Below are 40,820 nucleotides of genomic sequence, written 5' to 3' on the forward strand. Positions count from 1 at the left end.
AGCACTCTAAAGCTTGTGGTTTAATTTCAACACGCTCAAATGCTTGTTGCTGAGCCGCTGAACGTCCATCAGCTGCATACCAGTAGCCAAAGTCAGGAAGCAGTCTGCGCTGTGGACCTGCCACGCAAAAATGGCTTATTTCATGCAGTGCACTGGCAAAAAAACCATGAGCAAACTCAATTCTTGCAGGTTGGTTATTCTGTGCAGGGAAGTATTCTGGCTCGCAAGTACCACGAACTAATATCACTTGTTTATGATTAAATAAATGATTAAATAATATAATTAGCCAGTCTGTCATTGCTTGTTCGCTATCTTTAACTGAAGAATTACCATGTATAGCGACCTCAGCTAAGTTCTGTTTGACCGATCCACATTTTTTGACTAATTCTTTTGAGAGGTGAGTAGGTTGCTGATTGACTAGATATTGCCACTGTAACGACAGCTTTCTTAATTGAGCGTCAGTTTCAACATTAATGCTGCCATCAGTCAGGTTGCTTTTTTTACTTTGTCGTTTTTCTAGATACGAAAATAAATTTTTGCGTTCAATAGTCGATAGTAAATTTGCGAAGTTAGACTGAGTGAGAGACGTTATCATAAGTAAATATTTAACCAATAAGAAATTGTAAAGCAAAGTGTTCTATATATTTAGTAGAAAAAATATTAACATACTAGCGCTAGCGCAATAAGGCACTTTCCGTTAGTATGACTGGCAATATTATACATCGTTTTTGATCAATGAGGCCGCGTATGTCTAGCACTCCAGCAAACAAACCATCAGCGGTTCGCGCTGACGATACTAAAACCTCTTCATTATTCAGTGTTCCTGAGTATTTGCCTTTGGATAAATGGGCGGATACTGGTTTTGAATGGTTCGGTCCAGTAGCGCCATTGTCTTTTGATCGTCTGCTTCCTGCATTGAATGACGAGCATGAGCAGTCAAATTTAGAAATTTCAGTAAATTTATACCGTCGTAATAATGTATTGTATCTTACCTTTACCGTTACCGGCGCAATATGGTTGACATGTCAACGTTGTTTGCAACCGATTAATATTGATTTATCCGATGATCATGATATTGCCTTATTTGAAGATGAAAGCCAAGTTCGCCTCGTTAATGACGAACAAGATTTCTTATTGTTGTCAGAAGTGGTCAGTGATCGGACACCTGAGAATTTATTGCTACTTAAGAATATTATTGAAGATGAAATATTGTTAAAAACACCTCTCGCCCCAAAGCATGACGATTGTGAGATGAGTGTTGCGCAAGTAGGAGACTTACCAGAAGAAGAGGAAGAGGAAAATCCTTTTGCTGCTTTATTGTCTTTAAAAGGTAAATTATCTAATTGATGTTAAGTATTTAGTACCCTGTCAGATAGGATTTTAATCTGCCTAGATAGGTTTGGGCGATAAGCTTTCATGAGAAGCATAAAATGGGGGTTTATTATTGCTGCAAACCTGCGTATAATGGCCGATTTATTGCATACTTGCTAATAAAACCCGATTGATCAAATTATCCATAGAGTTTAGATTTAATTGGATTTTTATTGCACGTGGCACATCAAATAATTTAATGATGCGTAAGGCTTAGGTTGTTGTGATTAGATAGCCTGTGTCAGTATCGTCTAAAGCTGAATTTCAAGCTTATCCCTTTAAGTATAGGAGCTATATCATGGCCGTTCAAAAAAGCCGCAAAAGCCGTTCACGTCGTGACATGCGCCGTTCACATCACCATATGACTGTGGCTGAACTAAGCGTTGATGCCACTACAGGTGAAAAACATCGTCGTCATCATATGACTAAAGATGGTTTTTACCGTGGTCGTCAATTGTTCAAAGTTAGTCAAGAGGCTTAATTTATCACTATACAGTAGGGGATTTAGGAATGCAGTGGTAGCCAATATGAGCCATAACAATTCTAATCTGTTGCTAGTAGACGGTAAATGTTAAGCTAACAAAAGCCAAGTTATTTCGCTATCATATATTATGTGGCTGGATGACTTGGCTTTTTTTGTGAGTTTAATTTTCTGCAATAATGTTTAGGACTCCATTTTTGTTCGACTCCAGCTAATTCTAGAGAGCTCTTTTTCTAGACAGTTCTTTTAAAATATCGTTTTATTTATTCTCAGTACCTCTCCAATTCATCTAAGGAATATGGGCTATGGCATCTGTACCTGATATAAAAATAACACAGCCACCTCGCATTGCGGTTATCTTTCCTGGGCAAGGTTCACAAGCGGTCAATATGGCAGCTGAACTTGCTGAAGTATATCCACAAATTCATGAAACTTTTGCTGAGGCTAGCTCAGCGCTTGGCGAAGATTTGTGGGCAATTTGCCAAGATGAAGAGCAACTGAATCAAACCCAGTATACTCAGCCTGCATTATTGACAGTCAGTATCGCTCTGTGGCGTATTCTAGAAGATAAGTTGACGCACGTGCCTTGTTATTTGGCAGGTCATTCTTTAGGAGAATATAGCGCGTTATGTGCCGCTGGTGTACTCTCTTTTGCTGATGCAGTACAATTGGTACATAAGCGCGGACAGTTAATGCAGCAAGCAGTGATAGACGTTGATACAGCGATGGCAGCCGTGTTGGGGCTCGAAGATAGTCGAGTTGAGACTTTATGTGAGCAGGCAGCTGAGCATGTGGAAGGTGCGGTAGTGGGCGCGGCGAACTTTAACAGTCCAGGACAAGTGGTGATATCAGGCAATGCAGCGGGCGTTAATGCAGTGATTGATAAAGTACAGAATACGGGCAAAAAAGCCATTCCGTTAAAGGTCAGTGTACCGTCACATTGTGCATTGATGAAACCTGCTAGCAGTGCGCTTGCTGAAGCGTTGGCTGCTATTAAATTTGATCAAGCGACTATTCCGGTCATTCAAAATCGTCATGCGCGCGTTGAAACAGGTATTCAAGGGGTTAAGCAGGCATTGACTGAGCAGTTGAGTGAACCGGTATTGTGGTCACAAACCATGCAAGCATTATCTGACAAACAAATTAATATTTTGATTGAATGTGGTAGTGGCAATGTACTTAGCAACTTGGCAAAACGTCAAGCCCAACCTATTATTAGCTATCCTATTGACAAACCTGCCCGACTCGACAAATTAATAGAGGTATTATCATGAGCCGTACGATTATTTTAGTCACTGGTGCCAGCCGTGGTATTGGTAAAGCCGTTGCAAAGCGTTTTGCTAAAGAAGGTCATTTTGTTATTGGTACTGCCACTACTGAAAAAGGCGCTGCTCTTATTGATGGCTACCTACATGATGCGGGCGGTATTGGACGCGTATTGGATGTCCGTGATAGTGCACAGATTGATAAGCTGTTCGAAGAGATTGAAAGTGTCTACGGCGCGGTACAAGTATTAGTGAATAATGCCGGTATTACCCAAGACGGTCTGCTGATGCGTATGAAAGATGATGATTGGGAAAATGTTATTGATACCAATTTGACTTCTATATATCGCATGAGTAAACGCGCAGTTCGTGGCATGATGAAAGCCCGCCGTGGTCGCATCATTAATATCAGCTCAGTGGTTGCGCAAATGGGTAACGCTGGACAGTCAAACTATGCAGCGACTAAAGCTGGCGTAGAAGGCTTTAGCCGTACGCTTGCCCGCGAAATAGGATCACGTCAGGTAACGATTAATTGTGTTGCACCAGGTCTTATTGAAACAGACATGACTGATGAGCTTGATGAGCGTCTACTAAATTCGATGCTGGATGCTGTGCCAATCGGTCGTTTGGGGCAGCCTGAAGATATCGCTGCAGCTGTATCATTTTTAGCCAGTGATGAAGCCAGTTATATTACTGGAGCCGTTATTCCTGTTAACGGTGGTATGTACATGTAACATGAATTAAAACGTTACACTTCGATAATAAAAAACTGTGTGAACGAGTGTAAACTATAATCAACGGTGCTATAATACTGGATACTTTTTTATTAAAGACTGCTATTATTATTTACTGATAGTATGCATTCAATGGCTGCCAAAGCTGTTATAACATAATAATATGCTCAGACTAAAACTGTTAAATGGTCTGATTGGCAGTCAAGTAATTCTATAACTTTATGGTTTTTTTAAATTAATAAATAGGAGTAACACATATGAGTAATGATACTGAACAAAGAGTGAAGTCAGCAGTTGCAGAGCAATTGGGTATGAACATTGAAGACGTTAAAAACGAATCTTCTTTCATGGAAGATCTTGGCGCTGATTCATTAGATTTGGTTGAGCTTGTTATGTCATTCGAAAGTGATTTTGGTATCACTATTCCTGATGAAGATTCAGCTGAATTGACCACTGTTCAAAAAGCTGTTGATTATGTACAAGCACAACTATAATTTATCTTTGATACTTTTATAGTATGAAGTTAAGTTATAAGCTGTGTTTGTAACCGTTTATCTTAATAGATAGACGGTTTTTTTTGCTTTGAAATTCCTTGTGTTTATTAAGCGCTTATAAGATTTTCAATTGAGTTAGTCACGTATATAGTATTATCAATTTCTTAAGAAAGATTAAATTCTATTAACATAGACCACGTGAATACAACATTACTCAACATACGATTACTATAAAAAAATTTTAGCTTTGGTATACTTTTTGGCAGTGGTAAGCACAAGGTTTAATAATTAATAAATTAGATATGTTATTAAGTTAATGCATTACCATATTTTGATTATAACTAACAACAATGATGAATAATAAAAGTAAAGGGGTATTACATGGGTGTTTTCAGTTTTGCAAAAGATATTGGTGATAAGATTTTTAATCGTGATGATGCTAAACATCAAGCAAAGGTAGAAACCAACGCTTCTACCAGTACACCAGTGAAAGAAAGCGAGCCTAGTGCGCAATCAGTAGCTAATATCTTATTACGCCGAATTCAACAGCAAAATCTTAATATTAGTGATTTAAAAGTAAAATATAATGGCACGACTGATACAGCAGAAATTAGTGGTTCAGCGAGAACCCAAGCAGATCGTGAAAAAGCTATTATCGCGATTGGTAATGTTCAGCATGTTGCTAAAGTGATTGATAATATTAGCATCGAAGAAGATGCACCGGAATCAACCATGTATACGGTAAAATCTGGCGATAGCTTGTCTAAGATTGCTCAAAGTGTATATGGCAGCACTGATGATTATATGAAGATATTTGAAGCGAACAAACCTATGTTATCTGACCCAAATAAAATTTATCCAGGTCAAGTACTACGCATTCCAAAGCCATAATATGACGTCTTTTTATCTTTTATGGTAAAGAACGTGATTTTAAAATAAGTTGTAATAAAAGCTCTTCTACATGGTAGAAGGGCTTTTTTATGGTTTTAGTACCAGAGAATAAAAGGTCTAAAATAACGCAAAATATTATTCTGGCATTGTTATTGGTTAACTTTTTTTAGTATTATTTATTTTCATTTCTTGTTCTTTTATTGCCCAAATAATATGCTCATCAAGTGTGTCATCATGCATACCAAGCTTAAAGCGTAGCTGGTCAATATGATATTGCTGACCCGTTGCATTACCCAAGGCAATAGCAATATTTCTTAAAAAACTAATATAACCTGTACGTCTAATAGGACTACCTTGCGTTTTCTGTAAAAACTCTTCTTCATCCCAGTTCCATAAGGTGATTAAGTCACTATTATCAAGATTGTGGCGCGGCGCAAAATCTTCGACTGCGGTTATTTTTGCATAACGATTCCACGGGCAAATCAGTTGGCAATCATCACAGCCAAATATTCGATTACCGATAGCACGGCGATACTTGATATCTATCGTCCCTTTATGCTCGATAGTGAGGTAAGAGATGCAGGCAGCAGCATTCAGCTCATAAGGCGCGACTATCGCTTGAGTGGGACAGATATCAATACAAGCGCTACAACTACCACAATGAGAAGCAACAGGCTTATCGTCAGGCAACTCCAAGCTAATAAAGAGCTCGCCCAACACAAAAAACGAACCGGCTTGCTTATTAAGTAGCAAAGTATGTTTGCCAGTCCAGCCAAGTCCCGCAGCATCTGCTATTGGTCGCTCAAAAATAGGTGCTGAATCACTAAAGGGACGAAATATAAAATCAGTGTTATGCCCAATATCTAAGTGTTGCCATTCAGGAAGCATGGCTTCAATATCTAGGGCAAGCTGTTTGAGGCGGCTGCGCATGGTCTTGTGATAATCGCGACCACGGGCGTAGCGGGCGATGATGGCACTATTAGGATGACTATTGTCGCTGACAGTACGCGGTGTTGGCGCTTGGGTAAGGTAATCCATACGTACACTAATGATGGTTTTTGCGCCTTCGACCAGCTGCTCAGGATTGGCGCGCAATTCATGATTATTATGCATAAATTGCAATTGTCCTTCGTAACCTTTATCAAGCCAAGATTGTAGCTGCGTGATTTGTTCAGCAAATAAAGGATGGTGTACTGATAAAAATCCGCAGTCGGCAAATCCTAAACTTTGCGCTTGTAATTTAATCCAATTTTTCACATCAATAGGCGTATTAAAGATTAAAGTTTCAGCCGTTGTAATAGCTAAAGATTTTTTTGAAACGGATTTTATAGTCATAGGGGTCAAAACAGGCTGAGATGAATGTGACTATAATAAGCCAGATAAGCTAGCATGCAAAAGTAAAAAACAAAAAATCGTGGTTAAAATGGCATTAAATGAGGCAAGTTTTGCTGGGCTAATGCTAACAATTGACTAAAACAGCAGACAATATTAGAGGTTTGAGTATGCAGAGATATAACCATTCTACTTCTTCCTCATCAGCTGCAACTAACGCTGTGGCGTTATATAGTAGTGAGCAAATTTATGCGATGGAGCAGGCGTGGTTTGCTCAAGGATATAGTAGCTTTGCGCTAATGCAGCAAGCAGCCTGGCAAATGAGCCAGCATATTATTAAAATGTACAATTCTCATGTTATAGACATATCTCATCGCAACTGCTATCAGCAAGATAATAGAGAACAGCCGCCACATGCCTATATTTGGGTAGGTAATGGTAATAATGGCGGTGATGGCTGGCTGGTCGCCCTATATTTGCAGCAAGCAGGTTGGCAGGCACAGGTCATTACAGTGGGTCAAAATGATACTGAAAGTGATGAAATTGTCAGTGAGGCTGAGATAAATGAGCAAATTGCTAGAGAAAGCCATTTAATAACTATATCCGATACAAGAAAAGCGCAGCAAATGGCGATTAATGCAAATTGCCCTTATCAACGTTTCGAAGATACTGAAATCACTAGCGCTAATCCAAGTCTATCTACATCAACAAGCCGATTACCTTATGCAGAAGTTTATATCGATTCGCTCTTTGGCATTGGGCTTGACCGTAAGCCTATAGGTATTTATCAACAAGCTATCACAAGTTTTAATCACTTTGCAAAAGCTGATAAAGCGTGGGTAGTTGCTCTCGATATACCGAGTGGACTTGTGGCGTCAACGGGTCAGGTTTATGACCAAGTGGCCATACAAGCCGACGTTACCTTGTGTCTTATTGCTCGTAAATTTGGGCTGCATACAAAAGATGGAATGGACCATGCGGGTACAGTAATTGATATACCGCTGATACCTTATGATTCTAAAGTAGTGCCGACAGCAATGTTATTGACAAGGGCAAGACCAATACCTGCACGTCGGCAGAATAGCTATAAAGGCAGCTATGGGCATGTCCTTATTATCGGCGGTAATCGAATGGGTGGCTCGCAAGGAATGGGCGGTGCGGCGATTTTATCTGCCTCAAGCGCTATGGCAACAGGTGCGGGTAAAATAACCGTCGCCTGTCACCACGCTTTTCATGGTGCATTATTGACCTCATTACCAGATGCCATGACGATTGATTTACACGATAAAGCTGGAGTAAAACACCTGATTCAAGAGGCAAGTGTAATAGCTATTGGGATGGGCTTAGGGCGTGATAAGGCAGCAGAAATATTATTTGTGGATTATATTCGAGCGGCAATATTATGTGAAAAATCTATCATCATCGATGCCGATGGTCTTTATCATCTGGCAACCTTACACAATAATAAAAACTCGCTCGTAAGCGATCTGAAAAAATATGCTATCGAACATGAGGTTTGCTTAACACCGCATAGTGGAGAGGCGGCAAAATTACTTGATACAGAAGTAGAGGCTATAGAAGCAAATCGCTTGGTTGCTATTTCTCAGTGCGCTCAACTATATGGTGGGAATTGGGTGCTTAAAGGTGCAGGTTCTTTAATATTAGAGCAATCTGCAGTGCAGAGTCAGCTATACGTTTGCGGCGTTGGCAATGCTGGCATGGCAACGGCTGGGATGGGAGATGTCTTATCAGGTATTATTGTAGGATTGCTTGCTCAGCAAGATTTGGTAAATGAACAGCGCAGTTTGTCTCAAGCTGTCCTGATACATGGTCTGGCAGGGGACAGCTTAGTAAGAGATGCAGCAGATTGCCAAGTATCGCATAATGAGCAACAACGAACTCATTTTACTATCGGACAGCGTGGGCTACAAGCACAAGATATGCCCGTAGCGATACGTCATCTTATGAACAAAATTACAGTATTATGAATAGATTTTTAATTACATAAAGCTTAAGAGTATTGATGATCAAGGAGCAAGGTGTCGGACTTATCAAGGCTTAAGCTTTATGTTTTCAACTTAACTACAATACTGCGTGATGGCTTGCTGGACGCGCTCGCGTTTGACTTCAATTTCGCGACTGTCAAGATATTGACGTTTGCCATTATCGTCCATTTCATAGATCCGTCCACCTACACTTAGGTTGGTTAGGTTATTACGTAGAGATTGGCAGCGCTGGGCGTTGGCGTTGGCCTCTTGTTCCTGAATCCGGGCTTCCAATTGTGCCACGCGCTGGTCTTCAGGAGACTGTGTCGGTACATTTTGGGTAGCATTGGTTTTACCTGCCATTTTACCAGTATCCGTTTGGCGACCATCACTACGGAACTCAATCACCTCAATTTTTTTGCTATTTTGCGGTGGATACTGGCTATATTTTACTTCACCATGAGCACCAATAGATTTATAAACTTGAATGGCATGGCTGGCGTGCATGGTAAGCGCCAACAGACACGTAGTACTGACAGTAAGCAGTAACTTTGTGAGCCTATTTTTTAAAATAAAGTGTGCGATGATGACAATCCTTGTGGCTTTAAAAAGGGGGGTAGAAAAGCACTCTTAAGAGGTCAGCGTAAACATAGTATGACGTGATAAAAATAGCGCTTTTGCTGGCAATTATAAAAAAAACTAACAAACAATATTCTACCAAAAAATAATTATGAATGTATATTATTTCATAACCATTAGTTAGGCACAGGTTTCATAAGTTTTTCTTGACAATAAGGGTCAAACCACCGACTATAATAGCAGTTGATTGGTCAGTGAGCGACTTTTATAATATTGTCGCTGCACTTGAAGATGAGACTTATCGGTCTACTTATCGGTAGATGGATTAAGATTATCCTCTTTGTGACAGGGGTACAACAAATAAAGATAGCCAAAATATGCGCTATTGTACCCATTGTTTCCGGACTTATCGGTCTACAATGACTAAGATAAACTTATTATTTTGAATGCATTAAACAGGATGTTGGTGTTAAACGTTATAATTTCAGGTAAGGCTCATACTTATAACCATTAGTGATGAGTAAGTAACTAGGTTTCAAATATAGGGTTGAGGTGATGGTCTATACCATGACTTTAATAAATAGTCTCTATCAATTGTTATTCTTATCCTACCGATTATTAAACGTATCCTTTCTTGGTTTCTAGCTGTATTCACTGCAATCTGTATTTTTGCAAGTAATAAGCCTTTCTTATAAAGATATGTTCATATCTTAGCATCGTATTCTGTTAAATCTATGTTACCTCATTGACCATATAAATTGCTGAGTTAAAGCCGCTTGTTGCCGAAGTAAGCAACGACTTTGACATTAATAGCATACATTTTTGATAGGGATAAGGTGACGACAGTGACGCAAACTACGCAAAGTCCGAACATGACAGGTCATACCCAAACGGGTAATGCTGCCAAAAATTTCGGTGAAAAACAACAGCAGCTTGCTGAAGCTACTAACCAGCCAGTTATGATGACTGGCGCTGAGATGTTGGTACAAGCACTGACAGATCAAGGTGTCAAATACATCTTTGGTTATCCCGGTGGTGCAGTTCTGCATATTTATGATGCATTATTCCAACAAGATAATATTGAGCATATCTTAGTGCGCCATGAGCAAGCCGCCGGTCACATGGCAGATGCTTATTCGCGCGTCACTGGTGATGCGGGTGTGGTGCTGGCGACCTCAGGTCCTGGTGCAACCAATACCGTAACTGCGATTGCTACTGCCTTTATGGACTCTGTTCCTATGGTAGTAATTGCAGGACAGGTACCGACGAGCTTAATCGGTGAAGATGCGTTCCAAGAAACAGATATGATAGGCGTGTCGCGTCCCATCGTGAAGCACAGCTTTCAGGTACGTCACGCCAGCGAAATCCCAGGAATTGTTAAAAAGGCATTTTATATTGCCGAGTCTGGTCGCCCAGGTCCGGTCGTGATTGATATCCCTAAAGACATGACAGCGCCCAATGAGAAATTTGCTTACAGCTACCCTGAAGAGGTCTTTGTACGCTCTTATCAGCCGTCAATAAGTGGTCATAGTGGTCAGATTAAAAAAGCGGTTGAAACCTTATTAGCAGCCAAACGTCCAGTAATATATGCGGGTGGTGGTGTAATTTGGAGCAAAGCGCACGAAGAGCTGACTGAGCTTGCGCATCGCTTGAATCTGCCGGTTACCAATACCTTAATGGGTTTGGGTACGTTCCCAGGTGATGATGCTCAGTTCTTAGGCATGCTAGGCATGCATGGCAGATATGAAGCCAATATGAGCATGCATCATGCGGATGTTATACTTGCTATCGGTGCGCGCTTTGATGACCGCGTGACCAATAATGTGAAAAAATTCTGTCCAAATGCGACCATTATTCATATCGATATCGACCCGACGTCTATCTCAAAAACCATCTTAGCTCACATTCCTATCGTTGGTGATGTTAAGTCAGTCCTGACAGATATGTTACAGATTATCGGTGAAGATAAGACGCTGGATCAGCAAGCGCTTAACGATTGGTGGTCACAAATTAACGAATGGCGTAAGCGTCATGGCTTACGTTATGACACCAGTACAGAGCACGGCATTAAGCCACAAGCGGTGGTACAGGCGTTAGATAAAGTGACTAACAGTAATGCGATTATTACCAGTGATGTCGGTCAGCATCAGATGTTTGCTGCGCTGTATTACACCTATAAAGAGCCGGGTCAATGGCTAAATTCAGGTGGTTTGGGTACGATGGGCGTTGGCTTACCGTATGCGATGGCAGCAAAGCTTGTTAATCCCGAACGCGATGTGGTGTGTATCACCGGTGAAGGCTCTATTCAGATGAATATCCAAGAGCTGTCTACCTGCTTGCAGTATAATTTACCTGTTAAAATATTGAACTTAAACAATGCGCAATTAGGCATGGTTAAGCAGTGGCAAGATATGCTTTATGATGGTCGTCACGCTCAGTCTTATATGAACTCGTTGCCAGATTTTGTTAAATTAGCCGAAAGCTATGGTCACGTCGGTATTAAAATTACCGACCCTGAAACCATGGAAGCACAATTGGCGGAAGCCATGGCGATGAAAGACAAATTGGTATTTATTGACGTTTATATCGATCGTAATGAGCATGTATATCCGATGCAAATCGCAGGGCAAACGATGCGTGATATGTGGTTATCAAAAGGGGAGCGTACCTAATGCAACAACAACATCTGATTTCGGTATTAATGGAAAACGAAGCGGGGTCGTTGTCGCGCTTGATCGGTTTATTCTCTCAGCGTGGTTATAACATTGAAACGCTAAATGTTGCGCCTACAGAAGATCCGTCTATTTCACGCTTAACCTTGACTACTATTACCTCACCTGAGAAAATTGAGCAAGTCACTAAGCAACTGCATAAATTGATTGAAGTAGTCAAAGTATTAAATTTATCAGAGACTGTCCACGTTGAGCGCGAATTGATGCTCATTAAAGTGCGTGCTACAGGCAGTAGTCGTGATGAAATCAAACGCAGCGCTGATATCTTTCGTGCGCAAATTGTCGATGTGAATGCTAATTTATACACCATTCAAATCGTTGGTGATACTGCGAAGCTTGATGGCTTTATTGACGTGATTGGGCGCGAACGTATTTTAGAAGTGGTTCGCTCAGGCGTGATTGGTATTGCACGCGGTGAAAAAACCCTTAGTGTATAATATCCGCTTTGCCGTTCGTGCTTGAATGATAAAAGCATGAAGGGTGAAAAATTATTATACATAAAACTATTTATTTCAAATTTAAAATGACGCTTCTATCACCGGTTTTTTAAAAGGATGGTGATACAAGTATTAACTACCCATGGCTCTCCATGATTGAGGAAAAGGACTCTACCTATGAACGTTTTTTACGATAAAGATTGTGATTTATCTATCATCCAAGGCAAAAAAGTAGCTATTATCGGTTACGGCTCGCAAGGTCATGCGCATGCATTGAACCTACAAGACTCTGGTGTGGATGTGACCGTTGGTCTACGCGCTGACTCAGGTTCATGGAAAAAAGCTGAAAATTCTGGCTTAAAAGTTGCTGAAGTTGCCGATGCCGTAAAAGCAGCTGACGTCGTCATGATTTTGACGCCTGATGAGTTCCAAAAAGCGCTCTATCAAAACGAGATTGAACCTAACATCAAAGAGGGCGCAACTCTTGCCTTTGCTCATGGTTTTGCCATTCACTATAACCAAGTAGAGCCACGTGGCGATCTTGACGTCATTATGGTTGCTCCTAAAGCACCTGGTCACACCGTACGTAATGAATTCGTGAAAGGTGGTGGTATTCCTGATCTTATCGCTATCTACCAAGATGCTTCTGGTCAAGCCAAACAATTAGCGCTATCTTACGCTGCTGGTGTTGGTGGCGGTCGCTCAGGTATCATCGAAACTACCTTCAAAGACGAAACTGAAACGGATCTTTTTGGTGAGCAAGCAGTACTATGTGGCGGCGCCGTTGAGCTCGTTAAAATGGGTTTTGAAACCTTAACTGAAGCTGGTTATGCACCAGAAATGGCATACTTCGAGTGCTTGCATGAGCTTAAGCTTATCGTTGACTTAATGTATGAAGGCGGTATCGCTGATATGAACTATTCAATCAGTAACAACGCTGAATATGGCGAATATGTAACTGGTCCTGAAGTGATCAATGAGCAATCACGTGAAGCGATGCGTAATGCGCTAAAACGTATTCAATCTGGTGAATACGCGAAGATGTTCATCTCTGAAGGTGCGACCAACTATCCATCAATGACGGCTCGTCGTCGTAACAATGCTGAGCATCAAATTGAAGTCACTGGCGCTAAATTGCGCGGTATGATGCCATGGATTGGTGGTAACAAAATCATTGATAAAGATAAAAACTAAGAATAATTTTTAGCTATTACCTTGTCATTTATGATAAAAAATAGACAGTTGCCCACGTTATCATAGTATAGCGTGGGTTTTTTATTGCCTCTGCCATTCTATAAATAAATAAACAGAGCTGCTATAACTTATTATATTCTCTACTGCTTTGATTGCTTTAACCTAAATCAGATATTGGACTTGAAAAGAATTGTTAAGCGCCCATATAAAAGCCGGTAAATGCTCCTAAAATAGAAATACTTCTTTCTGCTCCTTTTTTATTCTAAATATAGGTTATATCGTGTCAATGTTGTCAATGTCTTTTCCACAGTGGCTAACGCCGCAATTCGCCTATCTTGTTTTTAGTGCCATCGTTGCCACTCTTATTTGGATAGAAGGGGGCATGCTTAAACGTAATGGCGGGAAATTACCCAAGTCAGCCTTTTTTCAGATATGCTCGTTAATAGATACCGCATGGTTTTTTGTCTCTACGGTCATGCTTTATATGCTTGATTTTACGCCTTTAGCTATAGTAGTACCGGCAGCTTATGGTATCTATACCGTCTTTGGCTGGATTTATGGTACGCGATTGCTTAAGCGCCGCGGTATTCCTGATTCCCCGGCGGATTTAATCGTACCGCCGAAGTACATTGCTTATAGCCAATCTTTTGCGCTTGTTTTCTTTATATTGTGTATTTTAGTCATTACTCAGTCTTGGTTTGCGATTGCTATTTAGTAAAAAAATACTATTTATTAAATAAGAGATGTTATAAATAATTTATCGATTTATGTTCCTTAACGAAAATAATTATGATTTAATTCGAAATGCCTGTGTATAGCGTTAGTGCTTAAAAGCTTAATTTTATTTGTATTATAAAATTTAGAGCCAAGATAAGCTTTTGGACAATATGTTTTATTATGAACATAAGTCGTACAAATTACCCATAAATTAATTACAAAAACACTCAATTTAATGTTCCATTGCTAGAAAAAACTGCTATACTAGCCTTGTATCCATTGGATTCCAGACCAAAACTCCTTATAACTTTGTTGAATATAATGACGCTAGGTTAAGCAGATGCTTAGGAATTGAACGGATATATATCAATTAATCGGTGACGACATACGTCTCACCAACAGTTAAAGAGTTAGGAAAATTTATGTCAGATAAAGTTGAAGGCACTGTAAAGTGGTTTAATGAAGCTAAAGGTTTTGGTTTCATCGCTCAAGATAACGGCGGCCAAGATGTATTCGCTCACTACAGCGCTATCCAAGGTAACGGCTTCAAAACTCTAGCCGAAGGCCAAAAAGTGTCTTTCATCTTAGGTGATGGCAAAAAAGGCCCACAAGCTGAGCAAATCGAAGCTATCTAATTTTGCAAACTATAAGTATCGGTTAATCTATTAACTAATACTTATAAGCAAAATTAACAAAGAGCATTGATTACTTTGTTTGTTAAAAAAACAAAAATATTGTTAGATTGTAGAAAAAAAGCAACCTCTTATCAGGTTGCTTTTTTTGTGCCTAAATTTCTTAATCGTACCTTCTACATGACTGCATTATCATCATTATTAGTATCCAACAATTATTATTGTATTGAGCGCTAAAGGGATATGCTATACGTTTTAAATAGTTCTGCACTGTAATAACAAAAATAACAACAAAACTTTAAATATAAAAGCTGTGAGCAATGTTACAAAAGGGATGGCAAAATTAAAGAGCTTAATCGCTAGTTATAACGATTGCCGTCAAATCGCAGTCAATATGCTATTTTTTAACACTGTGTTAATAAATTTATGACGCATTATTCACGGCATCGTCTTGACCTTAAGGGTATGGTCACGCAAGATAGCAAGGTCTAATAAAAAGTCAGTTGGATTGCATTGAGAGATTTTTAATTCATAACATTAATAAAAGAGGGACGTATGAAAGCATTAGTCGCGGTTAAGCGTGTCATAGATTATAACGTTAAAGTTCGTGTGAAAGCAGATCAGTCGGGCGTTGATTTAACGAACACTAAAATGTCTATCAATCCGTTTGATGAGATTGCTGTGGAAGAAGCGGTGCGTCTAAAAGAAGCAGGCGTTATCGATGAGATTATTGTGGTTTCTATCGGACCAAAAGAGTCGCAAGAACAAATCCGTGCCGCATTGGCATTGGGTGCTGATCGTGGCGTGTTAGTACAAACAGATGCGAAGCCTTATCCGCTACAAGTGGCTAAGATTCTAAAGAGCATTGCTGAGCAAGAAGCTACTGATATTATTCTATTGGGTAAGCAAGCCATTGATGATGATAATAATCAAACAGGGCAAATGCTAGCTGCCCTTATGGGTATTGGTCAAGGCACTTTTGCTTCAGAAGTAAAAGTTGAAGGCGATAAAGTTAACGTTACTCGTGAAGTAGACGGTGGTTTGCAAACTGTAGCATTGGCATTACCAGCGGTGATTACTACTGACTTGCGTCTCAATGAGCCGCGTTACGCTAAGCTACCAAATATCATGAAGGCAAAGAAAAAACAACTTGATGAAAAAACGCCTGCTGACTTTGGTGTCGATATGACTTCTAAACAAGAAATTATAAAAGTCGTGCCGCCTGCTGAACGCAAGGCTGGCATTAAGGTTGCATCAGTTGATGAATTGATTGATAAGCTACGTAATGAAGCGAAAGTCATTTAATCGATTGCGATTGTTTGCATAGGATTACAAAAGCTTAATGTCCTATGTGAGAAGCCATAAGACACTATGAACAAATATATTAAGGATAAGAATAATGGCAATTTTAGTATATGCAGAACATGACAATGCCAGTCTAAAAAAGGCGACGTTAAATACCATTACCGCAGCAAAGCAAATAGGTGATGAAGTGCACGTCTTGGTTGCTGGCAGCGGCAACCAAGCAGCAGCAGAGGAAGCTGCAAAAGCGGAAGGAGTGAGCAAAGTATTGGTTGCTGATAATGCTGTTTATGAGCATCAAATGGCTGAGAATATCGCGTTATTGGTTGCCGATATTGCAGGCAGTTATAGCCATGTTTTAGCGGCTGCGACCACAACTGGTAAGAACTTTATGCCACGTGTTGCCGCGTTACTTGATGTCAGTATGATTTCGGATATCACGGCAGTGGTTGATGCGCAGACATTTGAACGTCCCATCTACGCTGGTAATGCGACCGCAACTGTCAAAACGACTGAAGATAAAATTGTATTGACCGTACGTACCACAGGTTTTGATGCGGCGTCTTCTGAAGGTGGCTCAGCGACTATTGAAGCTATTGCCAGTGTACAAGAGTCGGGCAAAGCAAGCTTTGTTCATGAGGAGATGGCAAAATCGGATCGTCCAGAATTGACGTCTGCTTCAATCGTCGTATCAGGTGGTCGTGCATTGGCAAATGGTGAAAACTTTACTAAATATATCGAGCCATTAGCAGACAAGCTGGGCGCGGCAATTGGTGCATCACGCGCTGCAGTTGATGCGGGCTACGTACCAAATGATATGCAAGTTGGGCAAACCGGTAAAATCGTTGCGCCAGACTTATATATTGCTGCGGGTATTTCAGGTGCCATTCAGCATCTAGCGGGTATGAAAGACTCTAAGGTCATTGTTGCTATTAATAATGACCCTGATTCGCCTATCGCCAGCGTTGCCGATTATTTCTTAGAAGCAGACTTGTTCACAGCATTGCCAGAATTAACCAGCAAGCTTTAATTTTTATTTTATAACTGGCTTGGCTTTGTCACTTCTTTAATGAAAAATCCCGCTACTTATTAATAGCGGGATTTTTTTATAGATTTAATTTCTAATGATTAACAAGTAGAAAATCAGCGATATTGGCGCTGGCGCAAGGTTTCATAGAGACATAAGGCACCAGCAATCGCGACATTTAAACTTTCTTGACCATTAGGCTGTGGTAAGGCAATGGGCGTTGCGCATTGCATCAGCTCAGCGCATACCCCTTGACCTTCATGCCCCATAATCCATGCCAGCGGTGCCTCTAAATTATGCTCATAAATCACTGTATCCGTATGCGAACTGGTCGCAAACAGGGGAACTTTAACATGATCTAAAATGTCAGCATTACTTAGCCCTTCATAAATATTCAAGGCAAATTGCGCGCCCATACCGGCACGTAAAGTCTTAGGCGACCAAGCTTGCGCTGTACCAGTGGTACAGAGAATATTGCTGATGCCAATTGCCGCTGCCGTGCGCAATAATGTGCCAACATTACCGCTGTCTTGCACGTCATTTAAAATCAGGCAGTCATCATTAATGAGTGGCAAGCTGGGCGCTGGGATAGTGACAATTGCCATAATATCAATGCCGGTGCCAAGACTGCGAATACTGGCATATAGCGCATCTGACAAAGTCAAAATAGGCGTATAGGTCGGTAGGCGCGTTAACACCTGCTGCACCTCAGCATCGGCATGAGCTGACTCTGAGAGCAAAATGTGCACAAACGGATAGTCACTACGTAAGCCAGCATCAATTAGATGTACGCCTTCTAAGATAGTCTGTCCCCATTTTTTACGTTGCCGTGCTTGGGTCAATAAAGCTTTTGCCAGCTTTACCGTTTGGTTTTTATCTGAGGTAATCAGCTCATTAGCATAGGGTGTCATAACAGACCAATTAAAAGTAAATGAAATTGAAGGCAGTTTGGGTAAAGCTAATATTAAGCATCGGCATGTTGGACGTGTAATTTTTTCACATATTCAACTTCATTTTTACTGCCCAATACCACAGGAACGCGCTGATGAATATCGTTTGGTTCAATATCAAGAATGCGGTTTACAGCGTCGGTCGCACTACCGCCAGCACGTTCAATCAATAGGCTCATGGGATTGGCTTCATACATCAAGCGCAGTTTACCGGGTTTTTTGATATCCTTAGTATCAAAAGGATAGGTAAACAGACCGCCGCGACATAAGATACGGTGCACATCGCCCACCATAGCAGCTACCCAGCGTGTATTAAAATCACGACCGCGCACGCCAGTATGACCAGCAACCAGTTCATCGATATATTGTTGCATAGGTGCGCGCCAGTAGCGGTAGTTGGAGCCATTAATCGCATATTCGCTGGTGTCGGCATCGATTTGTACGGCTTCTTCAATCAGCACATAGTCGCCGCTATCGGGGTCTAGGCTAAACATAACGACGTTATCGGCAACGGTCAAAGCAAGCATGGTAGAGGTACCATATAATAGATAACCAGCAGCAAGCTGTTGATTGCCCGCTTGTAAAAAGTCGCTATCGGCACTTACTTGACCTTGACGGTGATACGGTAATATAGAAAAAATCGTTCCGACCGCCATATTGATATCAATATTTGATGAACCATCAAGTGGATCAAATAATACCAGCAAACTACCGTCAGCGTTGGCAGGCGTGGCATGGTCTAATTCTTCTGAAGCAACCCCAGCGCAATGCGGGTTTTGCGCCAAAGCATCAAGTAATAAATCATTAGCAAGCACATCAAGCTTTTTTTGGTCTTCGCCCTGCACGTTTTGATTGCCCGCTTCACCTAAAATATCTGCCAACGCGCCTTTTCTTAACAGTTGTGAGATGGTCTTACCCACATCAGTAATGGTTGTAATAACGTCACTCAAGGCGGGGTCAGTTTTTGAGGTATTTAAATAATGGGCTAGGGTGGTCATAACAGTTCCTAATAAATTAGAGGCTAACAATGGGGTGGGAAGTCAAAATTAAATTGTCATATTAAAGGCTAAAGCAAGTCAAAATAAAAAATCAAATCAGGCGCTATTGAGGTAAATACACAAATAGCCTGCGCAGTATCTTTGTCCTGACTCTAAAATCAGCTACACTATCTCTATTATTTTCGTATTGACTAAGGTTTGCCACGCTTCATTATGGATATCGACGGATTCTATCCAGCACGATAGCTATAATAGCAATTTTTCCTTTGCGGTGAAGTGTAGCAAATAAGTACTGAAATGTCGTCGTATCTCTCACGATGATTGGGTCAAATCCAGATCAATAGCGCTGATAAAAGCCATCTCAACCAACGATAAAGACTGACTATTATGACAAATTCTGAAAAAAATACGCCACAATCGAATCATGAGCTTATTCATCAAAAACTAAATACGTCATTAAGTCTGCCACAGTTGAATGAGGATGGTAGTATTCGCCATTTTTTAGGAGTTGAAGGGCTAAATAAAGCCCAGCTACAAGCCATTATTGCCAAGGCTGAAACTTTTTTTGATGATAAAGGTCAGCTGATTAATAGCCCTGAGCTTGAAGGCTGTACGGTTATGAATTTATTTTTTGAACCATCAACCCGTACCCGTACGACCTTTGAGGTAGCAGAAAAACGTTTGGGTGCTAACGTGCTTAACATTGATATCGAGCGCTCTAGCACCAAAAAAGGTGAAAGCTTACGCGATACGCTGTGGAATTTGCAGGCAATGACCGCAGATATTTTTGTGGTTCGTCATTCAGCATCGGGTGCAGCACATTTTATGGCAACTGAAGTGACTCCTGATATTGCCATTATCAATGGTGGGGATGGCTGGCACGCGCATCCGACCCAAGGCATGCTCGATATGCTAACCATTCACCGCGAGGCACCGCGTCCATTTGAAGAATTATCCGTTGCCATCGTTGGTGATATTAAGCATTCACGTGTGGCGCGCTCAGATATCAGTGCGCTGCAAACGCTTGGCGTAAAGGACATCCGCGTTTGCGCCCCACGTACCTTACTACCTAAAGGTATGGAGCGCTTTGGAGTAAAAGTATACGAAAATATGGACAGCTGCGTGACTGATTGTGATGTCATCATGGGGCTAAGAATACAAAATGAGCGCATTGGCTCACCGCTCTTAGCATCATCAAATGAATATTATAAACACTACGGTATTACGCCTGAGCGTATGGCACTGGCAAAACCGGACGCCATTGTAATGCATCCAGGACCGATGAACCGCGGTGTTGAAATTGCATCGAGTGTGGCAGATGGCGCACAATCAGTCATTTTAACGCAGGTGAATAACGGTATCGCCATTCGTATGGCGGTATTATCGCTGGCGATGGAAGGGCAGCGGGCGTACCAAGCGGCTAGTGTTTAATACCTGACCTAATATCGCGCTACACTGCTTTATTCTTATTTATTTCATTTTATTGATACGGTAATAACGCTCATGTCCAACGTCACGAATTCAGCCATTCATACGCACGACTTACTTCCAAAAGCATTTAAAGAATCATTATCACCACTAGCAACCGCACGATTAGAGCAATTGACAAGCAATCATGAGACCTGGCTATTACCACCGCTTGTAGATTTGTGCGCGCGTCTGCGTGAGCCGGGTCAACAACAGCATGGCACCCTTGCGTCAGAAGGGCAGGCGGCACGTGCCAATGGTTTTTTGCATGTTGTTATTCCACCCGATACCAATCCTATTTTAGAAAATGGCTCGCTGCTCAAAGGTTTACGTGAGCGCGCATTGGAAGACGGTGGCATTTATCTGCATATTTTGGGTGCTTTAACCGCAGGACTTGAAGGCGAGCGACCCTCTAATATTGCTGGTCTAAAAAAAGGCGGCTGTATTGCCGTTTCAAATGCGCGTCAGCCCTTTGAGAATGATTTGGTGCTACTAAGGACACTTGAATACGCTGCCACATTTGGTATGAAAGTGTTCTTTTACCCTGATGAGCCAAGTTTATCAAAAGATGGTGTGGCGCATGAAGGCTACATTGCCTCTTATCATGGGCTACAAGGGATTCCATGGATTGCCGAAACCGTGGCGCTATCAACGCAGTTACTCATGGTGGAAGAGACGGGCATTGCTGCGCATTTTAGCCAATTGAGCTGCAAATCCTCAGTTGAGCTGATGCGCTGGGCAAAAGGTAAAAATTTACCTGTTACTTGTGATGTGGCGATGCACCAGTTGTATTTAACGGATGATAATTTAGAAGGGTTTAATGCCCAAGCGTACGTGCTGCCCCCATTACGGAGTAATACGGATCAGCAAGCGCTGCGTCGAGGATTGACGGATGGCACAATTGATGCCATTTGTAGTCATCATGAGCCGCTAAATAGTACCGCGAAAAAAGCACCGTTTGCCGAAAGTACGCCGGGTATCTCAAATCTTGATACCTTTATGGCGCTGGCATGTCAGCTTGTGCATGATAAGGTGCTAACTTTAGAACAATTGGTAGATAAAATATGTCTAAATCCGGCAAAAATTGCGGGTATTGAGGCAGATTATGCGCGCATTGGTGGAGCCGTTTTGGTTGACCCCAATCTAGATTGGCAAGTCACAGCGGACACCATGTTATCTAATGGTAAAAACACGCCATTTTTCAATCAGCATTTGCAAGGTCGTGTTGTGGAGACTTTCTTTGACTAAATTGTCTCGTCAAGAGGATAGCCAAATTCAGACCAGTGAAGCTAGCGAATCGATTAAAGTAGTCGCTATTTATGAGGTGGTCAAAGGTATCGGCGCTCTGTTTGGTGCGGTAGCATTGTGGCTGTGGCATAAAGATATGCAGCACTGGCTATCAACAGCAACGCACTCTTGGCATCACTATTTTGGTCAGCTGCTGGCACCTCAAGTGGCAAGCGCGGTTGACCTTGCTCAACAAGCCAGTAAAAATTGGACACTTTTTTTATTACTGATTTTTGCTTATGCCAGTTTACGCTTTGTCGAAGCCTATGGTTTGTGGCATGATAAAACGTGGGCATATTGGTTTGGCGTCATCGGTTACGGCATCTTTATTCCGGTTGAGCTGTATTACGTGGTAGTTAGCCCATTTGACTGGTTTAAATGGGCAATATTATTGCTCAATGTTGTTATCGTCATTGTGGTATATCGAAATATGAAACGTAAAGGATTGATATAAAATAAGTATTTGCTTGATGAATATTACTTCATAAATAATATTAGTAATAAAAAACCAGCCTTAAGAGGAATATCTTAAGGCTGGTTTTTTTAGAGTTAAGAATGTTTTTTAAAAATCTGCTGTCTTGTCAGTCGGACAAAGTGTCTTTGCTACTTTACCGATACTTAAGCCTTGTACTAAAATTGAGAACACCACCACCGCATAAGTGAGTGCCAATAAAATATCACGCTCCGTACCTGACGGCAGCTGTAACACTAAGGCGACTGAAATGCCACCGCGTAACCCGCCCCAAGTAAGCACTTTCCATGCGCCTATTGGTAGGTTAAGTTGGTGTCTAAACGTTCTAGTGGTCATACCGACCACGATAAGCCGCGCCAGTAGAGCGATTATGATGGTCAAACCTGCTGCAATAAACAGATTGCCAGAATAGGCAATCATGACCACTTCTAACCCGATTAAAACAAATAAAATTGCATTTAAAATCTCATCAATCAATTCCCAAAATAGGTCAATATAGTGGCGCGTTTTATCACTCATCGCCAGCTCGCGCCCGCGATTGCCCACCATTAGCCCCATCATGACCATCGCTAGCGGTCCTGACAGATGCCAGTGACTGGCAAGCGCGTAGCCCCCGATGACCCCTGCTAAGGTCAAAAGCACCTCTTCTTGATAGCTGTCGATACTTTTGAGTAAGTAGTATAAGATTGCCCCAAGTACCAAGCCAAAGACAATACCACCGCCGGCTTCAACCGCAAGCGTGTGCGCCACATAATTAGCCGTTGGAATATCACCGCTTGATAAAATGCCCAGTAGCAATACAAAAATAACCACGCCAATACCATCGTTAAACAACGACTCGCCAGCAATAACCGTTTCGATGCTTTTGGGTGCGCCAGCAGAAGACAAAATGCCCATGACTGCAATGGGATCAGTCGGCGAGATAAGCGCGCCAAACAACAAGCACCAAATAAAAGGCAGTCCAAAGTCAAACAGTGGCAGCATAAAATACAGCCCAAGCGCAATCAGCACCGCAGATATCACCGTTCCCAAACAAGCAAGAATGCCAATGGGCAATTTATAGCGTCTTAAATCACCAATATTAACGTGTAATGCACCAGCAAATAGCAACATAGAAAGCATGCCATCAAGTAAGACTTCGGTAAAATCAAGCTGGTTCAGTAAGCTCATTTCATAATCAATCAATTGATCAAAACCGAGAAAGCCTAAAAATATCGCGCCGATAGATAATAAAATAGAGATGACCATCACCCCAATCGTAGTCGGCAAGCCAATAAAACGATGATTGACATAGGTTAACAACGCAGTAATAGACAAAAAGATCGCGCTGATATCAAGGACGGTCAGACCAGTTGCAGATGCCATAAAGAGGACTCAGATTGCGTTAAAGTTACTTAGCTTGATTGTGCTTGTAGCGCGTGGCGAATAGAGGTAGAAAACTCACTGATATATTCAAAGTGTTGATGATGGTCTTTATTATTTTGGATAAAGTGCCGTGCTTGCGTGCACATGGCTTGTAAATCAGTGACCAATTCATCGTAGCTCAGATTTTCAATGCCGGCACGTTCAATTAAAATAAGCTCATGGAGTAAGGTTTGGTACTGGGCATTATTCACACAGGAAAAGCTTAAATCGGTCATTGCCTGACACAGCGCTTTTAATACCATTAAATCTGCCGTGGCATAACGACGTATCTCACCAAGAGAGACGTCCATAAATTCCGATATCTGTGGCATGTTAGTAATGACGGATAATATCGCTAAGCGTTGTTGAGCTACAGGCAAAGTCGTATCATCGCCATCCGCATCAGGGTGCAGGATATGAAAATGGTAAGGACTTGGTGGTTGACGGCGCATCATGATACTGAGGCAAGCAGTAAGCGATTGTACGCAGTTGACTGCTGTTTTTGGGTCATTAATTCCCGGTGATAAGGCGCGTACTGCCACCTCTGTCATTTGACCTAAACTGTATTCGATATCATTAGAATACACGGGACGCGATTCAAGATGGATAGAGCTGGCGAGTCGTTGCCAAAATATCCCATCAGGCGCTCGTGACCTTACTGCCAAATGCGGCGTTTTGGTTTTTCGCACATGGCTTTCATGGCTGTCAGGTCGTTGATAAAAATAGCCGATGACATTATTATCCGTGACGAAAGTACCAAGAGGAGCATGTAGCCGCACCACACCGCCATAGTCGTGCGCCAAGGTAATGAGCGACTCAATATAAATATGCTGCAAATAGCCGGAGCTTGGCGCATAAATAACCGTGGCTTGCCAATTATGATAATTTTGGACATCAGGGTGAGTAATATCCTGCTGGTGTTGCAGATCGCAATGTTCTGTATACCAATACTTTATATTTTTAAGCGCATCATTACTCGCCCCTTGAATGACGTGCGATGCTTGAATGGCATGCACCATATGCTGCACAAAATAGACCAATAATAACGCACAGATAATCGCCATAATAATGGCAAAGGTGACTGCCAGCTGTGGCACGCCAAAAAACACATCCCGTTTATGAATCGCTTTTAATACCAATAGGCTATAACTAAACGTGCCAATAAAAGCGCCAAGTACAAATTGATTGGGCGTATCGGTCAAAAAGTTGCGCAGTAAACGCGGACCAAATTGCGATGATGCCATTGATAGCACCGCAATGGTGATGGAAAAGGTAGTTCCCGCCACGCCCAATACGGCGCCAGCAATGGCAGTCATAATGGCACGTGCCGCATCATCATCACCAGTAAAGGCAAATGTCACCTCATTGATGGTCTCACGGTCAAACTGCTGATCGATAAAAACAAAAAGTGGCGCAAGTAATATGCCAACAAGCACACAAGCTGTCGGGATAAACCAATATGAGCTCATCAGCTGCTGCCACAGGTTTGATAAACGCTCCGGTAAACTGGTCAGGGTCTGCGTTGACCACAGACGTAATAATGTCTTAAGGCGACTAGTACGCATGGAATCAGATGGTTTAAAGGAATGATGCTTCGCATTGGGTTTCACTGTGTACTCTCCGATAGCTTGTCGATAGCATCATCATAGTATCTGTCATATATAACTGACTGATACTATGACCAACCTGAGTTAAGACCGAAGTTAAAACCGATTACTTACGGGCTAATGGATTATCCGCTTCAGTAATAATGTCGCCTTTACTCGATTGTCTGCTCGTACTAGAGGTGGTTGCCCCTTTAGTCATACTGCTATCCGTATCTTCCGGAATCAAGGCTTCATGATTTTGATTGTCATAAGCCACATCACTATGCTTATCGTAAGCTTCGGCATCAAAGCGCTTTGCGCGCAGCTCTGACACTTCACTTTTTGAGTGAGTGCTATTTTCATGATTAGAGCCGTTTTTCTCACCATCTACCGGAGATTTTTGGCGAGGTTCACTACGTGCAAAGATAGCGGCTAGAGGCAAATTTAGCTGATCTTTGGCACAAATTTCTGTATTTTCAAAGCGACCTACCAATAAGCTTAGCCAAGGTTTTTGATTTTCCTGCTTCATCTCATCCAGCTCATCTTTAATCGGCAGCGGATAGGGTAGCGTACGATAAAAATCCCATAAGGTCATATTACTCAGGTCTTTTTTTAGCACATAATCGCCCTTTTCGGTCATCGCTATCAGCTTACTGTCTTCTAGATAGTTGATATAGGTGTACCATTTCGGCAACTCTTTACGCCCAAGCACATTGCGCAGCTCTTGCTCACTCACATCATTACCCTCTAAATGGTTGGTATGCACCAAGTTCAGCATATCGAGCAAACTTAACAACGGATGTCGCGGATAGACCTCTTTAGTTTCAAAAATGGTCAAGGTGTAGCTGATTTCGACACCCAATAAAATCAAATTCCACGACAAATAAATCCATAATAAGAAAATCGGAATCGCAGCAAAGGCGCCATAAATAGCTTCATAACTAGTAAAGTTGGTCATCACCGTACCAAACAGACTTTTCATCAGCTCAAACATAATGGCAACGAAAATCCCAGCAATCGCCGCATTTTTTACTGGCACACGCGCTTTGGGGATAAACCAATACATCGCAATAAAGCCTGCGACAGTGACCACTATAGACACCACTTGTACCCAAAACGACCAATCAATGCCGTAGCCGCCGATTTGCTGATTTAAAAAGCTTAAGCTTTGCACCGTACTTGATACAATAAAAGCCGTGCCTAATACCAGCGGTCCCAAGGTCACAATTGCCCAATAACGCAGCATGGTTTTGAGCCCGCCTGAGCGATCTTCAACGCGCCAGATTTGGTTAAAAGCGCGCTCAATAGTTGTCAAGGTCATAATAGCAGTGACAAATAACACCATCGCCCCAATCGCGGTTAGATTGGTTGATTTTTCCGCAAAGCTATTAATATATTTGCTAACTTGCAAACTTGATTGCGGCAATAAGTTGCTATAAATGACTTCGTAAATTTGTGCCCGAACCGTTGCTAATGCAGGAACGGAAGACAAGATCATTAGCAATACCGTCACTATCGGTACAATAGATAGCATGGTGGTATAAGTGAGCGACGCTGCTTTTTGTTGGCAGTTATCTTCTAAAAAATGGCGCGTTAAAAACCGTAAAAACTGAAACCAATGATTCTGTAAAAACGGGAATTTTTTTATTAATTTTTCCATATCAACCATCTAAATAGGACAAGAGTAAAAGACCAGAAGTAACGACAGTGTAACAAAAAAAAGCGCGCATAATCTGCCCCTTAATTGTGTTGAAATGCAAAGTGGGGCGCTAAGGGACAAAACGACCCTGTCGAATGCAAAAAATCATAAATTGATAATACGGGGTAGGAAGTATAAGACTAAAAATACAAGACGAGTCACAGGCTGTATTTGCATGTAAGCTTGCGAGTCGGGCATAATACCAGCTTTGCTCTGCCAGATTCATTCGACTGTTTATGATATTAAAAGGAAGTGTTGCTCATGAGTCAAACCGCGCCGTACGTACTGGTACTGTATTATTCTAATTATGGTACGACCAAAACGCTTGCTTATGCCATTGCGCAAGGGATTGAAGATGCCGGTATGACCGCGCGTATTCGTACGGTGCCAACGGTTGCCCCTGAGACGACAGCCAGTAAACCTGCCATTCCGGATGAAGGCGACTTGTATTGTACGATGGATGATTTGAAAGATTGCATGGGTTTGGCGCTGGGTAGTCCGACGCATTTTGGTAATATGGCAGCGCCAATGAAATATTTTTGGGACAGTACAGTGACGGTTTGGCTGGCAGGTAATTTGCAAAACAAGCCAGCGTCAGTATTTACTGCTACAGGCTCTATGCATGGCGGGCAAGAAACGACATTGCTTACTATGATGTTGCCTCTGATGCATCACGGTATGATGATAGTTGGTATACCTTATGCTGAGCCTGCGCTTAATCGCACTCATCGTGGCGGTACGCCATATGGCGTTAGTCATGTCAGCGGTGCTGCTCATGATCAACCGGTGTCTGATGACGAGCGTGAACTGGCAATTGCGCAAGGCTATCGTTTGGCAGTCAGTGCCACTGCGTTAGCGAAAGCCGATTGGAAACGCTAAGCGCTAGCTATCAATACTGCCATAAAGCCAATACCATATAAACTAGGAAATAAATACCCCTGATGCCGAACCCTTCTGATAGTAACGACAAAGTTGATATTAATGCAAACGTGGCTGGCAAGCCAATTGCACCCATGCAGCAGTGGTTATTGTTGACATGGATAGTTTGGCTTGGGTATCGTCTGCTGGGTTTGCCTATTTTTATCAGTCTATTTAATCAGACTCATCCAGATATTATTGGCGGTATTGCTTGGCAAGGATTGTGGCTCATTCCAGCCTTTATCTTAACGCCATGGATGTTACGTGGTCGCTCGCCTTATGCGCTATTGGTTGGCAGTATGCTGACGTTGGTTTATCTGGGCGCTAGCGGCGTGGTATTGTTTACGCGCGTTTATGGCAGTAGCTGGCTTGAGATAGTGGTCTATATTGTTGACTTTGCATTGCTATTATTTATTAATATTTGGTTATTTATGCTGTTAAAACGACTGCCTTCGATGAATAATGTGGTAAAAAAGCCTCGTTCACGCTAGTTCTTTAATGACGTAATAAGTAATTGCTCAATAAAAAGCGGCAGCCTAATTAATATGGGCTACCGCTTTTTTATTTATAAGTACAAATAAAACTAAGAACTATGAAGTAAAAAATAGATAAGCCTTACTTTAATTGAGCTTGGTCAATTCTAAATCCATCTTTTTGCCATCATTAATTTGACTGACCTTAACGGGTAGATAATCTAAACTTGGCGCGAGCCAAAAGCTGGTTGAGCGGCTATCATCATCATGTACACGGTCGACCCGCACAGTATCAAAGGTGCCAGCAGGGACGGTAATCTTCGTATTAGCCGATTTTCTAAATAGCGTTTTTTCGATTTTATCGTGTTTTGCCATGTAATAGTTACCAGTAAATTTGCCATTTAATAAATCTTGGCGAATTTGCACCTCTAGGCTTAAGTCATCAAAAGCTTGTTGCGCCATATTAAGCTTAAGGGTTTTACCTTTATAAGTGCTTGCAACCTGCTTTTTACCCGCATTAAAGTTCAAATTATGAGTACGACCCACACCCAACAGCTTATAAGTCGTACTGGCTTGAGTAGGGTTGACGTTATCGCCATTGAGGGTAAAGGCACTAGTTTGCGAAGCCGTTGCTACCCCAGCAACGCGTGCTTTGACATCGTATTTCCAGTTATTGCCTGATTTGGTCAAAGAGCGATTGGCACTGCCTTTATATTTATCTTCAATAGTAAAGCTATAGTCAGCACTTGATGGTTGAACCGCTTTTGCGCTGGCAAGGGTTGGGGCAGTCATACTCAACGCACCCAGCGCTGCGATACTGGCACCCGTAGTCAGTATGGACAATGCTTTGTGTTCCTGATGCTGAGTTTTAGCAGCATCGCTTTTCATAAATTTACTTTTTATAGAATGTAATACAGTCATTGCAAATCCTTGATGCCGTAATGTGCCTAACTATTTAAAACATAGTTATTTAAGCCTAGTTACTTGGCAATAATTTAAGTTATTTGGTTAGCGATATCTTTTATATACTGATATTTAAGCATCTTTTGTTAAACAAACTGATAGTCCGTCAATCGCTGCGTCAGGATATATAATGGTCATCCTTGCTCAGCCTTTCAAGCATTTTATCAACAGAGCAGTGTGCCTCTTGTAGTCAATGTTGCTAAAACCGCTACAATTGTCTTTATAAGTGACAGTGTGTGACTGTATTGCGAACCTTTATTAGTACCGTCACCGATTTTAAGTAATTTTTAAGCAATCTTCTTGTAAATTTTTGGGCTTTACACTTGAAGCCAAATCGTTATGCCCCCACTTTTTGAAACAAGCTTAAGACTTGTTGCTGATTAATGGCTACTTATATAAAGTTAATTAGTTTATTAAAGCCGACTATTGGTAAAAAACGAGTCTTGAGACCATTAACTCAAATAAATCCTTTATTCATCTAACCAACTTTTGGAGTGATATCGATGAACATTCGTCCTTTACATGACCGTATTGTCGTCCGCCGCATAGAAGAAGAAACAAAAACGGCTGGTGGTATCTTGCTTCCTGGCTCTGCTCAAGAAAAACCATCACAAGGTGAAGTATTAGCAACGGGTAACGGTCAGATTCGTGACAACGGCGAAACTCGCGCGCTAGATGTAAAAGTCGGCGACAAAGTATTGTTCGGTCAATATGCTGGTCAAACGGTTAAAGTTGATGGCGAAGAACTATTGATTATGAAAGAATCTGATGTACTGGGTGTATTAGAAGGTTAATTTATTCATTTTAATAAATAACATTCTTAATCGTATTATCAAATCATTCAATTGTATTCTCATACTTATAATAGTGGAGTAATTTATCATGGCAAAAGACGTAAAATTCGGCATTGATGCCCGTAAACAAATGATGGATGGCGTAAATATCCTAGCAAACGCCGTACGTGTAACCCTAGGTCCTAAAGGTCGTAACGTGGTTATCGATAAATCATTTGGCGCGCCTACCATCACTAAAGATGGTGTTTCAGTTGCCAAAGAGATCGAGCTTGAAAATAAATTTGAAAATATGGGCGCTCAATTGGTCCGTGAAGTTGCTAGCCGCACTAATGATGTCGCTGGTGATGGTACGACTACAGCTACCGTATTGGCTCAGTCAATCTTGCAAGAAGGTATGAAATCTGTTGCTGCTGGCATGAATCCAATGGATCTGAAACGCGGTATTGATAAAGCCGTTCGTGCTGCCGTTGAGCAAATCCATTTGTTATCTACACCAGCTGACGATTCAAAAGCGATCGCTCAAGTTGGTTCTATCTCTGCTAACTCAGACACCAAAATTGGTGAACTGATTGCTGAAGCGATGGAAAAAGTCGGTAAGCAAGGCGTAATTACTGTGGAAGAAGGTTCAAGCTTTGAAGATACCCTGGAAGTCGTGGAAGGTATGCAGTTTGACCGTGGTTATATCAGCCCGTACTTCGCAAATAAGCAAGACAGCTTGACCGCTGAGTTTGAAAACCCTTATATCTTGCTTGTTGATAAAAAAATCAGCAATATCCGTGAAATCGTGCCATTACTTGAGCAAGTCATGCAGCAGAGCAAACCATTGCTAATCATTGCTGAAGACGTAGAAAACGAAGCGTTAGCAACTTTAGTTGTAAACAACATGCGTGGCGGCTTAAAAACTTGTGCCGTAAAAGCACCAGGTTTTGGCGATCGTCGTAAAGCAATGCTAGAAGATATCGCAACGCTAACTGGCGGTACGGTTATCTCTGAAGAGATTGGTTTAAGCCTTGAGACTGCGACCCTTGAGCAATTGGGTACCGCTAAGAAAGTCACGGTCGGTAAAGAAAACACCGTCATCGTTGATGGCGCTGGTAACTCTGCTGATATCGAAAACCGCGTGGAATCTATCAAACGTCAAGTTGAAGAATCAACGTCTGACTACGATAAAGAAAAGCTTCAAGAGCGTATGGCTAAACTTGCTGGCGGCGTTGCCGTTATCAAAGTTGGCGCTGCGACTGAAACTGAAATGAAAGAGAAGAAAGATCGCGTTGATGATGCGCTACATGCTACTCGTGCAGCGGTTGAAGAAGGCGTTGTCCCTGGTGGCGGTGTTGCGTTAGTTCGTGCCATGAATGCATTGTCTGAGCTACGTGGTGATAATGACGACCAAAACGCGGGTATCAATATCTTACGTCGCGCGATGGAAGCACCATTACGTCAAATCGTGACCAACTCTGGCGAAGAAGCCTCAGTGGTAGTAAACGAAGTGAAGAGCGGTAGCGGTAACTACGGTTACAACGCAGCTTCTGGCGAATACGGCGATATGCTAGAGATGGGTATCCTTGATCCAGCTAAAGTCGCTCGTTCAGCACTAGAAAACGCCGCATCTGTTGCAGGCTTAATGCTTACGACAGAAGTCATGATTACTGATTTACCGCAAGGTGATGATGGTATGGCTGGCATGGGTGCTGGCGGTGGAATGGGCGGCATGGGTGGAATGGGCGGCATGATGTAATCTATGCTTAGGTATAGAAAAATAATAAAGTCATATTAGTTTTTATAAGAATGTACAGTCAGTAGATATTTCTACTGACTGTCAACCGTCCAGTCGGGTTGCTGTCACCATATGACTGGTTTTAAGTTAAACTAGAATAGACAGCAAAGTCTGAGCTGCTTCACCCCGACTCATTATGAGACGTGGAGCAACGTTATAGGAGTGTCTTATGGCACAACCGATTGTGACGGGTTCAGCGGCTCTAACTGTTCGTGTAAGTGCTTTGGTTATTTTATATACTACTTTTGTATATCTTGATCCTATTGCTCTTATATTAGCGCTTGTAGTCTTGTGGTTGCTAATGGAACGGTAAGAGCAGGGTACGTAGCTTGGGAAGTGACGTACCTTTTTTTTATTTTTATTCGTAGGTATTAAGAATCTACCGCATTCCGTCTAAATACCCATGTTCTATTATCAGAAGCTTCTTTTACGTAGTAATACCCCGCCACATCAAATTGTTTAAGCTGTTCAGCATTAGTTAGCTTATTATCAGCCGCATATTTCACCATCAGTCCACGTGCTTTTTTGGCATAAAAGCTAATCACTTTATACTGTCCATTTTTTTCATCTTCAAAGCGTGGGGTGATAATTTGTGCCGCCACTTTCGGTTTTTTTACTGCTTTAAAGTATTCATTAGAAGCTAAGTTAATTAAAACTTTATCGTCATTATCTGGCTGACTTTCTTTGATACGCTCATTCAATAGCTCAGTGATATGCGTATCCCAAAACTCATATAAATTATCACCGCGCACATTTTTAAGCTTAGTGCCCATCTCTAAGCGGTAGGGCTGAATCAAATCTAATGGTTTGAGTAATCCATAAAGACCGGATAATATCCCTAAACGATTATTTAAATACTGCATGGTAGTTTTATCCATGTCGTAGCTGGCAAGACCAGTATAGACATCGCCGTCAAATAAATAGCCGGCAGGTTTCGCATTATCTGTTGTAAATGGTACTTGCCACTCCTGATTACGCTCAGAATTTAGGGTTGCAAGGGCGTTTGAGAGGCTCATCAGCTCTTGTAAATCTATTGGGTCTTTACTTTTAAGGTGCTGCATAAGTTCAATCGAGCCATCTATAAGCGCAGGCTGACTGTAATGACTGTCCCAATCAATCGGTACAGTATCAGTTTCGTTTAAAGCTTTGGCAGGCGACAATAAAAAATACATCGAAATTCCTTATAAATGGCAGTTTATAAAATCTAAGTAAAAATATAGAACCTTTAAATGTACTGTTCAGTACTAGAAAGTGAATAAATAAAATTACGGCAGCTTTTGTACGTCAAGGTCAATGATGGTAAACATGGCTTGATTAAAAGCAGGCTATACTCATCGCAATAGCTATTCTTCCTATAACAATAATCGATAAGAGAGGACGTTATGAACATGCTAGTGCGTTTTTTTATTATGATAAGCTTACTTAAGCAGCAACAAAAACAGCATCACGAGCAGCAATTAAACGGACAGATGAGTCTAGAGTTTGTGACCGCACCGACGCTCCGTCATTACCGTATCTTACCGCATGATATGGGATTTCGCACCCACTTGCCCAATTATCGCTATTTGTCTTTTATTGAGCTAAATATTACTCACTGGCTGCTGGCATGTTGTCATCAAGCTAACCGTAAATCCTTGCGCTGGATTATTGCCATGCAAGAGATGATTTATTTAAAAGAGGTTAAATTTTTAGATAAAATGTCGGTGAGCAGTCAAGTAGTAGGGTGGGATAACAAGTATGTTTACTTTACGCATCGGTTTTTTGTAAAAAACCAGCTGATGGCAGTGGGTATGACCAAGGTATTATTGATTAATAAGCAAGGTGCTTGCCCGCCAAGTATTTTTAATATGGTGGGCGAGCAGCTCACCGATGTCATTACTACTTGGAATACGCATCAAACCGCAGTGAAATCGACGCCATCCTCATGATAAAGTAACGTGAAATGTGCGCTTAACTATAATCCTTTGTCAAAGTTTGCTAGGATAAGCCATCTTACGCTTAACAATCTTGTTTTTAATATTTATTATAAAGGTATCATTATGACCCCGCAAAAATTAAAATGGACGGACAGTTTAGACATCGCGATTGAGCTGTATGAAAAGTTTCCAGAAACTGACCCACAATTTATTCGCTTTACCGATTTGCATCGCTGGGTGACGGAGCTTGAAGGCTTTGATGATGATCCACAGCGCTCTAATGAAGGCATTTTAGAAGCCATTCAGATGAATTGGATTGACGAGGCGGATTAACACAATATTTGTATTCTCGTTAAATAATGAACATTACCTCAAATAAATATAGGACAGACCACCTTATGACGGCACCCATTCAAGCGCTAACTGAAGACCAAACATGTACAGGTATTAGCATTCGCACCACTAATATTGCTGAAATTAGCCATGAAACGGCAAAAATAGGCAAGCTGTGGCAAACATTTTATCAAAATCATGTGAGCCAACTTGAAAAGGGTGAGGATGTCTATGGCGTTTATCATAACTATGAGAGTGATGATGTCGGCGCTTTTGATGTGGTCGCCAGTTGGAAAGTAGACAGCCAGCAAGATGAGCAAGAACAGTCAGGCAATGACGACACGGCAAGTACGGTCAAAACCATTAAGAATAAAAATGCGAGTAATTTAGTAACGGTCAGCATCCCTGCAGGAAACTATATGGTGTTTGCTGAATACGGTAACATGCCGAATACGGTGATGAATGCGTGGGAGAAAGCATGGGAATATTTTAATGACCCAAGCTGTGAGCATACCCGAACTTATAATGTTGATTTTGAACGTTATGTTGAGGGCAATTTGGAATATGGTCAAGTTGAATTGTATATTGGTATTGAGTAGAGTCGCCAGTCTGTGACGCAATCTTGTCAGTGGCTGTAGGGTGGGTTAGCGCAGCATAACCCACCAATTGAACGATTATGTGTGAAGGTAGATTAAAGCGGCTTAATGATGACGCTCTTTTTAAACACTGTTACTTTCAGACCAGTCAAAACTTCTAAATCCGCCTCTAAGTTTTCAAACTCAGACATAGTGAATTTATTTGGATAATAGCTAATTGAAAGGCTAAGTTCTGAATCGCCTGAGTAACCGAGAGATTGCAATTTAGCGCCATGCCTTTCTACAATTCGCGCTACTTCACTAACTTGTTCGTCATTATCAATAGAAAAACGCGGCCTTTGATTTTGGTCAGCTACTGATGGCCGTAGGATTTCTATTCTTCCCATCTCATTAGTTAATCTACTTTCTTGAATATTCACTACTATAGGAGTGCCTATTAACTCTGACAAAGTTTCTATTAGATGTAAGCGCTTAATTGTTGATAAATTAGCGTTCAAAACATAAATATCAAATGCCTCTATAATTCCTGCATCTGAATAAGCAAGCCCCTGCAATTCGCCACCGTAATTTTTAACAATTCGTTTTATTTCATCTACCTTTTCGCTATCCTTAAGTTTAGACCAATTTATATGGGCTTTTGACTTAAAAACTGAGGTAACAGCACTTGGCTCTTCTTTACCGCTAGCAAGACTACCGTCGTATGATTTTATTACTACTTTAGAGTCTGCGACATCAGAATTTATTTCTCTAACATTGGTGCAGCTACTGATACCTAAACATAAGCTGGCAAATATAAAGAACTGATAAAATTTATCAATTTTCACAATTTCTGATCCCTATAGTATTAATTTAGCTATGCTGTTAATCCAACAATAGATTCTCTAAAATCCCTTCATAAATCTGTGCTAATTTGCCCAAGTCATCCACTTCAATCTTCTCATCAACCTGATGAATCGTTGCATTACGTACGCCAAGCTCAACCACTTGTGCTCCCGTTGGCGCGATAAAGCGTCCATCTGATGTACCACCAGATGTTGATAATGTGGTCTCAGTACCAGTAACCGCCTTAATCGCTTGCTGGCATGCCGATACCAATTTACCTTCGGGTGTTAAGAACGGCTGACCTGATAACTTCCAATCAATATTATATGCGGCTTTAGTGTTTTCATGACTGTTTTGAAAATGCTTATCAAATATCGCATGAGTTTTTGCTTTTAGCTCATCTTCGGTGGTTTCGGTAGAAAAACGGAAGTTAAAGATAACTTCTAATGTTTCAGGAATCACATTGGTTGCGCCCGTACCACTATTAATATTGGAGATTTGCAACGAGGTTGCTGGGAAGTAGTCATTGCCGTTATCCCAAGTAGCAGTCGTTAGCTCTGCTAATGCTTGCATGGTGGCATGAATGGGATTACATGCCAAATGCGGATAAGCAACATGACCTTGTTTCCCAGTGACGGTTAATACCGCGCCCAACGAGCCGCGACGACCGTTTTTGATAATATCGCCCAGCGTATCGGTACTTGACGGCTCACCAACCAGACAATAAGTGATTTTTTCTTGGCGTGCTTCTAACGCTTCAACCACTTTTACCGTGCCATTAATTGACGGTCCTTCTTCATCTGAAGTGATTAAAAAAGCAATCGAGCCATTATGTTCTGGATGATTCGCCACAAAGCGCTCTGCCGCCACCGTAAATGCGGCAATTCCTGTTTTCATATCTGCCGCACCGCGCCCCCATAGATAGCCATCCGCGATAGTTGGAGTAAATGGGGGATACGTCCAATTCTTTTCGTCGCCCGTTGGCACCACATCAGTATGACCGGCAAAGCAAATCACTGGATTGGTCGTACCGCGCCGCGCCCATAAGTTTTTGACTTCAGCATGTTCGCCAGTCTTATCTCTATCACCAAAAGTCATAAATTCGCAATCAAAGCCTGCTTGCTGCAAGCGCTCTGATAATATATCTTGGCAACCGGTATCATCAGGTGTTACCGAAGGGCGTTCTATTAAGGCAATACTCAAATCTAAAGTCGCTTGTTGATGCGTTGATTCGAGATTGGTTAGGGTCTTATTATGAGAGTCAGACATGAGAAGCCTTTTTTACTATGAAGTTATAGATAGAATAATAAAATAGATGTCGTTTGTTTACGATTCTGTATGCGCGTTACATCGCCTAAATATTATCACCCACAAAAGGCACCAACCCATCTCGACGCATCCATGTCGCGATAGAGTAACGTTGACGATGGGCAATTTGCACTTGATGCATTAGGTTGCTGTTAAATATAATTAAGCGATTGGCAGCTGGCATGATCTTATGCGAGCGACCTTGATTATCAACTAACTCTAAAGCCCCACCGTCGTCTGCTGACCAATCATCATTCAGATAAAAAACTGCCGAGATAACCCGTTCATCACGCCCAACTGGATTGTCACTATGCCACTGATAGCCAAAGCCAACAGGATAGCAGGCATAATGCGCCTCGCTATGGCGGATACCTGCGAACAAAGCGCGATTAAGCACTGCTGCCAGCTGATTGATACTATTTAAATAATAAAATCCTGCAAAAAAATCTTTAGTAATCCAGCGAATCTTATCACCGCGAATGTCACTGACCTGAATACCGTCCGTCAACTGCGCGTCGCGATAGTCAATAAAACCGCTTTCCGCTTGTAACGCCAATAATGCCTTACTTTCAAACACCTCATCAATAATAATCCAACCCTCATGGACGAGTTTATCAAGCTGAGTATTATCAAGCCTTTGTTCCCAATTCACCGCAAAATCTACCAGCTGTAGAGCATGTTGCGTCGGCATATCGTTAGCATTCTTATTATTATTTGCCTCACTATTAGGCGATAGCGGCGGCGGATTGTCTGCACCTATGGGATGCGCAATAGGTAAAGTTGTGGGATTCAAATTACTAGTAACGATCGTGATTGCTGTCATTATTGAAGGTTACCCTTGTCCATATGCTGTCGATAGCAGGCATATATGTTGTCTATACTTAACGAATCAACGTCTATTTACTAAAACCAGCGTTATCTTTCACCCATCCTATGCTACCATAGATGCAATTTTTCTTATTTAAACTTTTGAACTTATGAATTATAAACATGCTTATCACGCCGGTAACTTTGCTGATGTGGTTAAACACATTTTATTGGTACAACTGCTCAATCAAATGAGCCAAAAAAACAAACCGTATTATGTGCTTGATGCTTATGGCGGTCGAGGCTTGTATTCACTTGCCAGTGAAGAGGCACGTAAAACGGGCGAAGCCAAAGGCGGCATTCAAGCTTTATTAAAAGCGGATATGGAAAAAGCGCCTACTGCGGTTAAAGATTATGTTGAAGGCATCACCCAAGCACGCTTTACTTATGATAAAAAAGTATATCCGGGTTCGCCGTGGTGGATTGCCCATCATATTGAAAAGAATCCTAGTGGCGGCGTACGCGGTGAAGCATTCGAAGCTAAAGCTAGTGAATATGATGCGCTAAATTATCAATTGCATAAGTTGCCTATTGGTATTCATCATCGCAACTCGTTTGAGGGCATTGCAGCCGTCATTCCACCAAAAGAAAAACGTGGTCTGGTGTTAATTGACCCACCGTATGAGCAAGAGCATAAAGATTTTAGCCGTCTAATTGATTTATTGGTACATTCTTACAATAAATGGCCACAAGGTACTTATGCTCTATGGTACCCCATCAAAAATATTGAAGCGGTAGAGCTGTTTCATAAAAAGCTAAAGCGTACAGAAATGCGCCGTCAGCTGGTTTGTGAGCTGAATATTTATCCGAATGATATTGCGGTGGGTTTGAACGGTACTGGGCTGTTGGTTATCAATCCACCTTGGCAGTTTGACAATCATGCCCGTGAGATATTGCGTTTCTTACAGCCGGCATTGAAAGTGGCTAATGCGCCAAACTTAACCCCTGATAGCGCAACCAATGTACGTTGGTTGGTCGGCGAATAAGGATTTTATGATGACGACTGAACAATCTCTCACCAGTAAGCCAGATATTAATAAGTCTGCTAGCAATAAGCCACAAGCTGATTTATTGCAGGATGGACTGTTACGTGACGGATTATCACATGATGGATTATTACGCGATAGTGCGACAACTCAGCCGCCCTTTATTGACGAGCATGATTTTGATGTGCGTCTTGCGGATAATACCAGCTATGATGGTTTAACGTTTGAGGTGATTGAAGCAGAAGTTGCAGAAGGCAAGCGGGTAGTGAGCCGAGGGGTTTATTTAGCGCCTAATCTCATTACCACATTATCCTTACTATCCGGTTTTTATTCTATCTTAGCCAGTACGCATGGCGAATTTTATAAGGCGTCACTTGCGATTTTCTTATCCGCCATTTTGGACGGTGCCGATGGTCGGGTAGCACGTATGCTTAATGCCCAAAGCCCATTTGGCGAGCAATATGATTCACTGGCGGATATGTTGGCATTTGGCGTAGCGCCAGCCATTCTTATTTATAGCTTTGCCTTGGAGCCACTCGGTCGTATCGGACTTGGTTGCGCGTTTGTTTTTACCGCTTGTGGTGCTTTTCGCCTGGCACGCTTTAACGTTCAAGTCGGTATCGTTGATAAAAAATATTTTGTTGGCTTAGCAAGTCCGCTGGCTGCTATTTTAGTAACGGCTGCCGTCATGGTGGCAATAGACCATAATCAATGGGTTGGACAATCTGACGCATTGATTACGACCTTATTTGCTGCATGGGTGGTGATTTGTGGTTTGCTCATGGTTAGCAATGTGAAATATTATAGCTTTAAAGAATTTGATAAAAAGAAAGTGCCCTTTGTCGTGCTTATCGTTGGTGTACTTGTGATGAGTGTGGTGCTTTACGACATACCGGTCGGCATCCTGGCTATTGGTATCATTTACGCATTATCAGGTATTTTCACCACTTTAAAAGCGAAAATGTAAGCATCACACATATAGATTTATTATTAATAAACTATCGGTAATCAACGGGCTTACAACTAATAACGGGCTTATAAGTAATGTAGTAGCTAATCTTGCTTAATCCTATTATATTACTTATAAGCTACCTTATTTATGGATGCCATTGGTCTATATTCTTTTAGACGAAATATCTAAAATAAACTCGCTTTGTTTCTCTATCCTTTGATTGGATGCTGATAGCCGAGGTTATTATGTTTCGATTAAACCGCTCTAACAAGTCGTCATCTCATATTTTACTATCTCCTATATCAAAAGGCATTGTAACCAGCATCTGTCTTGTTACCTCGCTTATCTCTATACCTGCTTATGCTAGTAATCATAAACCACCAACGCCAATCACTCGCAGTGAAGCGGCAAATCCATCCAATTTTAAATTTATCAGCGTTAATGGTCGTGCCGCAACCTATTCATCAGCCCCATGCCCAGTTGAAAAAGGACTACTTACCTGTGGTCTTGGTAAATTAGCACTCATTAATAGTTTTACTAATGAGATTGATGCGGATTACGATTTGGCGCAAAGCTTTGTATTTCCATCCAAATCTCAGCCAAGAACCGTAGTAGTGGTTGTTACGCGTTCAGGGTTAATGGATGATAGTGTAAGCGCTGAACGTTATCGCGTTAGTTTTAAGTTAGAGGGAAAGCCATCTAATCTAAGTTGGAACTGGGTTCAGTACGGCGTGCAGTATCAATGTGCGCGAGGTAATAAAGCAGGCAAATGGACAAAAGGTTTATGCCCATAGCAATTTTCAACCATTAAAAAAGGAAAACAATAAGAAAGAATAACAGTCATTATCAAGGATGGAAGTAATAAGCAGTCATAGCTTCTATAATCGTTTTAATTGTAGGTTTGTCTTTATTTTAGGTGTCAATGTTTCTGAGTAAACCTTACAAAACTATCAAATTGTTAATTAAATTAGAAATAATGAAATGAAGTATTGACACCCCTATCAAACTCTATATAATACGCCCCACAGCAAAGGAAGCTAGGCGATAAGATAACAAACTTATCACTTAACGGCTTAAGT

Annotated in this window: 41 protein-coding genes (1 of these 41 only partly in view); 28 read left to right on the forward strand and 13 right to left on the reverse strand. The window is 41.5% G+C overall.

Annotated features, from left to right (window positions below; translation table 11 throughout):
• A protein-coding gene (locus tag AAEY78_RS03200) for an elongation factor P hydroxylase (protein ID WP_352337245.1) crosses the window boundary here: on the reverse strand, nucleotides 1-595 show its 5' portion. 194 nt of this gene lie to the left of the window's left edge; the window shows 595 of its 789 coding nt (coding positions 1-595); its start codon is at nucleotides 593-595; its stop codon lies beyond the left edge, outside the window.
• A 152-nt stretch (nucleotides 596-747) separates the two neighbouring features.
• On the opposite strand from AAEY78_RS03200, the gene AAEY78_RS03205 reads away from it, so the two are divergent.
• From AAEY78_RS03205 to lysM, 6 genes are all read left to right on the forward strand, one after another.
• Nucleotides 748-1,347: a YceD family protein gene (locus AAEY78_RS03205; RefSeq protein WP_352337246.1), complete on the forward strand. Its 600-nt coding sequence runs from the start codon at nucleotides 748-750 to the stop codon at nucleotides 1,345-1,347.
• 322 nt (nucleotides 1,348-1,669) lie between these two features.
• On the forward strand, nucleotides 1,670-1,852 hold the full coding sequence (gene rpmF / locus AAEY78_RS03210; RefSeq protein WP_062533653.1) for a 50S ribosomal protein L32: 183 nt from the start codon (nucleotides 1,670-1,672) through the stop codon (nucleotides 1,850-1,852).
• A 305-nt stretch (nucleotides 1,853-2,157) separates the two neighbouring features.
• Nucleotides 2,158-3,126 carry an ACP S-malonyltransferase gene (fabD, locus tag AAEY78_RS03215; RefSeq protein WP_352337248.1) on the forward strand — a complete coding sequence of 323 codons (969 nt, stop codon included), beginning with the start codon at nucleotides 2,158-2,160 and terminating at the stop codon, nucleotides 3,124-3,126.
• The gene (gene fabG, locus AAEY78_RS03220; protein ID WP_352337328.1) at nucleotides 3,117-3,851 is read left to right on the forward strand and encodes a 3-oxoacyl-ACP reductase FabG; all 735 of its coding nucleotides are present in this window, start codon (nucleotides 3,117-3,119) and stop codon (nucleotides 3,849-3,851) included. The genes fabD and fabG overlap by 10 nt, the downstream gene beginning before the upstream one ends.
• Nucleotides 3,852-4,108: 257 nt before the next feature.
• Entirely contained in the window at nucleotides 4,109-4,345 is a 237-nt protein-coding gene (gene acpP / locus AAEY78_RS03225) for an acyl carrier protein (protein WP_352337250.1), read from the forward strand.
• A gap of 381 nt (nucleotides 4,346-4,726) precedes the next feature.
• On the forward strand, nucleotides 4,727-5,236 hold the full coding sequence (gene lysM, locus AAEY78_RS03230) for a peptidoglycan-binding protein LysM (protein ID WP_352337251.1): 510 nt from the start codon (nucleotides 4,727-4,729) through the stop codon (nucleotides 5,234-5,236).
• Between the two features lie 156 nt (nucleotides 5,237-5,392).
• Here the strand turns inward: lysM and queG are convergent, their stop codons facing one another.
• Nucleotides 5,393-6,571 carry a tRNA epoxyqueuosine(34) reductase QueG gene (gene queG / locus AAEY78_RS03235; protein ID WP_352337253.1) on the reverse strand — a complete coding sequence of 393 codons (1,179 nt, stop codon included), beginning with the start codon at nucleotides 6,569-6,571 and terminating at the stop codon, nucleotides 5,393-5,395.
• Between the two features lie 167 nt (nucleotides 6,572-6,738).
• On the opposite strand from queG, the gene AAEY78_RS03240 reads away from it, so the two are divergent.
• Nucleotides 6,739-8,556, forward strand: coding sequence for an NAD(P)H-hydrate dehydratase (locus AAEY78_RS03240; protein WP_352337255.1), 1,818 nt, complete (start codon nucleotides 6,739-6,741; stop codon nucleotides 8,554-8,556).
• A 90-nt stretch (nucleotides 8,557-8,646) separates the two neighbouring features.
• Here AAEY78_RS03240 and AAEY78_RS03245 read toward each other — a convergent pair whose 3' ends face one another.
• Nucleotides 8,647-9,060: a DUF4124 domain-containing protein gene (locus tag AAEY78_RS03245; RefSeq protein WP_352337257.1), complete on the reverse strand. Its 414-nt coding sequence runs from the start codon at nucleotides 9,058-9,060 to the stop codon at nucleotides 8,647-8,649.
• Nucleotides 9,061-10,091: 1,031 nt separating this feature from the next.
• Here AAEY78_RS03245 and AAEY78_RS03250 point away from each other — a divergent pair.
• The 7 genes from AAEY78_RS03250 (at nucleotide 10,092) to AAEY78_RS03280 (ending at nucleotide 17,176) form a co-directional block, all read left to right on the forward strand.
• Nucleotides 10,092-11,804: an acetolactate synthase 3 large subunit gene (locus tag AAEY78_RS03250; RefSeq protein ID WP_352337330.1), complete on the forward strand. Its 1,713-nt coding sequence runs from the start codon at nucleotides 10,092-10,094 to the stop codon at nucleotides 11,802-11,804.
• The gene (ilvN, locus tag AAEY78_RS03255) at nucleotides 11,804-12,301 is read left to right on the forward strand and encodes an acetolactate synthase small subunit (protein WP_352337260.1); all 498 of its coding nucleotides are present in this window, start codon (nucleotides 11,804-11,806) and stop codon (nucleotides 12,299-12,301) included. The genes AAEY78_RS03250 and ilvN overlap by 1 nt, the downstream gene beginning before the upstream one ends.
• 177 nt (nucleotides 12,302-12,478) lie before the next feature.
• Nucleotides 12,479-13,495: a ketol-acid reductoisomerase gene (gene ilvC / locus AAEY78_RS03260; protein ID WP_352337261.1), complete on the forward strand. Its 1,017-nt coding sequence runs from the start codon at nucleotides 12,479-12,481 to the stop codon at nucleotides 13,493-13,495.
• Between the two features lie 286 nt (nucleotides 13,496-13,781).
• Nucleotides 13,782-14,210 carry a hypothetical protein gene (locus AAEY78_RS03265; RefSeq protein ID WP_352337331.1) on the forward strand — a complete coding sequence of 143 codons (429 nt, stop codon included), beginning with the start codon at nucleotides 13,782-13,784 and terminating at the stop codon, nucleotides 14,208-14,210.
• Nucleotides 14,211-14,634: 424 nt separating this feature from the next.
• Nucleotides 14,635-14,847, forward strand: coding sequence for a cold-shock protein (locus AAEY78_RS03270; RefSeq protein ID WP_057758834.1), 213 nt, complete (start codon nucleotides 14,635-14,637; stop codon nucleotides 14,845-14,847).
• A 552-nt stretch (nucleotides 14,848-15,399) separates the two neighbouring features.
• Complete coding sequence (locus AAEY78_RS03275) at nucleotides 15,400-16,149, forward strand: electron transfer flavoprotein subunit beta/FixA family protein (RefSeq protein ID WP_352337264.1); 750 nt, start codon at nucleotides 15,400-15,402, stop codon at nucleotides 16,147-16,149.
• 94 nt (nucleotides 16,150-16,243) lie between these two features.
• Nucleotides 16,244-17,176: an electron transfer flavoprotein subunit alpha/FixB family protein gene (locus AAEY78_RS03280; protein WP_352337266.1), complete on the forward strand. Its 933-nt coding sequence runs from the start codon at nucleotides 16,244-16,246 to the stop codon at nucleotides 17,174-17,176.
• A gap of 113 nt (nucleotides 17,177-17,289) precedes the next feature.
• On the opposite strand, the gene AAEY78_RS03285 is transcribed toward AAEY78_RS03280, so the two are convergent.
• Both AAEY78_RS03285 and AAEY78_RS03290 read right to left on the reverse strand, forming a co-directional pair.
• The gene (locus AAEY78_RS03285) at nucleotides 17,290-18,084 is read right to left on the reverse strand and encodes a TrmH family RNA methyltransferase (RefSeq protein WP_352337268.1); all 795 of its coding nucleotides are present in this window, start codon (nucleotides 18,082-18,084) and stop codon (nucleotides 17,290-17,292) included.
• A gap of 53 nt (nucleotides 18,085-18,137) precedes the next feature.
• Nucleotides 18,138-19,121, reverse strand: a complete 984-nt coding sequence (locus AAEY78_RS03290; RefSeq protein WP_352337270.1) for a class 1 fructose-bisphosphatase — start codon at nucleotides 19,119-19,121, stop codon at nucleotides 18,138-18,140.
• Nucleotides 19,122-19,508: 387 nt separating this feature from the next.
• On the opposite strand from AAEY78_RS03290, the gene AAEY78_RS03295 reads away from it, so the two are divergent.
• The 3 genes from AAEY78_RS03295 (at nucleotide 19,509) to AAEY78_RS03305 (ending at nucleotide 22,329) form a co-directional block, all read left to right on the forward strand.
• The gene (locus AAEY78_RS03295) at nucleotides 19,509-20,552 is read left to right on the forward strand and encodes an aspartate carbamoyltransferase catalytic subunit (protein WP_352337271.1); all 1,044 of its coding nucleotides are present in this window, start codon (nucleotides 19,509-19,511) and stop codon (nucleotides 20,550-20,552) included.
• Nucleotides 20,553-20,624: 72 nt separating this feature from the next.
• The gene (locus AAEY78_RS03300) at nucleotides 20,625-21,836 is read left to right on the forward strand and encodes a dihydroorotase (protein WP_352337273.1); all 1,212 of its coding nucleotides are present in this window, start codon (nucleotides 20,625-20,627) and stop codon (nucleotides 21,834-21,836) included.
• Nucleotides 21,829-22,329 (forward strand): DUF2127 domain-containing protein, encoded by a 501-nt coding sequence (locus tag AAEY78_RS03305; RefSeq protein ID WP_352337274.1) that lies wholly within the window; start codon nucleotides 21,829-21,831, stop codon nucleotides 22,327-22,329. Before AAEY78_RS03300 ends, AAEY78_RS03305 begins: the two co-directional genes overlap by 8 nt.
• 108 nt (nucleotides 22,330-22,437) lie before the next feature.
• Here AAEY78_RS03305 and AAEY78_RS03310 read toward each other — a convergent pair whose 3' ends face one another.
• From AAEY78_RS03310 to AAEY78_RS03320, 3 genes are all read right to left on the reverse strand, one after another.
• Nucleotides 22,438-23,712: a cation:proton antiporter gene (locus AAEY78_RS03310; RefSeq protein ID WP_352337276.1), complete on the reverse strand. Its 1,275-nt coding sequence runs from the start codon at nucleotides 23,710-23,712 to the stop codon at nucleotides 22,438-22,440.
• A gap of 29 nt (nucleotides 23,713-23,741) precedes the next feature.
• Nucleotides 23,742-25,361 carry a DUF2254 domain-containing protein gene (locus AAEY78_RS03315; RefSeq protein ID WP_352337277.1) on the reverse strand — a complete coding sequence of 540 codons (1,620 nt, stop codon included), beginning with the start codon at nucleotides 25,359-25,361 and terminating at the stop codon, nucleotides 23,742-23,744.
• A gap of 103 nt (nucleotides 25,362-25,464) precedes the next feature.
• Entirely contained in the window at nucleotides 25,465-26,997 is a 1,533-nt protein-coding gene (locus tag AAEY78_RS03320; RefSeq protein ID WP_352337279.1) for a YihY family inner membrane protein, read from the reverse strand.
• Between the two features lie 300 nt (nucleotides 26,998-27,297).
• Between AAEY78_RS03320 and wrbA the strand changes: the two genes are divergently transcribed.
• Nucleotides 27,298-27,915, forward strand: coding sequence for an NAD(P)H:quinone oxidoreductase (gene wrbA / locus AAEY78_RS03325; RefSeq protein ID WP_352337281.1), 618 nt, complete (start codon nucleotides 27,298-27,300; stop codon nucleotides 27,913-27,915).
• 62 nt (nucleotides 27,916-27,977) lie between these two features.
• Nucleotides 27,978-28,445 carry a hypothetical protein gene (locus AAEY78_RS03330; RefSeq protein WP_352337283.1) on the forward strand — a complete coding sequence of 156 codons (468 nt, stop codon included), beginning with the start codon at nucleotides 27,978-27,980 and terminating at the stop codon, nucleotides 28,443-28,445.
• A 129-nt stretch (nucleotides 28,446-28,574) separates the two neighbouring features.
• Here the strand turns inward: AAEY78_RS03330 and AAEY78_RS03335 are convergent, their stop codons facing one another.
• Nucleotides 28,575-29,315, reverse strand: coding sequence for a DUF3108 domain-containing protein (locus tag AAEY78_RS03335; protein ID WP_352337332.1), 741 nt, complete (start codon nucleotides 29,313-29,315; stop codon nucleotides 28,575-28,577).
• 578 nt (nucleotides 29,316-29,893) lie between these two features.
• On the opposite strand from AAEY78_RS03335, the gene AAEY78_RS03340 reads away from it, so the two are divergent.
• The 3 genes from AAEY78_RS03340 to AAEY78_RS03350 all read left to right on the forward strand — a co-directional run bounded on the left by AAEY78_RS03340 (nucleotide 29,894) and on the right by AAEY78_RS03350 (nucleotide 32,274).
• A complete protein-coding gene (locus AAEY78_RS03340) occupies nucleotides 29,894-30,184 on the forward strand; it encodes a co-chaperone GroES (RefSeq protein ID WP_068406801.1) in 291 nt (96 codons plus the stop codon).
• An 88-nt stretch (nucleotides 30,185-30,272) separates the two neighbouring features.
• Nucleotides 30,273-31,922 carry a chaperonin GroEL gene (groL, locus tag AAEY78_RS03345; protein ID WP_502943628.1) on the forward strand — a complete coding sequence of 550 codons (1,650 nt, stop codon included), beginning with the start codon at nucleotides 30,273-30,275 and terminating at the stop codon, nucleotides 31,920-31,922.
• A gap of 208 nt (nucleotides 31,923-32,130) precedes the next feature.
• On the forward strand, nucleotides 32,131-32,274 hold the full coding sequence (locus tag AAEY78_RS03350; RefSeq protein ID WP_352337285.1) for a hypothetical protein: 144 nt from the start codon (nucleotides 32,131-32,133) through the stop codon (nucleotides 32,272-32,274).
• A gap of 58 nt (nucleotides 32,275-32,332) precedes the next feature.
• Here AAEY78_RS03350 and yaaA read toward each other — a convergent pair whose 3' ends face one another.
• The gene (gene yaaA / locus AAEY78_RS03355) at nucleotides 32,333-33,133 is read right to left on the reverse strand and encodes a peroxide stress protein YaaA (protein ID WP_352337287.1); all 801 of its coding nucleotides are present in this window, start codon (nucleotides 33,131-33,133) and stop codon (nucleotides 32,333-32,335) included.
• A 210-nt stretch (nucleotides 33,134-33,343) separates the two neighbouring features.
• Here yaaA and AAEY78_RS03360 point away from each other — a divergent pair, with 210 nt between their 5' ends.
• From AAEY78_RS03360 to AAEY78_RS03370, 3 genes are all read left to right on the forward strand, one after another.
• The gene (locus AAEY78_RS03360; RefSeq protein WP_352337289.1) at nucleotides 33,344-33,889 is read left to right on the forward strand and encodes an acyl-CoA thioesterase; all 546 of its coding nucleotides are present in this window, start codon (nucleotides 33,344-33,346) and stop codon (nucleotides 33,887-33,889) included.
• Nucleotides 33,890-34,000: 111 nt separating this feature from the next.
• Nucleotides 34,001-34,210: a Fe-S cluster assembly protein IscX gene (iscX, locus tag AAEY78_RS03365; protein WP_182407095.1), complete on the forward strand. Its 210-nt coding sequence runs from the start codon at nucleotides 34,001-34,003 to the stop codon at nucleotides 34,208-34,210.
• A 65-nt stretch (nucleotides 34,211-34,275) separates the two neighbouring features.
• On the forward strand, nucleotides 34,276-34,809 hold the full coding sequence (locus tag AAEY78_RS03370) for a GyrI-like domain-containing protein (RefSeq protein WP_352337291.1): 534 nt from the start codon (nucleotides 34,276-34,278) through the stop codon (nucleotides 34,807-34,809).
• Nucleotides 34,810-34,901: 92 nt separating this feature from the next.
• On the opposite strand, the gene AAEY78_RS03375 is transcribed toward AAEY78_RS03370, so the two are convergent.
• The 3 genes from AAEY78_RS03375 to AAEY78_RS03385 form a co-directional block, all read right to left on the reverse strand.
• Complete coding sequence (locus tag AAEY78_RS03375) at nucleotides 34,902-35,630, reverse strand: hypothetical protein (RefSeq protein WP_352337293.1); 729 nt, start codon at nucleotides 35,628-35,630, stop codon at nucleotides 34,902-34,904.
• Between the two features lie 37 nt (nucleotides 35,631-35,667).
• The gene (dapE, locus tag AAEY78_RS03380) at nucleotides 35,668-36,897 is read right to left on the reverse strand and encodes a succinyl-diaminopimelate desuccinylase (RefSeq protein WP_352337296.1); all 1,230 of its coding nucleotides are present in this window, start codon (nucleotides 36,895-36,897) and stop codon (nucleotides 35,668-35,670) included.
• Nucleotides 36,898-36,982: 85 nt separating this feature from the next.
• A complete protein-coding gene (locus AAEY78_RS03385; RefSeq protein ID WP_352337335.1) occupies nucleotides 36,983-37,750 on the reverse strand; it encodes a 2OG-Fe(II) oxygenase in 768 nt (255 codons plus the stop codon).
• Between the two features lie 163 nt (nucleotides 37,751-37,913).
• Here AAEY78_RS03385 and AAEY78_RS03390 point away from each other — a divergent pair, with 163 nt between their 5' ends.
• From AAEY78_RS03390 to AAEY78_RS03400, 3 genes are all read left to right on the forward strand, one after another.
• Nucleotides 37,914-38,789 carry a 23S rRNA (adenine(2030)-N(6))-methyltransferase RlmJ gene (locus AAEY78_RS03390; RefSeq protein ID WP_352337297.1) on the forward strand — a complete coding sequence of 292 codons (876 nt, stop codon included), beginning with the start codon at nucleotides 37,914-37,916 and terminating at the stop codon, nucleotides 38,787-38,789.
• A gap of 10 nt (nucleotides 38,790-38,799) precedes the next feature.
• A complete protein-coding gene (pssA, locus tag AAEY78_RS03395; protein WP_352337299.1) occupies nucleotides 38,800-39,756 on the forward strand; it encodes a CDP-diacylglycerol--serine O-phosphatidyltransferase in 957 nt (318 codons plus the stop codon).
• Nucleotides 39,757-39,986: 230 nt separating this feature from the next.
• On the forward strand, nucleotides 39,987-40,535 hold the full coding sequence (locus AAEY78_RS03400; RefSeq protein ID WP_352337301.1) for a hypothetical protein: 549 nt from the start codon (nucleotides 39,987-39,989) through the stop codon (nucleotides 40,533-40,535).
• Nucleotides 40,536-40,820: the final 285 nt, after the last annotated feature.

This window comes from Psychrobacter sp. 16-MNA-CIBAN-0192, assembly GCF_040309565.1.
Taxonomy (GTDB): domain Bacteria; phylum Pseudomonadota; class Gammaproteobacteria; order Pseudomonadales; family Moraxellaceae; genus Psychrobacter.

Bases quoted from the DNA above. Each gene is read 5' to 3' on its own strand.
- lysM (WP_352337251.1), top strand. From the start codon at position 4,727: ATGGGTGTTTTCAGTTTTGCAAAAGATATTGGTGATAAGATTTTTAAT.
- AAEY78_RS03290 (WP_352337270.1), bottom strand. From the start codon at position 19,121: ATGACCACCCTAGCCCATTATTTAAATACCTCAAAAACTGACCCCGCC.
- AAEY78_RS03335 (WP_352337332.1), bottom strand. From the start codon at position 29,315: ATGAAAAGCGATGCTGCTAAAACTCAGCATCAGGAACACAAAGCATTG.
- AAEY78_RS03250 (WP_352337330.1), top strand. From the start codon at position 10,092: ATGATGACTGGCGCTGAGATGTTGGTACAAGCACTGACAGATCAAGGT.
- AAEY78_RS03245 (WP_352337257.1), bottom strand. From the start codon at position 9,060: ATGCACGCCAGCCATGCCATTCAAGTTTATAAATCTATTGGTGCTCAT.
- iscX (WP_182407095.1), top strand. From the start codon at position 34,001: ATGACCCCGCAAAAATTAAAATGGACGGACAGTTTAGACATCGCGATT.
- AAEY78_RS03240 (WP_352337255.1), top strand. From the start codon at position 6,739: ATGCAGAGATATAACCATTCTACTTCTTCCTCATCAGCTGCAACTAAC.
- AAEY78_RS03330 (WP_352337283.1), top strand. From the start codon at position 27,978: ATGCCGAACCCTTCTGATAGTAACGACAAAGTTGATATTAATGCAAAC.
- AAEY78_RS03340 (WP_068406801.1), top strand. From the start codon at position 29,894: ATGAACATTCGTCCTTTACATGACCGTATTGTCGTCCGCCGCATAGAA.
- AAEY78_RS03400 (WP_352337301.1), top strand. From the start codon at position 39,987: ATGTTTCGATTAAACCGCTCTAACAAGTCGTCATCTCATATTTTACTA.
- AAEY78_RS03280 (WP_352337266.1), top strand. From the start codon at position 16,244: ATGGCAATTTTAGTATATGCAGAACATGACAATGCCAGTCTAAAAAAG.
- dapE (WP_352337296.1), bottom strand. From the start codon at position 36,897: ATGTCTGACTCTCATAATAAGACCCTAACCAATCTCGAATCAACGCAT.
- AAEY78_RS03350 (WP_352337285.1), top strand. From the start codon at position 32,131: ATGGCACAACCGATTGTGACGGGTTCAGCGGCTCTAACTGTTCGTGTA.
- AAEY78_RS03390 (WP_352337297.1), top strand. From the start codon at position 37,914: ATGAATTATAAACATGCTTATCACGCCGGTAACTTTGCTGATGTGGTT.
- AAEY78_RS03360 (WP_352337289.1), top strand. From the start codon at position 33,344: ATGAACATGCTAGTGCGTTTTTTTATTATGATAAGCTTACTTAAGCAG.
- AAEY78_RS03300 (WP_352337273.1), top strand. From the start codon at position 20,625: ATGTCCAACGTCACGAATTCAGCCATTCATACGCACGACTTACTTCCA.
- AAEY78_RS03295 (WP_352337271.1), top strand. From the start codon at position 19,509: ATGACAAATTCTGAAAAAAATACGCCACAATCGAATCATGAGCTTATT.
- wrbA (WP_352337281.1), top strand. From the start codon at position 27,298: ATGAGTCAAACCGCGCCGTACGTACTGGTACTGTATTATTCTAATTAT.
- rpmF (WP_062533653.1), top strand. From the start codon at position 1,670: ATGGCCGTTCAAAAAAGCCGCAAAAGCCGTTCACGTCGTGACATGCGC.
- AAEY78_RS03320 (WP_352337279.1), bottom strand. From the start codon at position 26,997: ATGGAAAAATTAATAAAAAAATTCCCGTTTTTACAGAATCATTGGTTT.
- AAEY78_RS03370 (WP_352337291.1), top strand. From the start codon at position 34,276: ATGACGGCACCCATTCAAGCGCTAACTGAAGACCAAACATGTACAGGT.
- fabD (WP_352337248.1), top strand. From the start codon at position 2,158: ATGGCATCTGTACCTGATATAAAAATAACACAGCCACCTCGCATTGCG.
- pssA (WP_352337299.1), top strand. From the start codon at position 38,800: ATGACGACTGAACAATCTCTCACCAGTAAGCCAGATATTAATAAGTCT.
- yaaA (WP_352337287.1), bottom strand. From the start codon at position 33,133: ATGTATTTTTTATTGTCGCCTGCCAAAGCTTTAAACGAAACTGATACT.
- AAEY78_RS03285 (WP_352337268.1), bottom strand. From the start codon at position 18,084: ATGACACCCTATGCTAATGAGCTGATTACCTCAGATAAAAACCAAACG.
- AAEY78_RS03265 (WP_352337331.1), top strand. From the start codon at position 13,782: ATGTTGTCAATGTCTTTTCCACAGTGGCTAACGCCGCAATTCGCCTAT.
- AAEY78_RS03310 (WP_352337276.1), bottom strand. From the start codon at position 23,712: ATGGCATCTGCAACTGGTCTGACCGTCCTTGATATCAGCGCGATCTTT.
- AAEY78_RS03205 (WP_352337246.1), top strand. From the start codon at position 748: ATGTCTAGCACTCCAGCAAACAAACCATCAGCGGTTCGCGCTGACGAT.
- ilvN (WP_352337260.1), top strand. From the start codon at position 11,804: ATGCAACAACAACATCTGATTTCGGTATTAATGGAAAACGAAGCGGGG.
- ilvC (WP_352337261.1), top strand. From the start codon at position 12,479: ATGAACGTTTTTTACGATAAAGATTGTGATTTATCTATCATCCAAGGC.
- groL (WP_502943628.1), top strand. From the start codon at position 30,273: ATGGCAAAAGACGTAAAATTCGGCATTGATGCCCGTAAACAAATGATG.
- AAEY78_RS03270 (WP_057758834.1), top strand. From the start codon at position 14,635: ATGTCAGATAAAGTTGAAGGCACTGTAAAGTGGTTTAATGAAGCTAAA.
- acpP (WP_352337250.1), top strand. From the start codon at position 4,109: ATGAGTAATGATACTGAACAAAGAGTGAAGTCAGCAGTTGCAGAGCAA.
- AAEY78_RS03275 (WP_352337264.1), top strand. From the start codon at position 15,400: ATGAAAGCATTAGTCGCGGTTAAGCGTGTCATAGATTATAACGTTAAA.
- queG (WP_352337253.1), bottom strand. From the start codon at position 6,571: ATGACTATAAAATCCGTTTCAAAAAAATCTTTAGCTATTACAACGGCT.